Source organism: Streptomyces sp. NPDC005496 (assembly GCF_042872045.1).
Classification (GTDB): Bacteria; Actinomycetota; Actinomycetes; order Streptomycetales; family Streptomycetaceae; genus Streptomyces.
Map to the genome: position 1 here is coordinate 1 of NZ_JBIAJQ010000021.1, position 41,671 is coordinate 41,671.

The 41,671-nt window shown below is 70.0% G+C and carries 39 protein-coding genes and 2 pseudogenes; 16 read left to right on the forward strand and 25 right to left on the reverse strand.

From position 1 onward, the window contains the following. Positions 1-195: 195 nt before the first annotated feature. Positions 196-648, forward strand: coding sequence for a hypothetical protein (locus tag ACFYQQ_RS39090; protein WP_356174583.1), 453 nt, complete (start codon positions 196-198; stop codon positions 646-648). Between the two features lie 645 nt (positions 649-1,293). Here ACFYQQ_RS39090 and ACFYQQ_RS39095 read toward each other — a convergent pair. Next, entirely contained in the window at positions 1,294-1,542 is a 249-nt protein-coding gene (locus ACFYQQ_RS39095) for a hypothetical protein (protein WP_356174585.1), read from the reverse strand. Positions 1,543-1,610: 68 nt separating this feature from the next. Between ACFYQQ_RS39095 and ACFYQQ_RS39100 the strand changes: the two genes are divergently transcribed. Continuing rightward, on the forward strand, positions 1,611-2,585 hold the full coding sequence (locus ACFYQQ_RS39100; protein WP_356244165.1) for an ankyrin repeat domain-containing protein: 975 nt from the start codon (positions 1,611-1,613) through the stop codon (positions 2,583-2,585). Between the two features lie 76 nt (positions 2,586-2,661). Further along, positions 2,662-2,752 (forward strand): annotated as a pseudogene (locus ACFYQQ_RS39105) (IS5/IS1182 family transposase); the annotation flags it as partial. A 161-nt stretch (positions 2,753-2,913) separates the two neighbouring features. Here ACFYQQ_RS39105 and ACFYQQ_RS39110 read toward each other — a convergent pair. The 3 genes from ACFYQQ_RS39110 to ACFYQQ_RS39120 form a co-directional block, all read right to left on the reverse strand. After that, the gene (locus ACFYQQ_RS39110) at positions 2,914-4,212 is read right to left on the reverse strand and encodes a cytochrome P450 (protein ID WP_355795059.1); all 1,299 of its coding nucleotides are present in this window, start codon (positions 4,210-4,212) and stop codon (positions 2,914-2,916) included. 81 nt (positions 4,213-4,293) lie between these two features. Beyond that, complete coding sequence (locus ACFYQQ_RS39115) at positions 4,294-4,476, reverse strand: hypothetical protein (RefSeq protein WP_355795061.1); 183 nt, start codon at positions 4,474-4,476, stop codon at positions 4,294-4,296. After that, positions 4,473-6,404, reverse strand: a complete 1,932-nt coding sequence (locus ACFYQQ_RS39120; RefSeq protein WP_356244168.1) for a prolyl oligopeptidase family serine peptidase — start codon at positions 6,402-6,404, stop codon at positions 4,473-4,475. Before ACFYQQ_RS39120 ends, ACFYQQ_RS39115 begins: the two co-directional genes overlap by 4 nt. Before the next feature lie 231 nt (positions 6,405-6,635). Between ACFYQQ_RS39120 and ACFYQQ_RS39125 the strand changes: the two genes are divergently transcribed. Together ACFYQQ_RS39125 and ACFYQQ_RS39130 are read left to right on the forward strand one after the other, a co-directional pair. Next, positions 6,636-7,910: an MFS transporter gene (locus tag ACFYQQ_RS39125; RefSeq protein ID WP_356244171.1), complete on the forward strand. Its 1,275-nt coding sequence runs from the start codon at positions 6,636-6,638 to the stop codon at positions 7,908-7,910. Positions 7,911-8,052: 142 nt separating this feature from the next. Continuing rightward, entirely contained in the window at positions 8,053-8,184 is a 132-nt protein-coding gene (locus ACFYQQ_RS39130; RefSeq protein ID WP_356244174.1) for a hypothetical protein, read from the forward strand. 495 nt (positions 8,185-8,679) lie between these two features. On the opposite strand, the gene ACFYQQ_RS39135 is transcribed toward ACFYQQ_RS39130, so the two are convergent. The 4 genes from ACFYQQ_RS39135 to ACFYQQ_RS39150 all read right to left on the reverse strand — a co-directional run bounded on the left by ACFYQQ_RS39135 (position 8,680) and on the right by ACFYQQ_RS39150 (position 13,251). Then, positions 8,680-9,300 carry a dihydrofolate reductase family protein gene (locus ACFYQQ_RS39135; RefSeq protein ID WP_355781158.1) on the reverse strand — a complete coding sequence of 207 codons (621 nt, stop codon included), beginning with the start codon at positions 9,298-9,300 and terminating at the stop codon, positions 8,680-8,682. Between the two features lie 593 nt (positions 9,301-9,893). Then, positions 9,894-11,144 carry a DUF2716 domain-containing protein gene (locus ACFYQQ_RS39140; protein ID WP_355781185.1) on the reverse strand — a complete coding sequence of 417 codons (1,251 nt, stop codon included), beginning with the start codon at positions 11,142-11,144 and terminating at the stop codon, positions 9,894-9,896. 721 nt (positions 11,145-11,865) lie between these two features. Beyond that, positions 11,866-12,495, reverse strand: coding sequence for an SMI1/KNR4 family protein (locus tag ACFYQQ_RS39145; protein ID WP_388907281.1), 630 nt, complete (start codon positions 12,493-12,495; stop codon positions 11,866-11,868). A 288-nt stretch (positions 12,496-12,783) separates the two neighbouring features. Next, complete coding sequence (locus ACFYQQ_RS39150) at positions 12,784-13,251, reverse strand: hypothetical protein (protein WP_355781162.1); 468 nt, start codon at positions 13,249-13,251, stop codon at positions 12,784-12,786. A gap of 288 nt (positions 13,252-13,539) precedes the next feature. Here ACFYQQ_RS39150 and ACFYQQ_RS39155 point away from each other — a divergent pair, with 288 nt between their 5' ends. Together ACFYQQ_RS39155 and ACFYQQ_RS39160 are read left to right on the forward strand one after the other, a co-directional pair. Then, positions 13,540-14,526: a helix-turn-helix domain-containing protein gene (locus ACFYQQ_RS39155; protein ID WP_355781165.1), complete on the forward strand. Its 987-nt coding sequence runs from the start codon at positions 13,540-13,542 to the stop codon at positions 14,524-14,526. A 438-nt stretch (positions 14,527-14,964) separates the two neighbouring features. Further along, a complete protein-coding gene (locus tag ACFYQQ_RS39160; protein WP_355781171.1) occupies positions 14,965-16,866 on the forward strand; it encodes an alkyl sulfatase dimerization domain-containing protein in 1,902 nt (633 codons plus the stop codon). Here ACFYQQ_RS39160 and ACFYQQ_RS39165 read toward each other — a convergent pair. From ACFYQQ_RS39165 to ACFYQQ_RS39185, 5 genes are all read right to left on the reverse strand, one after another. Beyond that, entirely contained in the window at positions 16,856-18,451 is a 1,596-nt protein-coding gene (locus ACFYQQ_RS39165; RefSeq protein ID WP_355781174.1) for a long-chain fatty acid--CoA ligase, read from the reverse strand. The genes ACFYQQ_RS39160 and ACFYQQ_RS39165 overlap by 11 nt on opposite strands. Before the next feature lie 50 nt (positions 18,452-18,501). After that, entirely contained in the window at positions 18,502-20,157 is a 1,656-nt protein-coding gene (locus tag ACFYQQ_RS39170; RefSeq protein WP_356244180.1) for an aldehyde dehydrogenase family protein, read from the reverse strand. Positions 20,158-20,534: 377 nt separating this feature from the next. Next, positions 20,535-21,836, reverse strand: coding sequence for an MFS transporter (locus ACFYQQ_RS39175; protein WP_356244183.1), 1,302 nt, complete (start codon positions 21,834-21,836; stop codon positions 20,535-20,537). A gap of 148 nt (positions 21,837-21,984) precedes the next feature. Next, a complete protein-coding gene (locus ACFYQQ_RS39180) occupies positions 21,985-22,908 on the reverse strand; it encodes a TauD/TfdA family dioxygenase (RefSeq protein WP_355790800.1) in 924 nt (307 codons plus the stop codon). Positions 22,909-23,089: 181 nt separating this feature from the next. Further along, the gene (locus tag ACFYQQ_RS39185) at positions 23,090-23,632 is read right to left on the reverse strand and encodes a TetR/AcrR family transcriptional regulator (RefSeq protein ID WP_355790797.1); all 543 of its coding nucleotides are present in this window, start codon (positions 23,630-23,632) and stop codon (positions 23,090-23,092) included. 675 nt (positions 23,633-24,307) lie between these two features. On the opposite strand from ACFYQQ_RS39185, the gene ACFYQQ_RS39190 reads away from it, so the two are divergent. Beyond that, the gene (locus ACFYQQ_RS39190) at positions 24,308-24,718 is read left to right on the forward strand and encodes a hypothetical protein (protein ID WP_355790794.1); all 411 of its coding nucleotides are present in this window, start codon (positions 24,308-24,310) and stop codon (positions 24,716-24,718) included. Between the two features lie 547 nt (positions 24,719-25,265). Here ACFYQQ_RS39190 and ACFYQQ_RS39195 read toward each other — a convergent pair. Next, complete coding sequence (locus ACFYQQ_RS39195) at positions 25,266-25,586, reverse strand: hypothetical protein (RefSeq protein ID WP_355790791.1); 321 nt, start codon at positions 25,584-25,586, stop codon at positions 25,266-25,268. A gap of 524 nt (positions 25,587-26,110) precedes the next feature. Here ACFYQQ_RS39195 and ACFYQQ_RS39200 point away from each other — a divergent pair. Then, the gene (locus tag ACFYQQ_RS39200; RefSeq protein ID WP_356244189.1) at positions 26,111-26,611 is read left to right on the forward strand and encodes a hypothetical protein; all 501 of its coding nucleotides are present in this window, start codon (positions 26,111-26,113) and stop codon (positions 26,609-26,611) included. A 742-nt stretch (positions 26,612-27,353) separates the two neighbouring features. Next, positions 27,354-27,572: pseudogene (locus ACFYQQ_RS39205) on the forward strand (oxidoreductase); the annotation flags it as partial. A 158-nt stretch (positions 27,573-27,730) separates the two neighbouring features. Here the strand turns inward: ACFYQQ_RS39205 and ACFYQQ_RS39210 are convergent. Next, positions 27,731-28,273, reverse strand: a complete 543-nt coding sequence (locus ACFYQQ_RS39210) for a TetR/AcrR family transcriptional regulator (protein WP_355789924.1) — start codon at positions 28,271-28,273, stop codon at positions 27,731-27,733. 76 nt (positions 28,274-28,349) lie between these two features. On the opposite strand from ACFYQQ_RS39210, the gene ACFYQQ_RS39215 reads away from it, so the two are divergent. The 3 genes from ACFYQQ_RS39215 to ACFYQQ_RS39225 are packed head-to-tail and all read left to right on the forward strand — an operon-like array spanning position 28,350 to position 31,145. Beyond that, positions 28,350-29,399 carry an aldo/keto reductase gene (locus tag ACFYQQ_RS39215; protein ID WP_355789921.1) on the forward strand — a complete coding sequence of 350 codons (1,050 nt, stop codon included), beginning with the start codon at positions 28,350-28,352 and terminating at the stop codon, positions 29,397-29,399. After that, positions 29,396-30,112, forward strand: coding sequence for a DUF998 domain-containing protein (locus tag ACFYQQ_RS39220; protein ID WP_356244192.1), 717 nt, complete (start codon positions 29,396-29,398; stop codon positions 30,110-30,112). The genes ACFYQQ_RS39215 and ACFYQQ_RS39220 overlap by 4 nt, the downstream gene beginning before the upstream one ends. 10 nt (positions 30,113-30,122) lie before the next feature. Then, entirely contained in the window at positions 30,123-31,145 is a 1,023-nt protein-coding gene (locus ACFYQQ_RS39225) for an aldehyde reductase (protein WP_356244194.1), read from the forward strand. Between the two features lie 370 nt (positions 31,146-31,515). Here ACFYQQ_RS39225 and ACFYQQ_RS39230 read toward each other — a convergent pair whose 3' ends face one another. From ACFYQQ_RS39230 to ACFYQQ_RS39270, 9 genes are all read right to left on the reverse strand, one after another. Next, on the reverse strand, positions 31,516-32,487 hold the full coding sequence (locus ACFYQQ_RS39230) for an ATP-dependent DNA ligase (RefSeq protein WP_356244197.1): 972 nt from the start codon (positions 32,485-32,487) through the stop codon (positions 31,516-31,518). A gap of 67 nt (positions 32,488-32,554) precedes the next feature. Further along, the gene (locus ACFYQQ_RS39235; RefSeq protein WP_355793118.1) at positions 32,555-32,806 is read right to left on the reverse strand and encodes a hypothetical protein; all 252 of its coding nucleotides are present in this window, start codon (positions 32,804-32,806) and stop codon (positions 32,555-32,557) included. Next, the gene (locus tag ACFYQQ_RS39240; protein WP_355793116.1) at positions 32,803-33,060 is read right to left on the reverse strand and encodes a hypothetical protein; all 258 of its coding nucleotides are present in this window, start codon (positions 33,058-33,060) and stop codon (positions 32,803-32,805) included. The genes ACFYQQ_RS39235 and ACFYQQ_RS39240 overlap by 4 nt, the downstream gene beginning before the upstream one ends. A 132-nt stretch (positions 33,061-33,192) precedes the next feature. Further along, positions 33,193-33,564 carry a glutamate ligase domain-containing protein gene (locus ACFYQQ_RS39245; RefSeq protein ID WP_355793114.1) on the reverse strand — a complete coding sequence of 124 codons (372 nt, stop codon included), beginning with the start codon at positions 33,562-33,564 and terminating at the stop codon, positions 33,193-33,195. Continuing rightward, complete coding sequence (locus tag ACFYQQ_RS39250) at positions 33,557-34,177, reverse strand: C39 family peptidase (RefSeq protein ID WP_355793112.1); 621 nt, start codon at positions 34,175-34,177, stop codon at positions 33,557-33,559. Before ACFYQQ_RS39250 ends, ACFYQQ_RS39245 begins: the two co-directional genes overlap by 8 nt. 15 nt (positions 34,178-34,192) lie before the next feature. Then, the gene (locus ACFYQQ_RS39255; protein WP_355793110.1) at positions 34,193-35,164 is read right to left on the reverse strand and encodes an ATP-grasp domain-containing protein; all 972 of its coding nucleotides are present in this window, start codon (positions 35,162-35,164) and stop codon (positions 34,193-34,195) included. A 147-nt stretch (positions 35,165-35,311) separates the two neighbouring features. Then, the gene (locus ACFYQQ_RS39260) at positions 35,312-35,758 is read right to left on the reverse strand and encodes a hypothetical protein (RefSeq protein WP_356244200.1); all 447 of its coding nucleotides are present in this window, start codon (positions 35,756-35,758) and stop codon (positions 35,312-35,314) included. A 127-nt stretch (positions 35,759-35,885) separates the two neighbouring features. Beyond that, the gene (locus ACFYQQ_RS39265; RefSeq protein ID WP_355789898.1) at positions 35,886-36,356 is read right to left on the reverse strand and encodes a hypothetical protein; all 471 of its coding nucleotides are present in this window, start codon (positions 36,354-36,356) and stop codon (positions 35,886-35,888) included. Between the two features lie 113 nt (positions 36,357-36,469). Further along, complete coding sequence (locus tag ACFYQQ_RS39270; protein WP_356244203.1) at positions 36,470-37,084, reverse strand: ATP-binding protein; 615 nt, start codon at positions 37,082-37,084, stop codon at positions 36,470-36,472. 199 nt (positions 37,085-37,283) lie between these two features. Here ACFYQQ_RS39270 and ACFYQQ_RS39275 point away from each other — a divergent pair, with 199 nt between their 5' ends. Together ACFYQQ_RS39275 and ACFYQQ_RS39280 are read left to right on the forward strand one after the other, a co-directional pair. Further along, positions 37,284-38,540 carry a helix-turn-helix transcriptional regulator gene (locus tag ACFYQQ_RS39275; RefSeq protein WP_355789903.1) on the forward strand — a complete coding sequence of 419 codons (1,257 nt, stop codon included), beginning with the start codon at positions 37,284-37,286 and terminating at the stop codon, positions 38,538-38,540. Continuing rightward, a complete protein-coding gene (locus ACFYQQ_RS39280) occupies positions 38,537-39,064 on the forward strand; it encodes a GNAT family N-acetyltransferase (RefSeq protein ID WP_355789906.1) in 528 nt (175 codons plus the stop codon). The genes ACFYQQ_RS39275 and ACFYQQ_RS39280 overlap by 4 nt, the downstream gene beginning before the upstream one ends. Positions 39,065-39,250: 186 nt before the next feature. Here ACFYQQ_RS39280 and ACFYQQ_RS39285 read toward each other — a convergent pair whose 3' ends face one another. Then, a complete protein-coding gene (locus ACFYQQ_RS39285) occupies positions 39,251-39,448 on the reverse strand; it encodes a hypothetical protein (protein WP_355789909.1) in 198 nt (65 codons plus the stop codon). A gap of 77 nt (positions 39,449-39,525) precedes the next feature. Between ACFYQQ_RS39285 and ACFYQQ_RS39290 the strand changes: the two genes are divergently transcribed. Next, on the forward strand, positions 39,526-41,671 hold a 2,146-nt coding region (locus ACFYQQ_RS39290), incomplete at its 3' end, for a helix-turn-helix domain-containing protein (protein WP_388907298.1).

Consider the following 41,671-nt stretch of genomic DNA (forward strand, 5'->3'; position numbering starts at 1 on the left):
CACCAACCGCTGGGTCTCCTCGGCGTACACCGTCCGCATCACCAGCTATCCCTGCGAGTAACGGGGACCCGCGCCGAGGACACCGTTCCCCAGCCTCTCAACGGGCCGCCGGCCGCCGGGAATTTCTCCGGCGGCCGGCGACCCGAGTCGAAATGCGCATGCGGCGGCTGAGGGGCTCAGGGCAGGATCTCGGGCATGTCGACCGATGTCAGCGGAGTGATCGAGTGCCGGCCGGGGGCGCGGCTGTGGGGGCCGGAGGACGAGGACTCTGTATGGGAAGCCGGTATCCATCTCTTTCTGCTCAACGTCGGCAACGCCTACGACGGCTTGGCCTGCCTCTTCGGAATCCGTAACTCCTTCGGCTTCCGCCCTCTGGCCGAGGGGCGCGGCTTCCCGAATGACGCCTCGGATGGGCTGCGCAGGGACTTCATGGCCTACGGCGGCCCGGACGACGTGCACGGGACCACCTGGCTGACCTGGGCCGAGCTGGAGGTCACCGACTGGCAGGAGACAGACGCCTCCGGTACACGGAGCCGCGCCGCAGTCGCTGGGACCAGCACCGACTGGGGCCGGGTGTGGCGCGTGATGGCCATCCTCAGCGAGATCCACGGCGCGGAGAATGTACGCCTCGTGGTGTGGTTTCACTGATGCGCATTGAGCGCTCCCGTTGGCCAGCAGTGTCAACCGGAGCGCTCAGTCCCACCCGGCCAGGCCCCGGCTGTCGATGCCTTCCTCGCGGCCGGGTGCGACGACTCCGACGGCATCGACTTGGACCAGGTCCTCGGAGCCCGTCCGTGAGCGACGCACAGCCACCCTGTCTTGCCCGCTTGTCGCCCCAAACAGCAGGCACCGTAGAGGACTTGCCTGACCACGTACGCGAGATGCTGCGGGACGTCCTGGACATTGCGGGACGCGACCCGTGGTCGTTCCCGCCCTTCAACTCCCGCGACCCCGAAGGCGAAGACGTTCGCTCCGCCTCGGTCGGCGCTAACCCACTACGCCGGCCCCGACATGGTCGTCGGCCTCGAGGCTGTCACCCGCCACCTACTCACCCTGTGCACGACCGCTCCCGAAGGACAGGGCCCGCTGGGCAACATCCGGGCCGACCACTTCGAGGAAACCGTGCAGAAGCTCATCAACGGCTCGCCGTGGAAACCCCCGCCCCACGCCCCCGCCGAGGCCTCGAACCGAGCCCGCACGGACGCAACCATCTCACCGACTCGCCGCGCTCCTCCTGCTGTCGCAGCTGGTAGGCCGGGGCGCCCGGCGCACTATCGCCTACCGGGCGGCCGCTTATGACGACGAGTCGGGGAACGGCGAGTCCGGCAACACAGGGCGCGCGTGTCGACGTACCGCGCCCCCGACGTTCTCGAAGGGCTGCGTCGTTCCGCAGCCCTTCGACACATTGGTGCCCTCGAACAGACAGGTGCCGGGTAGAGGTGGCGACCGCGGGCGTCGGGATGCTCGGCGAGGGTACGACCCACGGCAGACCGGTGGCGTCGGCGTCCATGGCCCGCCGCGACGCCGTGACGGCGGTGGCATTGTCGGACCCGTCTGCAAGGGTGGTCGGTGTGCGGCAGGGTGCCGTCGGGCGGGGTGAGGGAGGCGACATGGGGACGGGACCGGGAGACGGCTGGGAGGGCGGCGTCGGCTGGGAGGGCTGGCGGGACCACCGGGACATCCGGCGACGGCTCGACCAGGGCGCCGATCCGGAGGCGCTCCCGTGCGGAGGACGGCCCCTGCACCGGGCCGTGGCGTTCGGCACGCCCGAGGTCGTCGCGGAGCTGGCCGGGCGCGTCGCCGACGTCGACGCCCTGGAGGACGGTACGACCGCCCTGTGGGAGGCGGTGGTCGGACACCGGCCGGAGATCGCACGCGTCCTCGTCGCCGCGGGAGCCTACCCATGGCGGCCGGTCTTGGCCGGCTGGTCACCGGGGCGACTGAGCCTGGCCGGGCCCACACCGCACCTGTTCCGGCTGCCCGAGGGCGAACCGGGGCTCAGCGAGGCGGATTCCGCAGCGGCGCAGGAAGGTCGGCGGCGCACCGCAGCCCTGGCCGAGATCGGTTACTGCGACGGCACGGGACTGGCCTGCGTTGCCGGCATCGACGCGCAGGAGGCCGTACGGCGCCTGGCAGCGCTGCCGCCGGACGCCGCGCTGCTCGCCGAGCTCCTGGACGACCCTTACGGCGTCGACACGGACGACAGCCTGCGCATCGTCGGAGTGACGACCGTACCGGGCGGTTGCGTCGTCACCCAGCCCTGGGGGTACGGGCCACAGATGCCGGGCGTACAGGCCATGCTCTCCGCCGGTACCGTCTGCTACGGCATGTACGCCAACCCCAAGAGCGGCAACCAGGGCAGCCTCGTGCGCGACGGTGTCGTCGAGGGCTGGGACCTGCACCCCGGCGGGGGCCCGTGCACCGGTATGGCTCCCGAGGAGGTCCTTACCGCGTATATCTACGGTTCCCACGAGATCGCCGAGTGCTGCGCCCACGCGGGCCTTTTCCCCGCCGACCCGCGGCCCTTTACCGGGCCCCCCGACCTGTGGGTGGAACTCCCCGAGCGCGACTACTGGCAGCACTGACCGGTACCACTTCGAGGGCGCCCCCGCGTCGGGCCGGCAGGTGCGCGTAATCCGCTGCCTGCGCGATGTCGTCCTGGCTGACCGCGCGTATTCATCCCGCGCGATCCGCAATCACCTCCGGCGACGCGCAACCCGCGCTGTCATCCCCCAGTCGTCCAACCAGGTCGGCCACCGGTTGCGGCGAGGCCGCGACGGAGGCCGACCACCAGCCCGCAACGCCGGTCGGCGGCCCGTTCGCCTGCCGTACGTCTGGCGCGGTTCCACCTGCGCACCCCGTGTCCCGTTCTCCTTGACCGACCCGGCTCAGGCCGCGACGGTGCGGGCGGGGTCAGCGGCGCAGGGTGAGGGGCAGCGCCTCCAAGCCGCGCAGCATCATCGTGTTGCGCCAGCGCAGGTCGCGCTCCTGGCAGGCCAGGGTCGTTCCGGGGAAGCGGGCGAGGAGCGCGGTGAGCGCGATCTCGGTCTCCAGCTTGCCGAGCAGGGCTCCGAGGCAGCGGTGGATGCCACCGCCGAAGGCGAGATGGCCGGCGTCCCGGCGGTCGAGGATGAGGCGGTCGGGGTCCTGGAAGCGCGCCGGGTCGCGGTTGGCCGCGCCGAGGGACAGCAGCACGAACTCGTCCTGCGGGATCTGCACCCCGCCGACGTCCACCGGCTCGGTGGTGAAGCGGGTGGTGGCCATACAGATGGGGGAGTCGTAGCGCAGGAACTCCTCGACGGCCCTGGGCATCCGGGTGAGATCGGCTCGCAGCCAGGCGGCCTGGCCGGGATCGCGCAGCAGCGCGAGGCAGGAGGTGCCCAGCAGGTTCACGGTGGTCTCATGCCCGCCGATCAGCAGCAGGGCGACCATGCCCACGATCTCGTCGTCCGTCAGCTCCCCGCGCTCGCGGGCCGCCAGCAGCTCGGTGAGCAGATCGGCGGGACGGTCATTGCGGCGGATACGCCGGTCGGCGATGGCCAGGACGTACGAGCCCATCTCCTGGACGGCTCGCAGGAACGCCGCGTGGTCGCCCTCCTGGGTGACGATGGCGGTCGACCACTTCCGGTAGAGGTCGCGGTCCTCGCGCGGGAAGCCGAGCAGTTCGCAGACGACGAGGATCGGCAGCGGGAAGGCGAAGTCACGTATCAGGTCCACCGTGGCGGTGGTGGTGCGGGTGGTGTGGCGCGCGGCTGCCGCGTCCAGTCCGTCGAGGAGTTCGAGGGTGATGCGCTCGACCATCGGCCGCATCGCCTCGACCCGCTTGCGGCTGAACGCCGCCTGGACCACACGGCGGAGGCGGGTGTGGTCGGGCGGATCGCTGCTGAGCATATGGGTGACCTCGGTGCCCAGCTTCACGCCCTCGACCCGGCTGTCGGCCAGGGCCTGGGCGCGCCGCACATCCTGCGCGAAGCGGCGGTCGAAGAGCGCGGCCCGGACATCGACGTAGCGCGGGATGATCCACAGCCGCAGGCCGCCGTCGCTGTGCAGCACGGAGACCGGGGCCGATCGCCGCATCCTGGCCAGGGTCGGGTACGGGTCGCTGAGGAACGTCGGCGGGTTCTGGCGCGGTTCCGTCGTCTCGCGCTTGTCCGGCCGGTGCCTCTCCGGCCCGGGACTGTTCGTCCGGGATGCTGCCGTAGCTGCGGTCATGATGTTTTCCTGTCCTCACCGGTACGGCCGGCGCCGCGGCGGGGTGCCGGGCCTGGCCCCCCGCTACGGCGCTGCTTGGACTCACTGCAGAGGCGACTTCTTCTCCGTGTTCTTCTTCGCGCGGGTGGTGCAGGTCCGCGCCGGGGCCTTCGGCTGGACCGGGACCGCCTTGTCCAGGGCGGCATGGGTGTCCGGCGGAATGATGAGCCCGCGCTCCCGCTCGGTGGCGCCGATGGGGTCGATGCGCAGTCCGTGACGCTTCATGGGGTTGACCTTTCTTCGGTGTGGTGGACGGGGTGGTGCGAGCCGGTCCGCCCGCTGTTGCGGCGGTCGGCGGTTCTGGGGGAGGCGCGCAGCGTGTCGTCGGCGTAGCGCACCATGGCGGCCCAGGCGGCGGCGTGTCCGGCTGGGTCACGGCCCACGTCGTGTCCGCCACCGAGCCACCGGACGCGATGCGGGACGTCGCGGTGCCGCAGCGCGGCGAGATAGCGCTCGATCTGTTCCGGAGGGCACTTCTCGTCGTCCGCCGAGGCGGCGAGGAAGAGCGGGCCGCGTACCCGGCCCACATAGGTCATCGGGCAGGCCGCGCGATAGCGGTGTGGCACTTGCTCGGGGGTGCCGCCGAAGAGTCGGTCGTCGACCTCCCGCAGCGCCGGCGTCGTCGCCCGGTACGCCGCCGTGTAGTCGGCCACCGGGGCGACGGCCAGCCCGACGTCCCACAGCCGGGGCTGGACGCCCATCGCCAGCAGCGTCAGATAGCCGCCCCAGGAGTAACCGCACAGACCGGTACGGCCCGGCTCCGAGACTCCCGCGTCGATGAGGTGGCCGCGCACCGCGGCGAGATCTTCGAGCTGGGCGAGGCCGACCCGGTGGCCGAAGTCGTCCCGCCAGCGGGGGCCGTAGCCCGTCGAGCCGCGGTAGTTGGTGCGCACCACGGCGAATCCGGCCCGGACCAGGGCCTCGGTCCGGGCGTCATAGGCGTCCCGGTCGTGGGTGTGGGGCCCGCCGTGGACGAGGAAGACCGTCGGCCAGGGGCGGTGGCCCGTCCTGCGGCCGGGCGGGGTGGCCACAAAGCTGTGGATCTGCCCGTAGGGCCGACGTGTCCACAGCTCGCGGCGCCTGGATCCGGTCGTTCCGCCGGGCGCCGTGCCGCGTGACGCCGTCGTCGAGCGGCCGGAGCAGTCGGGACGTTCCGGGGGTTCCGAGTGCTCCGCAGGTCCCGAGCTGTGCGGGCTTTCCGGGTGACAGACCAGTGGCCGGGGCGGTTCGCCGTCGCGGCTCCACAGGCAGTGGACCGTGCGGTCGGGTGCGCAGGAGAAGTCGATGATCGTGCCCTCGGGCGTGGGAAGCACCGTCGTCGTACCGCGGTCGAGGTCGGCGCGGAGCAGGCGGCTGCGTCCCGCCCGGTCCTGCTGGACCAGCGCCGTGCGGCCGGGCCCGTACCAGCAGGCGGTGATCTCCGTATCGAAGTCGAGGGCGGAGCCGGGACCGTGCGTACGGATCCCCTCGCCCTGCCGCCAGAAGGCCAGGGTGTAGCGGCCCGCGCGTTCGAGGACGAGCAGCAGTTCCGGCCGTGCGGTGGTGAGGTCCGGGCGGAAGCCCAGCGCCCACACCGCGCCGCCGTCGCCGTCCCCCGCTGCGCCGGGGATGGCGTCCACGAGGACGCCGGAGGCCGGTGACCACAGCCGGACCGCGGCCGGTCCGGACGCGCATCCCGCGGTGGCCAGCAGTCGGCCGCCGGGGGCCAGGCCCACCACTGCCGCATAGCCGGGCTGCTCGGCCACCAGGCGGGCACGCTCGCCCGGTCGGCCGAGGTAGTACCGCGAGCGGTCCGCGACCCCGACGCCGACGGCGGCGAGGCCGCTGCGGGGGTCGAAGGCCAGACCGTGCATCCGCCCGGCGGGTACGCCGTCGAGCGCCGGGCGCGGGTGCCCGCCCTCGAACGGCCCGCGCAGCCAGCGGCCTTGACCGCCGGGAGCGGCGTCGAACCACCACAGGCCGTGGCCGTCCGGCTCGATGGCGGCGGTCTCCACACCCAGCGGTGCGGTGGTCGCCCGGCGGCGCTGACCCGTCGACAGATCCCAGGCCACGATCTGCGGGAGACCGTCCACATACCGGGTCTCGACCGCTCGCCGTCCGTCGCGGGCGGCGAAGGACGGGACGTGCACCGCTGTTCCGATACCGCCGCTCATCGCCGTCCCTCCCTTCGTTGGTGTCCGCTTCCGCCGCCGGTGGCCTTGGCTGTGGTGGGCTCCGACGGCCATCACACTGCCGGACGGGCGGGCTGCGTGGCAGGGAAGAAAGCGCAGCGGCACCGGCAGTGAGCCACTGCCGGACCTTCCCTGGCACCGGACGGTGTGCGGGCGACAGGGTGCGGGGGCGACCACATGGCCCGGACCCACCGAGGAGAAAGGGGCGACCCGATGACGATCGCGGCGACCCGGCCCGGCGCAGCCCCCGTCCCACCCGGCGGAGCGCCGAACGGCACACCGAGTGGCAGGCCGAACCGTGCGCTGACGGCGGTCTATGTCGCTGGCGCGGTGACGGCGTTGGGCACCCAGATGACCATGCTCGCGCTGCCCTGGCTGGTGCTGGAGACCACCGGCTCGGCCACCCGGGCGGGCCTGGTCTTCGCGGCCCAGGTGCTGCCCATGGCGCTGCTCGGCTTCGCTGGCGGAGAGGTCATCCAGCGCCTGGGCGCCCGCCGGACCATGGCCGTCTCCGATTTCGCCCGTGCTCCGGTGGTGGCGCTGATCCCGCTGCTGCAGACACTGGGCGCGCTCAATCTGGCCGTCCTCATGGCGATCGTCGTGGCGCTCGGGACGCTGGCCGTTCCGTACCACGCGGCACAGCGGGTGCTGGCGATGGAACTGCTGAGCCCGCACGCCCGCTCTCTGGCCCGCGCCAACAGCGCGCTGGCAGGCGTGCAGAACGGCTCGGCGTTCGCCGGACCGGCGCTCGCGGGCGCGCTGATCCCGCTGGTGGGGACCACATCGGTGGTATGGCTGGACGCGGCCACGTTCGCCTTCTCCGGGTTGCTGCTGCTGCACCGCGTCCCGGCAGGGGGTGGCGGGGGAGGGTCCGCGGCCGGCCCCCGCGGTCTGTGGGCGGGGGCGCGGTATCTGTGCGGCGACTGGTTCCTGAGCCGGGCGATGCTGTCCACCGTGGTGTTCGGGCTGATGCTGCGGACCCTGATGATCACCATGCCGGTGCTGGCGTTCGCCCGGTTCGAAGGGGACGCCAGGGTCGGCGGCCTGCTGATCGCCGCCCATGGCGCCGGTGGCCTGGTGGGCTCGGTGGCCGCCTATGTGCTGGCGGCACGGGTCGCCCCCGTACGACTCGCCTGCACGGCCCTGGTCTGCGTCGCTCTGCCCCTGTGGACGCTCCTGGTGCCCGTACCAGCCAGTGTGCTCGTCATCGCCGTCGGCCTGTCATCGGCCGCCGCACCCCTGGCGAACGCGCCGCTGATGGGCCTGCTCTCCGCCCGGCTGCCGGACGGCTTCGGGCCCAAGGTGTTGCAGGCCGTGGTCACGATCAGCGCACTGGCCGGGCCGTTGGGCTTCCTGGCCGCGGGCGCCGTGCTGGACCGGGCCGGTGTCACGGCGACCCTGTGGGGCGTCGCCGCCCTCGCGACGCTCGGCAGCGGCAATCTGATCCTGGCCCTGCGCCGCCTTCAGGCCACCGGGGACCCGGACTGACCTGGCCTTCCGAGAAGACCCCGGTGGACGCGGGGCACACAACGGCGGAGTGCACCGGAAGTCCTCCTCGCGGTACTCCGCGTCCGAGCCCGCCGCGGTGGCCTCGCGCAGCTCGATGCGGCGGATCCGGAGGCCGCTGGTGATGACCAGCGACACGCTCGCCTCCGCCTACGCGCTCGAACGCCGGTCCCCTTACCTCGCCCGCGACCTGATCGAGTTCTCCTTGATCATGAAGGCGCGTTCGTCAGAGGACAGCAGGTCTGTCGCGGGATAGTTCACGCGCAGAGTGTGCAGCTCGGAAGAGCGGTTCCGCAGATGTCTTCGATGACCACCAGCCCCCGGACCTGATCGCGCGCGGGTACGGTGGGCAGTGGCCGTCGCTTCGGCCCAAGCCCGCTCCCTGGCCCATGACCGGCGCGCATCAAGGCGAAGGTGCCCGCGGGCCCCAGCGAGGGTCCGGCCTGTAAGCATTGGTGTGGAGCGAGAGTTCGACTTCCAGCGGACGCACGGCGTGAGCTGTGTGCATCAGACCGGCATGCCGAGCAGGACGGGCCCGAGCACCAGGAGCGTGCCAGCCCCAGTCTGCTCCCGGCCCTGGTCGTCGGTGACAGCTGCCGCGCACGTACCGCACTGCGATAGGTACGCCGTGCGACGGACTGGCCCTGGTCACTACTACTGCGCGGGCCTCCCACGTCCCGCACGATGCAGCACGCGGTGGGATCCGTGTGTACGGGTCACGGCGGCAGTTGTGAGCGACACCGCTGTTCTCTCAGGACAGCACGCGATAGGTCACGTGTGTGACCGAGTTCGCTGCTCGAGACTCCACCTGTTCAAGATTCAGAGACGGCACTCCGTCGAACAGCCGTGTGCCGGCGCCGAGCGTGAACGGCACGATGTGGAGCCGCAGCTCGTCGATCAAGCCTGCGGCGAGGTACTGGTTGATGGTGGTCGCGCCCCCGTGGATCGATACGTTGCGGTCTCCTGCCGCGTCGCGGGCCTGCTGCAGTGCGGATTCGATGCCGTCGGTGACGAAGTGGAACGTGGTGCCGCCGTCCATCGGCTGCGGGTCGCGCGGGTGGTGGGTGAGCACGAAGACCGGTGCGTGGTACGGCGGATTGTCGCCCCACCAGCCCTTCCACTGCCGATCCCACCTGCCGCGCACGGGGCCGAACATGTTGCGCCCCATGATGAAGGCGCCGACCGCCGCCAGCCGGTCGAGTTCGGCCTGCCGCTGCTCCGGGGTTTCGAACATCCACGCGTGCAGCCTCTCGCCCCAGCCATCACCAGCGTCGTCGCCGAACGGGCGCTGCTCGGTCTGGTTGAGCCCGGCCGAGTACCCGTCGACAGAGATCGAGAGATCGCAGGTCACCCTGCCCAAACGTTTGGTCACTGTGCCGTCCCCTTGGTGGCGACCTTCCGTCGCCTTCGCGGTGAGCAGTCTGATCCGTTCATCACTGGAGGTAGACCGTCCTGGTTCCGAGAACTCATCGCACGGCCGTACCGCCGTTCCCGGCGCCACCCAGCCCGCCCGCGACTCCTGACGCTGTGCTCCTTCGACCGCTTGCACAGGGCGCGGGTACCCGTGTAGAAGCGGCACCGGGCAGCCGCAGCGTTCGGCGCGCCAGCGATCGGGCCAGTCTCGTCGTTTCCTAAGCGTCTGGCAGCCTGGCTACGCGATGCTCACCTGTGCCGCCGCAGGCCTGCCCATGCCGTCGGCGTCGGCATGGAGCCCGCGCACTATGTCTTCTACGTCATGGCCCGCAAACGCGACGACAGCCCAGGTTATCTGGGGTCACGTCACGGAGGCGTTCCCGCAGCTTGAGTCCATGATCGCCATGCAGGCACATGAGGACGCACAGCCGGGGCCGGCACAACGAGTGCGACCGCGGTCTCTGCGGAGATGCGCTCCACCGGTTCACGGCACGGAATGCGGCTCAGTCAGGACATTCGCGAGGAATCGGTGACGGGGCGTCGTCTGACTGCTCAGCCGAAGGTCCAGACGCCGTGGCCGAGCAGTTGGTCCAAGTCATTGGCGACCTGCTCGATGAGGTCGTCTCCGAAGACGACGAGGGCTTGTTCGGCGTAGTGGGCGAACGTGCCGAGGCGGGCGTCCGCGGTGAGGAGGAACTGGAACTCATCGTCGGCGATGGCGCTGCCCGGCCAGGGCGGCTGTCCCGGGCCGCCGACGCGGTGCGGATCGAACTCCCAGCCGTTGAGATATGGACGGCACTTGTAGACCCATTCACCGGGCCGGACGCAGGCACGCAGGCCGCGCTCGATGACGCCTTCGGCAGCTGAGATCGCCGGAGCGCCGGGGTCAAGCATGCCGTAGAACCAACGGCGCGAGTCGAGCGGCGCGGTATACCGTCCGCTCCCGCTGGCGTAGTCGAAGCCGATGCGAGCCTCGCCGCGACGCGCTATCCGTCCGGACTCGGCGTCGTGGAGAGAATGCCTCGCGGGCGGGGCCGCAGCGGGCTCGCCTGGCGGGGTCCAATGGTGGGACCGGACCATCGTGACGTCCCGAAACCCGACGTCCACAAGGGCGCTGCGCAGCTGCCCGTCGGCCTCGGCGACCAGGAACCCCTTCGCCGGCTGCTGGAACCGCCACAACGGCAGCTTGGCGAGCAGTTCGGCACGTGAAGCGGTCAGGCCCCCGACAGCAGCGAACCCAGTGCCCCGAACGGTCTCCAGCCAGCACGCCGCGGCAACCCTTCCACGGTGAGTCAGCACGCGGACATCGACGTCCCAGTACGGGATCGAGCCCATCCCATGCCAGACCGACAGGGGGACCCGGTGGGGCCCGGAGCCGGCCGAGAGGTCGAGCGCCTGCTGCGCCTGCGCCTCGTCCCACCGGACCGATTCAATTCCCCACCCGGGCTGCGGCTGGGCGAAGTCGAGCTCGGCGACTTCGCCGACCAGGACACTGCGCTCCCATCCTGCGGTGAAGCCCGCTGCTTCCAGCGAGGCCGTCAGCCGTGACGCTTCTGTGTCGTGGGCGAACACGCGCCACTCCACAGGTTCCACACGCGCAGCCGCGCACTGCTGCACTTGCGAAGCAAGCCGCGCGGTCGACATCGAAGCGTCCAGGGTGGGGTGATCGACGATGCAGTGGGTGCCGTAGTGCGTGAGGGTCAGCGGTCCGATCCCCTCGACCACGGTGCCGAATCGCGGATGCGCCGAATCGGGGATACGCAGGCTGCGCTCGTACGCTGCCAGCAGTTCCCCCACGTTCATGACCACCGCGGCATTCAAGCACCGCGGTTCCCGCGACGCCATCGAAAATGTCAGGGACGCCGAGCGAGGTGCGCCTCTCGTCCAGCCGTTGGTCGGCAGCAGCACCCGCCAGCGGACCACCTCGACCGAGGACCGCTCACGCCCTCGCACCGCGCCCGGCTGTGCGGGCGAGTGCTGGGCTGGGGGCCGTTCTTGGCGTTGCGGTCGCCTCTCAGGTGTCCCGTGAGCGCCGGGCGTTGTCCAGCTATCTGGCGAACCTCGACCGCCGTTTGTCGGCGTCGGGGGTGGGCGGCGGGATCGGTGGCACGGCGACCGGGGGACGTGGCGGGGGAGCGGTCGCTGAGGCCGGCTCGGTGGGCGGTGCCGGTGGCTGCGGAACGCTCTTGGGCTCGGGCTCGGGCTCGGGTGGCGCATCCGGATCCAGACCCGGCTCCACGTCGGTTTGTGAGGCGTCTGTCTGGCGAGGCAGCGCGCCTGTTCCCTCCGGGGCCGCCGTCGTTCCGAATCTTGGGCATCCGAGAGCAAGTACGTCTCGGGCGTACCGCCCGCGGCGGAACTCACGCCCGGCTCAGCGGTACTTCCGTACCGTGTTCACCATGGCATCGGCGTATCCGGCGACATGGCCCGAAAGGCGGGATCACCGGGAAGCGGTCGCTGTCTCGCCGCGCCAACACCCGCCCGCGCTCCCGCCGTTCCGACGGCGGAACTCGCCGCCAACAGGTCACTCCTCGTCGCGGAAGTTCCGGTACTCGTCGTTCATCAGGTCCCAGAATGACCGGTAGCGCACCACGCCCGGCATCCAGTGAGCCATGTACCAGGCCTCCCACTCACCGTCTTCGGTGACCACGCAGGGGTTGAGGAGGTAGACGTCGGTCGCGTTGGGCGTATGACTGATCCGCAGGGTGTGCGTCAGGTACTCGGGCCGGAACGAGAGCGTGTCCTGGTCTTCGCCGTAGACGAAGTACTCGTCGTCCTCCACCCGGACGTCGGCATGACCGGGTGCGCCGGCCCAGGCGCTGACATCCGCCTCCAAGTCCCGTGTGCATCCCACCTCTTGGGACGGCAGAAGCCGGTCGATGCCGTGGGTGGTGTTCAGCCAGCCGTTGCTCACCAGCAGGAACTGGCGATAGCTCCGTGGCAGCGCGACACCGAGACGGTCCTCCAGCGCGGCGACCTCCTCACGCGTGGCCCCGGCGGCACCCAGCCAACGGGCCTTGCGCACCTCGTCGGGAAACGGCTCCGACCGCTCCTGCTCATGCAGCACCGGATCGAGCCACTCCTCACTCCACCGCCCCAGCAACTCCCGCCACGCAAAGGAGGACCCGTCACCCTGACCTCGTATGTCACCCACGGCGTCACACTAACGCGGGTGCGATTCTTCTCCGCCGGGGCCGACGACTGGTGAGGCGGGCGGAGGAAATGCGGGCGGCGGCGGGGGGTGCCCAAGGGGTGCCCCTCAGGCGGAGTGGCTGGGATTTCGGGCCAGGCGTGCCCGACTCGGCCGTTGGCGATGACGTAGTACTCGGCCGTGGACCATGGGTGACAACTTGTGGGCTCTGGTCAAGCCGTTGCTGCCACCCTGGCCTGAGAGGTCAGGGGGGGCCAGGGCCGGTGAAGCACCGGCCCTGCCTGCCGGCCTTCAGATGTGGGCCCTGATCTGCCGCACTGGATGTCCGAGCGCCTCCCCGATGACGTTCAGTTCCTGGTCGCTGAAAAAGGCGCGCTCGGGGTTCCAGATGGCTATCTCGAACCGAGCAAAGCCGCAGGGCCAGTCGTAGTCCAGCGCGTCCAGCGAGGTCGCGGTGCCGCAGCAGGGGACAACCACGGTGAGGGTGGCGAAGCCGTCGTCGCCATGGGCTTGGAGCAGGTCGCCCCACCACTCGGTGTCGATCGACGCGCCGCAGTGGGGACAACCGATCTTCTGCAGATTCTGACCACAGTCGACGACGGTGAGCGTGTCGTGCCAGGTGACGTCAAACTCGACGTCGACACCGCCGGGGAGAGCGGGGGCAAGGTCCTCCACGATCGACGCAGTACGGTCAGCCGCGGCCTGCTCGGGCTGCCAGTGCGGGTCGGTCGGAATGACGGAGAGGACGTCGTCGCTCATGGGCTCACTCGATTCGTCGGGCGGGAACCTCATCCAGGCGACGCGATGCTACTGACGTAGTCCACTACAGGCCCTGGCGGCCCTGCCGCAGATCCACCGCACCGCCCGCCAGAGCGACTTCGGCTTCTTCGTCTTCCTCTCCCCGCCCGGACGCGCCCCGACGTGATGCAAGAGGGGAATCGATGCGCCCCACGGGGCACACGGGGCTGCCCGATGCCGCCGACAAGACGCTTCATAAGCTGGCCCGCAGAAGAGTGCAGACGCGAAGCGGAACGGAGAGCAGGCCAGGTGATAGGGACCGCGTTCCTCAGTGAGGACGTCCCGGCAGAGGACCGGTTCGACTGCTGGCGTGAACTGCTCTGCCGGACCCGTTCCAGCGAGGTGATCAGTCACCACGCCGCCGACTTCCACGCGGAGCACCGGATGATGGAGCTCGGACCGGTGACTGTCTGGTCGTCGTCCTTCCTTCCCACACGATTCCGGCGCAACGCTCGCATGGTGCGGCAGTCCGACCCAGAAATGCTGCACCTGTCCCTGCTCCTGCACGGAGAGCTGGCCCTCGTCCATTCCGGCCAGGCCCAGGCATTCGAAGCCGGCGACATCCATCTGGTCAGCAGCTCACAGCCGTACGACCTGCAGTCCGCGGATACCGGCCACCGCCAGGCCGTTCAGGGAATCGGCGTGGACATATCGGCCGAGGCGCTGCCACTGCCGGCACACCGGATCACTGCCGCGCTGGGCCGCCGCCTTCCCGCGCGCAGCGGCCTCGGCGTCCTGGTGACCCAGTTCCTCACCGGCCTGGAGAAGCAGGCCGACCAGCTACAGTCCTCTGACGCGCCACGGCTGGGCAGCGTCGCGGTCGACCTGGTGTCCGCCTGGCTGGCTCATGTCCTGGAAGCAGATGAAGCCCTGCCCCCGGAGACGCGTCAGCGGACCCTGGCACGTCGCATCCAGTCGTTCATCCAGCACAACCTGCACGACCCCGAGCTGACGCCCCCGGCGATAGCCGCCGCTCACCACATCTCCCTCAGCTACCTTCACAAACTCGCTCGGGAGCAGATGGGAGGCGAACCGATAGCAGCCTCCATACGCCGTCGGCGCCTGGAGGCAATCCACCGGGACCTCGCCGATCCCACGCAGCGAAACATGCCCATCCACGTGATCGCCGCCCGCTGGGGGATCTTCCGGGCATCGGACTTCACCCGCAGCTTCCGTGCCAGGTACGGCCTTTCACCGAAGGACCACCGCGCGCACGCGCTGTCGGAACAACCGTAGGGGCATGGCCCCTGGACCGGTGGTGCGAGGCGAGGCGCACCGGATCGCAGGCCTGGCAGGGGGCTGCGTCCTGCACCGCTCGCGGGGAGCGGCTCATGAGTGACGACGCAGAACGAGCCCCCGGCCTGTCCTTTCAGGTTCAGTCGCGGCCGATGCTCGGCGCCGGCGCGATCTTGGTCGAGCCGTTGACGGTGAGGTGCACCGAGTTGTCGTAGTTGACGCCGGCCTGGGGGAGATGCTTGGTCGGACCGAAGCAGGCAGGTCCCGCGCGCCAAGTGCGGCGGGCTCGCGCTTCGAACGACGGGCGGGGGCCCGTCCGCGCCTCGTCCCCCCGAACGGCGTACACCCGGTCGTGGCGTCCGGCGGCCTGAGCGAAGGTGTCAGAGGTCGGGGGCCCGCCGCCCGCTGGCCTCCGGCGTCGTCAGCGAGGAGATCGACATGCCACCGAACACCGAAGCCAAGCCCGCCGAGCCGGGGATCGTGCAGGCCAACCGAGCGGTGCGGCACCGGTTTCCCTTCGACGACGACCAGGACTTCGAGGACGCTCGGCGGGGCTTCATGGGTACGGCGCAGGAAAGCGTCGTCGGCGACGCCCAGGGACGGATGGTGTGGGACCTCGACGCCTATGGCTTCCTGGCTCAGGACTGCCCGGACACGGCCAATCCCAGCCTGTGGCGGCAGAGCCGGCTCTGCTCCGACCACGGACTGTTCGAGGTGACCGAGGGCATCTACCAGGTACGCGGCTTCGATCTGTCGAACATGACGCTCGTCGAGGGAGAGCACGGCGTCTTCGTCATCGACCCACTGCTGTGCGCGGAGACGGCCGCCGCCGGCCTCGCGCTGTACCGGGCCCACCGCGGGGACCGGCCCGTGACGGGCGTGCTGTACACGCACAGCCACGCCGACCATTTCGGCGGCGTACGCGGCGTGGTGAGCGAGGAGGAGGTGGCGGGTGGCCTGCCGATCTTCGCGCCACACGGATTCCTGGAGCACGCCGTCAGCGAGAACGTTTACGCCGGTACGGCCATGGCCCGCCGCGCCGCCTACATGTACGGCGCGGCCCTGCCCAAGGGCGAGCGCGGCCAGATCGGTGCCGGACTTGGCCAGACCGTCTCCACCGGGGTGGTCGGCTTGATCCCGCCGACGGTGGACATCAGCCGCACGGGTCAGACGGAGACGGTCGACGGCATCCGGATGGTCTTCCAGCTGACCCCCGGTACCGAAGCACCGGCCGAGCTGAACCTGCACTTCCCCGACCACGCGGCGCTGTGCATGGCGGAGAACGCCACACACAACCTGCACAACCTCCTGACCCTCAGGGGTGCTCAGGTCCGTGACCCGCGCGTGTGGGCCCACTACCTCACCGAGGCGATCGACCTGTTCGCGGACGCCACCGACGTCGCCTTCGCCTCTCACCACTGGCCGGTGTGGGGACGGGACCGGGTCGTCACCCTGCTGTCCGAGCAGCGCGACCTGTACGCCTATCTCCACGACCAGACGGTGCGCATGCTCAACCAGGGCCTGACACCCCTGGAGATCGCCGAGCGGATCACGATGCCGCCGGCGCTGGAGAAGGCGTGGCACACCCACGGCTACTACGGCTCCGTCAATCACAACGTCAAGGCCGTCTACCAACGGTATCTGGGCTGGTTCGACGGAAACCCGGCGCACCTGTGGGAGCACCCCCCGGTGGAATCCGCCCGCCGCTACGTCGAGTTCATGGGCGGCGCCGAGGAAGTCCTGCGCCGGGCGCGGGAGTCGTACGCGGACGGCGACTTCCGCTGGGTCGCCCAGGTCGTCAACCACGTGGTGTTCGCCGACCCGGACAACGCCGAGGCCCGCGCCCTGCAGGCCGACGCACTCGAACAGCTCGGCTACGGCAGCGAGAACGGCACCTGGCGCAACTTCTACCTCATGGGCGCCCTGGAACTGCGCCACGGCTCCGTCGGAACCCCGACGGAGACGTCCTCGCCCGACCTGCTCGCGGCGCTCACCCTGGAGCAGATCTTCGACGCCCTGGCCATCCGGGTCGACGGACCGCGCAGCTGGGACGCGAACATCACCGTGCGCTGGGTGCTGACGGACGGCGAGCCCGTCACGCTGCGCCTGCGCAACGGTGTGCTCACCCACTTCATCGGTTGGCGCGCCACGGCGGGCGAACCGAACGTCGAGATCACGCTCGCCGAGTCCGACCTGCGCGCCCTCCTGTTCGGCGCCGTCCCCCTCGCCGACCTGGCGGCGCGCCACGCCGTAGAAGTCAAGGGGGATACGACCAAGCTCACAGCCCTCCTCGGCCATCTCGGCGAGCCGGACCCGGACTTCACCATCGTCACTCCGTAGAGGCGACCGGCGTCGCGTTCGTGGCGCGCAGTTCACGCTTGAGGATCTTTCCGGTGGCGTTGGTGGGCAGGACGTCACGGAACTCCACCAGGCGCGGGTATTTGTAGCTCGCCATCGTCTCCCGGCACCAAGCGACGAGCTGCTCCTCGGAGAGCTCCGCCCCCGGAGCGAGTACGACACATGCCTTGATCTCCTCGCCGTGGCTGCCGTGGGGCACGCCGATGACCGCCGCCATGCTCACGGCCGGGTGCGTCATCAGCACCTCCTCGACCTCCCTCGGGTACACGTTGAACCCACCGCGGATGATCAGGTCCTTGGCCCGGTCGACGATGTAGTACCACCCGTCGCTGTCGCGGCGGGCCAGGTCTCCCGTGCGGAACCAGCCGTCACGCAGGACCTCGGCGGTGGCCTCCGGCCGATTGAGGTAGCCCTTCATCACGTTGTGCCCGCGGATGACGATCTCACCGACCGCGTCCGGGCCCTCTACCGGGGAACCGTTCTCGTCGATCAGGCCCACTTCCACGCCCCAGACCGACCGGCCGATGGACCCCGGACGCGGCTTCTCGCCGTGCGGGGAGAAGGTGGCCACGGGACTGGTCTCCGAGAGGCCGTAGCCCTCCAGGACGGTGATGCCGAAACGCTCGTCGAAGCGGCGGTGGATCTCGACCGGCAGCGCCGCCCCCGCGGAGACGGCGAAGCGCAGGTTCTTCGCCACCCGCGGAAGGTCCACGCCGCGTGCCTCGTCCTGGAGCAGGGCCCAGTACATGGTGGGGACACCGGCGAAGACCGTGACGGAGTGCCGCTCCATCAGGGTGAGGGCCGCGCGCGCCTGGAACCGGGGGAGGAGAACCAGCGTCGCCCTCGCCGCGAGACCGGCGTTCATCTGGACGCTCTGGCCGAAGGAGTGGAACAGCGGCAGGGTGATCAGGTGGACGTCGTGCTCGACCTGCTGTGCGTGCCCTGCCTCGCCGAAGAGCTGCTGGCAGGTCAGGGCATTGAGCGTCATGTTCGCATGGGTGAGTTCGGCGCCCTTGGGCAGGCCGGTGGTGCCGGAGGTGTAGAGGACGACCGCGGTGTCGCTCGCCTCGGTGGCGACCGTCTCGAAGTCCGCACTCCGCCCGGCCAGGGCCGCGGTCAGCGTCTCCGCGCCCGCCAGCGGGGAGCCGGTGTCAGGGGCGGCGGTCAGCAGGAAGAACTGCTCGCAGCCCTCGCTCGCGCCGAAACCGTCCCAACCCTCCTGTCCCATCTGCAGTTCGGGGGTCCCTTCGAAGCAGAAGTACGCCTTGGCCCCCGAGTCGGCGAGGTGGTAGGCGACCTCACGGCTCTTGAGCAGGACGTTGAGCGGGACGACGACGGCGCCGGCCTTGAGGATGCCGTAGTAGACGATCGGGAACCACGGCAGGTTCGGGCAGGACAGCGCGACCTTGTCACCGGGCCGGATGCCCCGGGAGTGCAGCAGGCCGGCCACCCGGCGTGCGGCGGTGTCCAGTTCGGCGTAGGTCAGCCGCTGTTCGCCGAGGACGATCGCTGTGCGGTCGGGCACGGCACGGGCGCTGCTCTCGAGCAGGACGGCGAGGTTCAGCATGGGGGTCTCCCAGAAGGTGTGGACGGAGCTCGTGGGCCCGGTCGTGATGGTCAGCCGCGCAGCGCGGAGGCAAGGAGGGCCGGCAGTTTCCGCACGTGCGGATCGGCGGTGAAGCGGACGAGGCGTTCGACGGTGGTCAGCGCCGTCCGGTTGGTGACGAAGTACGGCGGCCGGACGGACAGCGAAGGCTCCGTCGTGACCAGGCCACGCGGGGCCGGTGCGAAGGGGGCGCGAAGTACGGTCTTCTCGACGTCTTCGATCATGAAGGCGTTGTGCACGAACCCGATACCGCTGCCGATGGCATGGCGGGTGTTGCCCGGGTGGGCGCCCCACGGGGTGTAGCCGAGCAGGAAGCCGACGGCCGACCAGCAGTTGACGCCCAGCGTGCCGTAGCGCAGTGCGGAGACCGCCGACTTCAGGGCCGTCCGTTCGGCGCGCGCGGTCCGGGGATGGACGATCAGGGTGGCGCCGAGGCTGCCGGGCAGCACGTCGTTGGCGAAGTCGACGGCCCGGTGCAGGAATGCGGCGGTGGTCGTGCCGGGGAGCCGTACGACCCCCAGCGCACTGCCGAAGACCTCGGTGGTGATCAGGACGTCGTCGGGGTCGGTGACGTCGGGTACGAGGAGCCGGCAGCCGTCGCCGTAGGTCTCCGCGGCGGGATGTGCTGCGCGTACGGCGGCGAGGCGGTGGTCGGCGCCCGGGTAGTAGTCGGTGCGCGGTGGCAGCGTCCGCAGCACGCGCCGGATCTCGTCCAGGAGCCGTTCCGTGCCGTCCCACTTCTCGGGCAGGACGAGCACCTGGCTGGCGATGCAGTTGTGCCCGGAGTTGTTCATCTTGCTGCTGACGATGTGTTCGGCCTGGTACCGGAAATCGGCGTCGCTCCAGGGGCCGGGCGTCACGATGCACGGGCTGACGCCGCCCAGTTCACTGCTGAACGGCTTGACGACGAGGGGCCGGTCGTCCTTCCGCCGTCGTACGGCGTCGTCGCCGGTGCCCCAGACGATGGCGTCATGGGTGCGGTCGCTGCCCGTGACGTGGATGCTGCCGACGCCTTCGTGACGGGTGAGATAGGCGCCCTCCGCCGCGCCGCCGTCCACGAAGCGGACCCAGTCGCGGGCGATGAAGTCGGCGAAGACGTGCTCGAAGTGCGGGCGCAGGTAGGCGTTGACGGGGTTCATCTTGGCGATGACGACCTCGCCGTCCACGTAGAGCTTGTGCAGGATGTCGAGCGCGGTGATGGCGGCGACGTTGCCCGCTCCCAGCACCAGTGCCACACCCGGGCGTCCGGGCCGGCCCCGGTACTCCCCGGCCGCGCGCTCGCGTACCTGCTCGGGGCTGGTGCCCAGGGGAGTCCAGACCTCGGCGGTGAAGCCGTTGAGCAGCAGCCTGTCCCATCCGGTGGCCGGAAAGACGTCGACCACAGTGCGGCCGTCCCGCTCGTGCACGGCCCCGGCGTCCAGGGGGGCACGGCCGGCGGCTATGCGCCGCAGGACATGCAGATAGGCCCGGGTGTTCTGCGCCAGGGCCCAGGGCCCGCCCATCCAGTCCTCGGCGGCCCACGGGGAGGCCGCGCCGTAGCCCTTGGCCTCGGCGCCGGCCGCGGCCATGCCGTCGGAGGCGGCGACCACCCGCGGCAGCAGCCGTTCCAGTAGGGCGATGCGCCTCGAGAGAGGGGTGGCGGACCAGGCGCCGGCACCGCGCCGCAACGCGATGAGGGCCCGGTCCAGGGGGGGGCTGTGTCGAGGGCGGAACCGTCGGTGGCGGACCTGTCGGGGGCGCTGGAGGGCACGTCGTCGCTCCTTGCGGAAGTCGGGGGAGGGCAGTGGGTTGCGGCCTGCGGGGGCGGAGGAGAAGGGGCTCGTGCGGTGCGCGGAATCCGGACGCGGGGGCCCTGCGAGCAAAGCGGGTGGGTCCACGTGACACGCACCAGCGGTGGGTCCACGGGACGCTCACCGGGGGTGGGTCCGCGGAACGCGTGCTGCGGACGCACGGGCGGTGGGTCCTCGGGTCACTCACCGGGGGCGGGTCCACGGAACGCGTGCTGCGTTGCGGCCGTGGTTGCGTGAGATATGGCCTCCCGGTGTCATCCGGCCGAGGGCGGCGCGTCGCGCTCGGGGTCGATGAGCGTCGCGGCGGCGGTTCCCCCGAGCACGAGCAGCGCACCTGTGAGAAGGACGGCGTACCGGTACCCGTTCGCCCCGTGAGTGTCCACGAGGTGTCCGATCAGGGCGGGCGCGATCAGGCCGGCGGTGGTCACCACGGCGTTCATGATGCCCAGGGTTCCGCCCCGGCGATCGGCGGGCGTCAGCTGGGCGACGGTGGTGACGGCGATGCTGGTCATCGCTCCTGCGGCGCCGAATCCGACAACCAGCAGCACGACGGTGATGGCACCGGGCGGCGCGTACGGCAAGGTGGTGCAGGCAGCGGCGCTGGTGAGCAGCAGGGTGCCGCCGACCCGGCCCCGGGCCCAGCGGCTGGTGGTGCCGCGGCGCAGAAGCCACCCGGTCAGGCCGGCCTGGCCGAGCACGACGACGGCGTTCAGGCCGTAGACCAGCATCAGCACCCGGGCCGACTCGGCCGTCGAGTAGCCCAGCCCCTCATGCAGGTAGGAGGGGAGCCAGACGAGTCCGAACGCCGTGATCCAGTACGCGCCGAAGTAGGCGGTCGTGGCCCCGATCCAGGTCCTGGTCGCGAGAATCCGCCGGTACGGGGTCCGGGGTGCTGTCGCTCCACTTCGATTGCCGGTGCCGGTGCCGGTGTCGGCTGGCGCGGTGTGGGTGTCGGTCCGGGCCGACGGGGAGTCCGGCGCGCCCATGTATCGGCCCTCACCGCCGAAGGGGATCCACAGCAGCGCCCAGACCAGACCGGTCGCCGCGACCACGGCGAAGGCGGGCCGCCAGCCGTGGTGATCCATCACCCAGGTCAGGCCGGGTGCGGCGAGGAGCACGCCGAGGGTGGTGCCGAGGACTACCAAGGCCCCTGGCAGATTGCGGCTCCGGTCGGGAAACCAGGACATGGCGGTCTGCTGCGCCACGGGGAAGGCCGGCCCTTCGGCCGCGCCGAGCAGAACCCGTGAGGCGACGAGCACGGCGAAGCCGCCACCGATGGCCAGAGGGGCCTGGGAGAGCGACCACAGCAGGGCCATCGCCAGCAGCAGCCACTTGGGCCGTATGCGGTCGGCGAGCAGGCCGACGGCAGCGCCGCAGAGCGAGAACAGCAGGAAGAAGGCGCTGTTGGCGAGCCCGAAGGCGGACGCGGACAGGCCGAGGTCTTTGCGGATCGGCTCGGCGGCCAGACCCAGCACGGACTTGTCCGCGAAGTTGACCATCATGAAGACGACGAGCAGCGCCGTGACGGCCCAGGCGCGCCGTCGTGGCCCGCTCATGGTTCTTCGGGGGCGGGCGGGCACAGCGGGTACGACATCGGTGTCGATCACAGGGACTCCGCGGAAGGACGGGCGCACGCGCGGACGGGCGGCGGCGAGAGGGACGGGGCCGGGCTCGTGCCCGGCCCCTCGGGTGGGCCGGGAAGGATCAGGACAAGGGCACGCCCGTGATCGCGATGCGCTCCATGACGCGGCGCTGCGGGTAGTAGTCGTTGATCGCGTAGTGCTGCGTGGCGATGTTGTCCCAGATGGCGACGGAGCCCGGCTGCCAGCGGAAGCGCACCTGGTACTCGGGGATGCGCGCCTGCAGTACGAGGTCGTGGAGCAGTTCCCGGCTCTCGTCCTCGGGCAGCCCGATGATCCGGATGGTGAAGGGCTCGTTGACGTAGAGCAGTTTGCGGCCGGTGCGGGGGTGGCGCACGACCACCCGGTGCTCGACGGGGGGCAGGTTCTGCCGGTGGGTGGCGATCTGGTCGGCCGTCATCATCGCGCCCCAGCTGTGCACCCAGTCGTGCTCGGCCGTCAGCGGGTCGATGCGCTCCTTCATCTCGGCGGACAGGTTGTCGTAGGCGGCCGCCATGTCGGCCCACATGGTGTCGCCGCCGGCGGGCGGGATGTCGACGGCGCGCAGGACCGAGCCGAGGGCGGGCGCGGCCATGAAGGAGTGGTCGCTGTGCCAGATGTTCTTGTTCCCCGCGGAGTTGGCGTCCTTGGCCAGCCGGGACACACCGGTCGGCGCGGTCTTGGGGAAGAACGGGTTCGGCTCGGGCTCGCCCCACACGCGGGCGAGCGCGAGCTGGGAGTCGGCGTCGAAGGCGTGCTGGTCCCGGAAGAAGATCACCTTCCACTCCAGCAGGACCTGCTTGAGTTCCTCGGCGAGTTCCGCGTCGACCGGGGCGGAGAGGTCGACTCCGTCGATCTCCGCCCCTATGTGCGGAGTGAGCGGGTGGACGCCCAGTCGGCGGTAGTGCGGCGACGGCGCACCGGACGCGGTGCGCTCCAGCACCCGCTTGCCGAAATGCACCAGGGGCTTGCCCAGAACGGGAGATGAGGCGGTGACGACGCTGTCCATGAACCCTCCGGCTGCGAACGAACTAATTTCGTTCCCGGCAGTATCGTTATTAGGTCATGCCGTGGCAAGGGTCCGTGACACGTCAGGAATCACACCGTGACGAGGCCGGCCGGTTCGATCTTCCGGCCGACCCTCGGACGCCGGCCCGCGCTGGAGCCGAAACTCAGGGCTCCGTCCGAGGTCAGGGAGTCGAGGCGACCGCGCGGGCGACGAGGTCCACGAGGATGTCCACGAACCCTGAGTCGGGCAGCTCCTGCTCACCGACCAGGCGGAACAGCAGTGGCGCGGCCACCAGGGTCGCCGCGGCCCGTACGTCGATGTCCGCGCGTACATCGCCGCGGGCGACACCGCGTTCGAGGATGCGCCGGGTCTCGCTCGTGATCCGCTCGGTGTACCCGGTGTACTGGCCGCGGTCGGCACCGACTTCGGCAGCCGTACCGATCAATCCCGCCAGCAGCCGGTCCGAACCCGGCATGCGGTACGCCTCCAGCCTGGCCGTCAGCACGACACGCAACTCTTCCCGGAAGTCGCCGAGATCCGGGACGGACAGCACACCGATACGACTCTCGGCGGCGGCGATGACCAGATCCTGCTTCGTGGGCCAACGCCGGTAGATGGCCGGCTTGCTCACGCCGGCCCGGGCCGCGACGGCGTCCATGGTCACCGCGCCCATGCCCTGCTCCGTGACCAGCTCGACGACCGCGTTGAGCACCGCGCCGGTCACGCGCTCCTCCCGAGGCCGCCCCGGTCCCCGCTCAGCCCCACGCGCCTGTGTACCCGCCATACGGCAGAGCCTACGGGCCGGGACGAACCGACGCGGACGAGGGGCGGCACACACCCACGCCGGGCCGGCGCACCGGACCCAGGGGCCCGCGCCCTCGCCCCCCGGTACGGGGCACGGGTGCCCGGGACCGCGTCCCCCCGCCCAGGCGAGGTCGCCGTCCCGCGAAGGGCCATCGCGACCGGGTGTCGGGCGGCCGCCCAGACCAGGGTCGCCCTCTCGGCCCCCCCCCGAACGAGGCGTGGCGACCGCGGACCGGGCATGGGCCAGGCCGGGGCCGTATTCCGGTAGTCCCTGGTGCGCTTGCGACCCCTTGTCGCGTCACGTACCCGACCTTGGCACATGTGCGCCTGACGCAGTTGTGCCAGCCGGGAGGGGTTCCCTGTGGCCGGGCAGGTCCGAAAGTACCCAGACTGGGTCGCTGTGGAGGAGGCTGACGCCTACCGCGTGGAAAAGATGCTCGAACAGGCAGCAGCGGGGGAGTTGTGGAACTCCACGTAATTCGCCATCAGTAGCGTCAGGTCCCCAGCCAAACGTTCGAGCGCGGCGGTTGGGTTGCTGTGTTCGCGCCCGGATAATCCTGGGACGGCCTCGGGGTGGCCTCCGTATCTTGGGGCCATGACGGACGCGGCAGAGCCGAGGCTCTTTGTGAACCGCTGGGGCGACACATCGGACCCGGCCCCGGAGCAGCGGGGGCCCCGCCAGGACGCGTGCTCGTGCTTCGATCAGTCCACGCCACATCCGCGAGCCCGAGTCGGATTCCACGCCGAGCGGCAGGACATCTCGGCTCCGGGCTGGCGCCGCCTGCTGGAGCTGATCGACGAGGCCGCCGCCGACGGGCGCGAAGAGTTCCGCCCCCTGACCCAGCTCAGCCCGGAAGAGCGGCGGCAGGTCATCACCCTGCCACCGAGCATCGCCCAACTGACGGCAGTCAGGCACCTCGTGCTCTACGGCAGCAATCTGGTCCGGATTCCGCCCGAGATCGGGGCCATGACCAGCCTGGAGGAGTTCACCCCCTACACCTCCTAACGGCTGCACTGGTTCCCCTACGAGATCACCCGATGCCGGAGGCTGACCCGCAGCACGGTGAGCACGCGCGCGCTGTTCGGCAACTACAAGCTGCGGCCGCCCTTCCCGCAGCTACAGCCTTCTCTGGACTCCGTCGCGGACATCGATTCGGGAAACCTGGATCCCCGGCACTGGGGCGCCACCGCCATCTACAGCTGCAGTGTCTGCGATCGCCCGATCGGACAGAGCGCACTCCATCAGGTGTGGATCTCACTGCGCGTGGCCACTGACGTACTGCCCCTGCTGGTCAGCGCCTGCTCGGCGGCGTGTGTCGCCGCCCTGCCCGGCGGTGCCCGGGACTACATCCCCACACCCCACAAGGGCGGCCGAGTCGACCAGCCGGCACCCGACTGGACTGACCAGCCGAGCCTCACCTCCCCCTTCGGTCGGTCGAGAAACGCCCACGGTGGTGTGACGACGGGTCGAACGTCTGGGGGGAGCTGACACTCGCGATGGGGAAATACAGGCTCTACAGACAGGCGATCGACCAACCGCCCACCTCGGGAAGTCAGTCCCACCATGAGACGACAGCAAGGCCCCACTTCGAGGCTTCTGCATAGAACGCTCGCAGAGCATCGAAATGATCCACCAGATACGTTCTGGGCCCGTCGACGAGGCCTTCGGCTGCGTGGCCGATCAACGTTCCTGCCCCACGCATGTCGAGTGGTAGCACCGCCAGAACGGCCTGGAGGTCGATCTCCCCGAGCAGACCGGAGACTCGCCTGACTGCCAGCGGTTCAAAGGCGGCCGGTGCAGGCCCGAAGGGCCCGATGGCATGAGGGTGAGCGTTGAGGAAACCGACATCCATCGTTTCTTCGCCGACCTCCACGGCCGGACCTACATAGCCCATACAGTTCTCAAACAGCGCGGCTGGACCCTGGTGGCCGAGTACAGGGAGTGGAGGAGGGGCGCGTCATCACCATGGTGGCCTTCGAGGACGCATGCACGAAGAAGTACGGCCACGCGGATCAGGCCATCTGACGGGCCATCCCGGCCGAACGCCGGGCGGTCAGACACTAGACGGGCAGACTCCCTGAGAAGGTCCAGAGCTGGGCGTCCTACGTCGACGGCGAGCTGCTCAACGAAGTCGCATCCGTTCAGGCCGACCCTGTATCCGGCAAGGACGAGGCCGCCGAGCACGCGCAGCGCCTCCACGGCCACCTGACGCGACTGGCGAACCTCGCCGTCCCCTCCAAGGTCGCCCGAACGGCATCGGGCCGGGGCTGACTTCGTCAAGCGGGGGCGTGTGCTTCGTTCAGAGAACGGCGTGTCACACTCCTCCCTGATCAGGGGCGAACGTCCCCCGTGACCTGGGAGGGGACGTCTGTGCGGACAACGAAGTGGGCTGCTGCGGTGACAGCGGTCATCGCGCTCGGAGCCGGGGGCTGCGGGGGTGGCGGCTCCGGACGCGAGGCAGTCCCTGCCGGTTCACCGTCGTCCCGGCCCACGGGCACCGGGCCGCTCACGGAGGACACCGTCCGCGCAGACCTCGATGCCGCAACTGCGGATGCAGGGGCCCCGGCAAACGACCCCGACTACGCCGATGACTGGCCAATGGCGTGCTCCCTCGCTTACAAAGGCTTCGGTACCACCCGCGCCACCGTCAACGCCGCCCGCTACAAGGCCACGGTGGCCGAGCTGCGTGAGCGTGAGTGGCGGCAGTCCAAGGAACACTTCATGGAGCACAAAGATGAGGACGGCCGGATCTACGGAGCCCGGACAATCCTCAAGCAGCGCGGCTGGACTCTGGTAACCCATTACGATGATTGGGGGAAGAGGGGCGTCATCACCATCGTGGCCTTCGAGGACGCATGCAAGACGAAGAACCGCGTCCCCGAGGATTGGGCCTCCTGACCGGCCATCCGGCCGATCAGCTGCAGGAAGTCCCGCAGCACTCGAACACGTCGGTGTAGCCCTAGCTCACTGCGGAGATCGCCGGGGGCATCGGCAGGCCGTGAGGAGTTCAGGGCGGCGTTTGCGTGAACGCCTCTGTCGCGGCGCCGCAGGCTGCGTTCAGATCACCGAGTTGGAGATGTGCGCGGGACGTGCGGGTCAGGTAGAGGACGTTGTCCCGTACGTAGCCGTCGACCGCGTACTGGGCCTGCCGAGCCTGCTCGAAGTATGTCAGGGCGCGACGGGGGTCGTTGAGATCGAGGGCGGAGGAGCCGGACGGGTTGTCCGGGCTGGGGTCCTTGCCACAGTGCGGCCAGCTAGGCGGAACCGGGATGGTGCGGGATTCGGCTAGGCATACCCGAAGGCCGGATGTACGGGGTCAGCGGTTGCCGAGCGCGCACCGAGACTCCAGTACCGCGTCCTTCGCTAGGGCACGGAATGCGTCCATCCTGAACGGCGAGCTGCGGCCCGGCCGGGAGGCCGGAGTCGCTCCTTGAGGTGATCCGCAGCGCAGTGCCCTGGTCTCCGTCGTGCCGGCCACGCCGCCGCACCGAGCTGCGAAGGACGCGCGCCGACATGGTGCGACGACGATCGAGCAGCCCGCCCCGTCCCTGCGGGCAGTCCCAGACTAGCGCGCCGTGCCGCGAACCCGGCTGCGAACCAGGCCCGAGCACGAGGCGCCTCGGCCGCGCGCCAGGACGGGATCAAGACGGTCGAGCAGGGAGCGGCGACCTCCGTCCTGCTCGCCGCCTCACCGCTCCTCGACGGCGTGGGTGGCCGCTACTTCGCCGACTGCAACGAAAGCGACGTGGTCGACCGCCGCACCGGCACCTTGCATGGCGTCGCCCGGTACGCCGTCGACCCGGACAACGCCGGGCGTCTGTGGGCGCTGTCGCGGGAACTCCTCGCACAGGCTCACTGAGCACCTCTGCCGGACGCGACCGCTGCCCACCGTCAGCACGCGATCGTCACCCCGGTTTCCGGCCGGTCGTCACCCTGGTCTCCCGGCGGTCGTCACCCGGTATCCGGCCAGTCTTCTACTGATCCCCGGTCGGTCTTCGATCAATCTTCGGCCGGTCCTCAGCACTGCGGCTGTGCGCGCAGCCCGTCGAGGATGAGCGCGAGAATGCGGGGAGCGCGGTCCTCGGGGACGGCGGCGGCACGCCACAGCGCGCCGGTGAGCTGGAGAAAGTCACCGGGCTCGGCGTCTACGCGGATGCTTCCGTCCTTCTTGCCGGCGTCGAGGAGCTCGGTGATGGCCGTGATGACCGGGCCGTAGCTCTGTTCGCTCATCGCCTGGTGCGCGCTGGGGCTGAGGGCCTCGCCCAGGCCGTGCTTCCTGCGCATGGCCTCGACCAGATCGAGCGTCCAGGTGCGCAGCGCCTCCAGCGGCGGCAGCTCACCGAGCAGGTCGGGCACGGTGCCGGTGATGCGGGTGACCTCGTCCTGGTAGACGGCCAGGACCAGCGTCTCGCGGGTGGGGAAGTTGCGGTACAGCGTGCCCGGCCCGACACCGGCGCGCTGGGCGATCTGGTTCATCGACGTACCGCCGTCCTCACCCAGCGCCTCGCGGGCGGCAGCGAGGATGCGCGCCCGGTTCTCACGAGCGTCGGATCGGACCACGAGATCTCCCCTTGCTAAGTGGAGAGCTCTCCACTACGTTATTCGGAGAGCTCTCCACTTACTTTAAAGGGGCACCATGCGCTACATCAAGCTCGGCACCACCGGCCTGGACGTTTCACCGATCGCCATCGGCGCCATGACCTACGGCGAACCCGACCGCGGACACCCCGTCTGGTCGAAGGGCGAGGATGAGGCCCGCCCGCTCATCAAGTACGCCCTCGAGGTGGGCATCAACTTCTTCGACACCGCGAACCTGTACTCCTACGGCTCCAGCGAGGAGATTCTCGGCCGGGCACTGAAGGACTACGCCGACCGCGACGCCGTGGTCATCGCCACAAAACTGCGCCACCCGATGCGCCCGGGCCCGAACGGCCGCGGACTGTCACGCAAGGCGATCATGACCGAGGTCGACCATTCCCTGCGCCGCCTCGGCACGGACTACATCGACCTCTACCAGATCCACCGCAACGACCACTCCACCCCCTGGGAGGAGACCCTCCAGGCCCTCAGCGATGTGGTGCAGGCCGGCAAGGTCCGCTACCTCGGCGCCTCCTCCATGCACGCCTGGGAGTTCGCCAAGGCGCTGCACCTGCAGAAGCAGCACGGCTGGGCGCGGTTCGTGTCGATGCAGAACCACTACAACCTCCTCGCCCGCGAAGAGGAACGGGAGATGATCCCGCTGTGCCTGGACGAAGGCGTCGGCACCCTCATCTGGTCCCCCCTGGCTCGGGGCCGCCTGGCCCGGGCCTGGGACGACGCCCGCTCCACCCAGCGCTCCGAAACCGACGCGGCCTACGCCGACCTGCTCTACTCGCCCGCGCAGGAAGCCTCCAACAAGGCGATCATCGACGCGGTCGGCCAGGTGGCGAGCGCGCACGGCGTGAGCCGCGCCCAGATCGCGCTGGCCTGGCTGCGCCGGCAGCCGGTCGTGACCGCGCCGCTGGTCGGCGCCGGATCCATCCGTCAGATCGACCAGGCCGTGGCCTCCCTCGACATCGACCTCACCGACGCCGAGGTACGCACCCTGGAAGCCCCTTACACCCCGCGCCACGACTGGCAGGGCGTCTCCGACGAAGCGGAGCTGGAGGCCATCCGCCGGCGCGTCCCCGGAATGGCCCTGTCATGAACTCGATCGTCCGCTCCGGCCCGGCCGCCCGCGCCGGAGGCCTCCTCATCCTGCTCGGTCCGCTGGTGTCCTGGCTGGCGGAGTTTGTCACCGCTGCCGCATGGCAGAACCCGCCGTACTCGCCCTTCCATAACTGGGTCAGCCACCTCGGCCTGACCGGCCCGCCTCAGACCGCGTTTGGGCAAGTCGCCAACTCACCCCTCGGCGCCGTCATGAACACCGGCTGGGTGGCCTACGGCGTCCTCCTGGCGGTCGGCTCGTTCCTCGTATTCGACCTGCGCAAGGGCCTCCGCCCGACCGTCATCGTGATCCTCGCCGTCCTGGCCGGCGCCGGAGTCGGCCTCGTCGGCATCTTCCAAGGCTCCAACGCCAACGTCGACAACGGCCTGATCGCCCTGCACACCCTCGGTGCGCAGACCGTCATGGTCGCCGGCAACCTCATGGCCATAGCCGCCGGAGCCAACGGCGCCCGCATCGGCCTCAGCAGACGCCGGTCGACCGCGAGCATCGCCCTGGGCACCGCCGGTCTGATCGTCTTCCCCCTCTTCATGGCCGACGCGCTGACCGGCTGGATGTGGAACATCGGCCTGTTCGAACGCGCCGTCATCTACCCGATCATGATCAGCCGCGCCCTCCTCGCCAGCAGCATCGCCCGCCGGAGCCTGCCCGCGACGCCCACACCCACTCCGCTCCCCACCCATGCCACCAGTTGAGGAGACACCCATGACACCGGTACTGGTCACCGGAGGAACCGGCTTCATCGGAAGCTGGTGCATTCTCGCCCTGCTCGACGCCGGCCACACCGTCCGCACCACCGTCCGCGACCTGCGACGCGAACCGGACCTGCGCTCCTGGCTGCACCAGGCCGCCACCTTCGACGACGACCGCCTCACCGTCGTCCGCGCCGACCTCCAGCACCCCGACGGCTGGGACGCCGCAGTCGCCGGCTGCGACCACGTCCTCCACGTTGCCTCACCCACCCTGCGCCACACCCCGGCAACCGACGACGAACTCATCGTCCCGGCCCGAGAGGGCGTCCTGCGCGTCCTGCGCGCAGCCCGCGACGCCGGCGTCCGCCGCACCGTCCTGACCAGCTCCTTCGGCGCCATCGGCATCGGACACCCGCCCCGTTCCACCTCGTTCACGGAGGCGGACTGGACCAACACCGACGCCGACATACCGCCCTACCAACGCTCCAAGACCCTCGCCGAACGCGCCGCCTGGCAGTTCATCACCGAGGAAGGGGCGGGCATGGAACTGGCCGCCGTGCACCCCACGGGCGTCTTCGGCCCCCTCCTCGGCCCCGACGACCCTCCTTCCCTGCGCCTGATACGCAGAATGCTCGAAGGGAAAATGCCCGCCAGCCCACCCTTCGCCATGGGCTACGTCGACGTCCGCGACGTCGCCGACCTCCACCTGCGTGCCATGACCGACCCCGCGGCCGCCGGGCAGCGCTTCCTCGCCGTCGCCGGGCACAGTCTGCGCGTCGTCGACATCGCCCGCATCCTGCACGACCACCTCGGCGAACGCGCCGCCAAGGCCCCGACCCGCGAACTGCCCATCTGGCTCACCCGCGCCCTGGCCACCGTCAACCCCGAACTACGCCTGCTCAGACACCAGCTCGGCCGCAACCTCAACGCGTCCGGCGCGAAAGCGGAGAAACTCCTCGGCTGGAAGGCGCGCCCCATCGAGGACACCATCGCGGACACCGCCGAAAGCCTGCTCGCCCACGGCATCGGTGCATGACCTCATCGGCTACGTCATGACACAGAACGGTATCGACGCGAAGCGGTGCAGTCGGCCTCGAGCGGGGCCCGCGAAGCATTGGCGAGGCTGTCCTGCTCGTGGTACGACGCCATGAACTGATCGATAACTCGTGGGCGACGGTCGACCTATTGCCGGCCCTACCTGGACGGACAGGCCAGTACGAGACCCTGGTGACTGCGTGACTGCCCCTAACAAAGCCTTTGGACGTGTCGGTGCGTGATCAGGCAGACGGCGAGGCCGAGGAATGCCTCGTGGATGTCGACTCTTGGCCGGATGGGCGGCTGCCGGAGACTTCCGCAACTCCCTGATCACTGGGCGAAGACTCCCTAGAGCTGCCCGACCTGCAGCGTCACCCGAAGGTAGGGACGCTGGAGGTCTCCAGGTCGGGCCTGGCGCGTACGAGCCGTACGGGGTGACGCCATCGCCCGCCGGCGTCCAGCGAGATGTCGGCGCTTACCTCAACGACAAGGTCCGGCGCGACGAGCTGGGCGTCGAGTGTCTGCGTGCTGCCCCAGCCAGCTGAGAAGCGGCGGCCCGTCCAGGGATGTCGGCCGGTTCGGGGCTGAAGTAGGGCTCCGACGCCGGCAGCGAGCTCGCGGGGGAGTGGAGTGGTCCGGCCGACGTAGCGGAGACGGCCTTCGGCATCGAGGCGGCCGAGCAGCAGACTGGAGGGGGCGTGCACGTGGCCGGTCACCGCTCCGACGATCGCGTCATTCGGGTGTCGGACGCGAATTTTTGCCCAGCCCCGGGTCCCGCTCGCATAGGTGCCGGACAGCCGCTTGGCCACGATGCCCTCGATCCCGGCCGGGGCCCACTCCCGCATCCACGACAGGGCCTCGTCTCGGTCCAGCGTCATGGGGCACAGCGTCCACGGCGGCTGAAGTTGCTGTTCGGCGAAGAGCGCCTCGAGCCGGGCCCGCCGGTCACGATAGGGGAGGCGGGCCACCTCGCCCTTTGGGCCGTCGATGCGCAGAAGGTCGAAGGCCACGAAGTGGGCGGGGCTGGAACGGACCTCGGCTTCCACGGACGCCGGGCGGCGGTTGAGCCGGCGCAGTAGCCGCTCGAACGCGAGCCGGCCGCCATGCCAGATCACGATCTCCCCGTCCAGGATCACTGCTGGCAGGTCCCCGGCTGCCGTAGCGATCTCAGGGAATCCGGGGTTGAGGAGCGTGCCCTGCCGTGAACGGATCTCTACAGCACCCGCCGGATTCCGACTGACGATCGCCCGGAAGCCGTCCCATTTCGCCTCGTAGGCGAAGGGGCCCGTCGGGAGGTCCTCGACGGCCTTGGCCAGCATGGGGTCGGGCAGGCGCCATTCCATGAGGTCAGCGATACCACCTGTGGCTCCTCGATGAGGTGCTGCGACGCTCCGGCGCTGGTGGCCGGGGTCAGACGGTGATGGCGAAGACCCACAGGTGCGGGTCGGGGCCGGGGATGATCACGTAGTGGACGATGGCGGTGCGGGTCGTGATGACACGCACCGACTCGTCCATGTCGTCGAACTTGTCGGCCTGCGGCCACGACCACGGGTCTGCGCAGGCGCGGAGCACCGCGTCGTGGAGCTCTTCCCGGGCCGGCACGGGCAGGTTCTTGACGGTCTCGCCGACGTGCCTGGCGAACCGGGCGGGGACAGCCGTCACGCCCCGAAGACCTCGTCCATGCTCATGGCGCCGTCCTCGGACCTCCCGCCGTCCTTCCACTTCCGGTAGGCGACGGCAGCGTGCATGCGGGCGCGGGCATCCCGCAGGTCTTCGGGCCCGTCCGCGGCGGCCTGGTCGGCTTCAAGCACGTCAGCGACGTAGTCCTGGACGGACATGCCACGGCGCTGCGCGGACGCGCGGACCTTGTCGGCCAGCTCCTGGTCGACACGAGTGTTGAGCTGGGTGAGTGCCATAACCGCGATGTTAGCGATTTGCTAGCAATCGGAGAAGAGGGCTGGATGGCCGCCCCGGTTCCCGGCCCTATGCGCTTGGCGTCACGCACTGGCCATCACGGGGGGGGTCCGGGAACGGCCGTAGGGCCCGTTCTAGCTGAGAATTCCGGTGATCTGCTGCCCGGTCAGGGCTTGGGCGATCTGCCACCGCATGCCGCCCCGCGACCCCTTGATGATCACCACGTCACCGGGTTGCAGCATCTTCTCCAGCAGCTCCGTGGCCGTCTGGTTGTCGCCGACGATGGCGACATCCACGCCCGCGGCGGCGGCTCCGAGGGCGAGCTGCTTGGCCAGGTCCTGGCCGACCGCGATGACGAAGTCGACACCGAGCGCGCCGGCTTCCTGGCCGACGCCCCAGTGGGCGCTCGGCGCCTGGTCGCCCAGCTCCAGCATCTCGCCCAGCACGGCGATCCGCCGGGTACCCGGCGCCTTGTCGGGCAGATGTTCGTCGGTCTGTTCAGGCACCGAGGATCACGCCCCTGGCCGCGTAGAAGTGGTCGAAGCGGGCCCAGGGGACGGGAGCGAACTCCTGGGAGGCGCCGGGCAGTCCGGACGGGTTGTGCAGCATCACGTTCTCCTCGCTGGCGCCGACGGCGAGCACCAGGTGCCCGCCCTTGCTCGGCGGGTCGGCTTCGGGGGTACGGACCGTCTTGTTTACGGACAGCAGCGCCAGCCGCCCGCTGCCCAGGATTTCGGGGATGCGGGTGGCGGGCAGGTCGGGGACCGACTCGGCTTCCAGCCCCCATCGGGCCGCCACGTACTCGGCGTACGGCTGGTAGATCAGGCCCTTCACCGTGTCCCCTTCGCGGACGTAGGCGCCGGCCTCGCACAGCTCCCGCACGAGCGGAACGGAGGACGGCACCGGGTGCCCCCAGAAGTCCAGCGCCATCCGCAGGCACGCGACGCCGCACATGCGCGGGGCCCAGAACGCGTACTCCTGCGGGGTGTCGGCGCCGGACTTCTGCCACAGCGGGTCATCGGCCGCGCTGAGCCGGCCGGTGATGAACTCAGGGACCAGGTCCGAAGATTCCCACTGGGAGTAGTAGGGGACACGGTGTCGGGTGGTGGAGACGCTCATGCGCCCCAGTCTTGCCTACGGCAGGTAGGTGGGTTTGGTGAACGCGGTCCTGACGACGTGATGCATCAGGACGGGGTACGGGATGCCGCCCGCCTTCGCCATGGTGGCGAGGTTCCCACGCTGGGACAGGCCCGGCAGCGTGTTGCATTCGAGCACCGTGACGCGGCCGTTGGCCGCCGCTAGGAAGTCGACGCGGAGCACCCCGTGCGCGCCGATCATCTGGAACACCCGCCGAGCGAGGTAATGCATCGACTCGGTGATCGGGGCGGGGAGGATGGACGGACAGTGCTCGATGCGCAGAGCCGGGTCGTGCTTGGCCTCGTAGTCGTAGAACGCGTTCTTCGACTCCACGTCGTGGACGGGGAGCGTCACCAGACGGCCGTCGACCTCGATCAGGCCGACGGTACACGGGATGCCCTGCACGTACTCCTCGACCATGTACTCGGCGTACGGGTCGGTGGCCGCGGCCTCGATCATCCGTCGGAGGGTGGCCTCGTCGTGTGCGATGCCCGCGGCGAGGCTTCCTCCGCCGGAGGACGGTTTGACGAACACCGGGTAGCCGAGGGTGTGGCGGACGACGGACAGCGTCGACTCGATGGAGATGTCGGGGTTGACGACGACCCATCTCGGGGTGTCGATCCTGTCGTGGGTGAGCAGGTTCTTGAAGGTGGGCTTGTGCATGCCCAGGGCGGATGCCAGGACGCCGGAGCCGGTGTAGGGCATGCCGATGACTTCCAGCGCCCCCTGGACCTTGCCGTCCTCCCCGTGGAGACCGTGCAGACCCAAGAGAGCTACGTCGATCCGGCCCGGCAACGCGGACAGCGACGTGTCGGCGATGTCGATCAGCTCGGTGGCGATGCCGGTGTCGGCGAGCGCCTTGGCCGCGTGCTCACCGGAAGCGAATGAACCGGGCCTTTCGGGGGAGTCACCTCCGCAGAGGACACCGATCCGTAACGTGTCGATGTCCGGCACTGTCGTGGTGGTCACGCGGGTCTCCTTCGAACGCGGGGATAGCGACGGTGGTGTCTCGGCGCGGCGGCTGCTTCTTGGCAGGGGCGGGCCGCCGCGCCGTCTTACGCCCGTTGCCCAAGGCCATAGCCGGTCCAGCAACCAGGCCCGGGGCGAATGCGGGAACTAGGGGGAGACGGCCTCGCCCAGGGCCGGGAGGTAGGCGAGGAACAGGCTCCGCGCGTGAAGGTGCTCCAGCACCTGCGCGTACGTGTCGTCGTCGGTCGTGATGGCCGGCCGGGCGATGGCCAGGATCCCGTGCGCGTACCCCTGCACCGCATACCGGCAGGCCGCCGCGAACCCGGGCCGCTGTGCGAGCGGCGGCGGCTGCCCGACGTCTGCGAAGCTGCTGCCAGCAACCCTCCAGCCAACCGTGGCCGCGTGCTGCCGGATCAGGTCAAGGTCTGCGTGCCGCTCGAAACCGGGCCGCGCCAGGACGTACGCGGCGACGCAAGGTACACGACCCGCCTCCCCTATCCGCTGGAGGACTTCGTCCTCGTACTGCTGCCGAAGGCCTTCCAAACAATCAGCCGCCCACTGGCGGTCGGTGGAGAGCGACGGATGTCTCGTCACAGGGGGTTCCTCGCGGTCGAAGCCCCTGCCGCCGGGGGGCCCAGGCGACCCGTCGCCCCGGCGGCAGGGAGTGGAGCCGCGTGCGGTCAGGGCTGAGGGGGGGGCAGCGCCCGACCGCACGCGGGGATCAGGAGATGGTGCTCAACATGGAGCCGAGGAGCGCTTCGTGGGGCGCGGGGCCAGGCTGGAACTGGTCCAGCAGCTGTCGCAGGACTGCTGGCGGGACCAGGCGGTCGCCGCGGCACGGGCGCCGCCAGTAGGGGCCGGGCGGCTCTGTGGCCGTCATGGCGGGCAGCGCAATGTGGTGGGGCCGGCCAAGACAGGTCGCGTACCGGTGCGGAGCCCACCGCTCGCTGGTGCCCGGAGGGACCAGCCAGAGCAGCCACGACCGCTGGAGGTCCTCGATCACGGGTCCGCACGCATCGGCGGCGTCGTCACCGGACTGCTGCACAGCGTCCATGACCGCCATGACCGCGTACGCCTGCGGGCCGCTGGCGGTGAGAACGACGTCGAAGAACCGGTCGCCCAGGGGGAGCTGGAGCACCTGCTGGTTCTGCAGCGCCATCAGTGCGCGGACCCGGGAGGCGAGGTCGCCCATGTCGGAGGTTACGGAGCTGGGCTCGATGAACTCGGATACGGGGGTGAAGCCGGCTAAGGGAGCGGCCGGTCGCGGCTGACTGTCGCTTTCCCGGCGTGGGAGCTGCTGGATGATCATGCCTTCTCTTCCGTGCTTGGACTGGGGACGATCGCCATGACGGTCTTGCCGATGGCTACTCCCTCGTCGTCCAGGCGCTGGTCCCACGACAGCCGGACCCCCTGGCTCAGCACCCAGTGCAGGCTTGTCCTGCGGCTGTCGGGGTCGGGGGAGTCCGCGAAGACCTCGAAACGCGGGAAGTGGCGGAAAGCGTCATCCACTTCGATGACCAGGTCATCGGCCTCGGGGCCCACCGTCAAACGCAGGCTGACAGTGCCATCGTGGGACGGCAGCCCGTGCTGGGCAGCGTTATCAACGAGCGCCTTGATGATCTGTGCGGCGACCTCGATGTCCCCGGGCCACCGGGCCACAGTGAGGCGGGGACGCGCCCGCAGCCGCGCATTGCTGCCGGCCCCAGGGTTCGCCATCAAGCTGGTCTCGTACCGGAAGCGGGGGAGGCCTGCGGTCTCTAGCACGGGCAAGGGGACGACGGCGGAGCCGGCCGTGTCCTGCTGCTCGGACGATTCCGTAGGGTGCTCGGCTGAGACCGGGCGCGGTGAGGCCGCGAGGGATAGCCCTGCCGCGTTGTACGCGGTCAAAGCGGAGGTGCTGCGCTGGGGTGGCGGGTTCACGCGGGGACTCCCTGTCTGACTGTCGGGCTCCTTGCCGCCGAGCCGAACCCGATCCAGCGGCTGATAGCCAGTCAACGAGCCCCAGGCAGGGGACAACAGGAAAAGCACCGGTTTCGTGCATGCGCCCCATCCGGAAGACTTTGCGCTCGTGTTACCTGAGCCCTGGGCAACACAGTGACGGCGGCACTACGTTCGGCACATGGGAGCGAACCTCATCCTCCAGAGCCGCATGAACCAACTCGGCTTAACACAGGAGGAGTTGGCTACTCGACTCAATGTGGCCCTCCAGGAGATCACCGGCCGGCCCGGCGAAATCTCCTCGCGAACGGTCCGCAACCTGCTCAACGGGTCGAGCAAACGGCCAATCGGACGTACTTGCGCTGCACTTGAGCGCGTGTTCGGCTGCCCCGTGGCGGACTTAGGGTTCAGCGCACCCAGCTCCATGCAACACCCCCCGGAGGACCCCGTGCGGCGTCGCAACTTCATGCTCTCCACCACCGGAACAGCGGTCGCCGCTGTACCCGGCGTCGGACAGCAGCGCCGGACTGTGGGGATGACCGACGTAGCCCGCGCGGCGGCCAGCATGAACCAGCTCGTGGAGGCCGACGACCGACAAGGCGGTCACATGTCCTTGGCGACCGCTGCACTCGAAGGCCGCGCCAAGGTGCTGGAGCTTCAGCAGCGGAACGCCAGCGAACGTGTGCGCCGCGCCCTGTACGCCCTCGCCGCCGAATTCACCACCATCGCGGCCTGGTCGTGCATCGACCTGCGCGACCTCGATGCGGCCCAGCGGTACCTGCACGAGGCGATCTCGTTCGCCGGTCTGTCTCAGGACCCCCCCACGGGGATGCGGGTGTGGGTCAACATGGCCATGCTCGCCTACCAGCGGCAGAACTGGCCGGAGCAGCTCGCAGCCGCGCAGGCGGCAGCCGCATCTCAGGCCGCCCGCCGAGACCCGTTCTTCGGGTCGATGGGGCGTGTCCGACTCGCCCTGGCCCACTCCTCCCTGGGGGACCCCCAGGCTGCCAAGAGGGCCCTGGGTACCGCACAGGAAACTCTCCGGAAAGCGGTCGAGGACGAGCGTCCCCGGTGGACCGCGTTCTACGGGCCGGCCGAACTCAACCACCTCGCGGCGATCATCCTCAACCGCAATGGGCAGTCCGCGGAGGCCGAGGCGATGGCACACCGAGCGCTTGCGAAGATCCCCGGGGATTTCCCGCGCAACCGCGCCCTCGCCACGTGTCAGCTCGCCTTTGCGCAGCTCCGGCAGGGAGAGCCGGAGCAGGCCACGAGCACCGCGGCCACCGTCTTCACGATCATGGATGGCGCTCCGCTGCCTGGACGCATGCGCACCATGATCGGAGACTTCCACCGAGACCTGTTCCGGCTGGCGCCGTCAACGACGTACGCCCAGAACTGGGCAGACCGTATGCGAGATGAATGGAGCCGAGCGTGACCAGGGTGATCGACCTGCGGCATTACGGCAAGGACAGCCTTCCGGACGGCTTTAAGCAGATGCTGATCGACGTGCACGCCGACGCCTACGCCGATGCGATGGACGACGAGTTCAACCAGCGGTTCCCCTGGTTTGTCGACCACTGGTCAGGGATGGACGGCTTCACCTGCGTCGTCGCCCTCGACGGAGACGAGCCAACCGGCTTCGCTTACGGCGCTCCACTCCAGCCGGGCCGTGAATGGTGGCGCTCCACAGGCTTCGAGCCGAACGACGGCTACACCGCCACCTACGCCGTCTCCGAGGTCATGGTCCGCCCGAAGTGGCGGAAGCAGGGCATCTCAGAACGTCTGCACGAAGCGCTGCTGAAGGAGCGCGAGGAAGATCTGGCCGTGCTCCTGGTCGACGTGACGCACCCGAAGGTGCAGGAGCTGTACGAGACATGGGGTTACGAGAAGGTGGGCGAACAGCAGCCGTTCGCCGACTCCCCTGTCTACGCGGTCATGGTGAAGAGTCTGCACCCCTGAACGCCCCCGGCGTGGGCGGGGGCGTCACACGACCTCGGATGTCTCGGCGCGGGCCTCGGTGACCGCTGTTCGGGCAGGGGTGATCTTGACGGTTCGTGGGGCGGGAAGATCTCACTTCTGGCGCACCGTATGACCTTCCTGCGTGGGCGGCTCGCGGTCCTCTCGCTTCGCCTCGATGCCAGACGGTCAGGTCAGGAGGGCGACGAAGACGCCAGCTGCGGTGGCCGCGAGGGTGAGGACCGCAGCAAAGGTGACGGCGGCGCGGGTGAGAGCAGCAGGGTAGCTAGCACCGTCCATGCGGGCGAGCTTGCCAGCGCCGGCTGCGGCCAGCAGCGCGATGACGAACACGAGTGCGATGGTCAGGAGAACGAGGGCGACGGTCACGGCGGACTCCCACGGTTGGGCAGCTGTTGATGTGACCGTTGTCCCGGATCCGGCGTACGTCAGGGTCCGATCGGACGATGATGAACACCGACGGACACCAAGCGTTGGGGGACGGCCCGGTGAACGACGAACAGCAGCCTTCCGCACAGGCGCTGGTCTTGCTGCGGCGCCAGTTAGCGGAAGGCGTGGCCGCAGCCAGGCTGAGTAAGACGCAACTAGCGGCCAAAGCGGACGTTTCCCGCACGACGGTGTACGAAGCACTGCGCGACGGTGGGCCAGTGCCGACCCTGGAGACCGTGACGGCGCTGGCCCGCGCGTTGAAACTTCCGGCGCAAGAACTACAGGCACTACAACGAGACGCGGCCGGGGGAGAGGGCGAGGGCGGTGAACGACCTGGGCCAGGCAGGCCGATCGGGGAGTGGGAGCCGCACGATCTGGAGGTCCATCCGGCTGGACCGCGCACCGCTGCCCCGGACTCCAGCGCGCTCCCGGCGCGGGTGCTGCCGGGGTATGTGCCGCGAGACCACGATCGGCAGTTGGAGAAGGCGGTGCGGGATGCGGCTGAGGGCCGCAGCCGCATCGTGGTCCTGGTGGGCACCTCGTCGACCGGAAAGACCCGGGCATGCTGGGAAGCCGTCCAACCACTTGCAGACCGGGGATGGCGACTATGGCATCCCTTCGACCCGACTCGGGCCGAGGCCGCCCTTCAGGATCTGCACCACGTTCAGCCGCGCACCGTTGTATGGCTGAACGAAGCCCAGCACTACATCGGGAACCGGGCAGCCGGCGAACAGATCGCAGCGGCCGTGCACCACCTACTCGTCACTCCGGAACGCGGTCCGGTCCTCGTGCTGGCAACCCTCTGGCCCGAATACGCTCACCAGTACATGACCGTGCCCGCCCCGGGCGGGGAAGATCCGCACAGCCGGGCACGGGAACTGCTCTCCGGCCGGACTCTCTCCATCCCGGACTCCTTCGACGCCCCAGCCCTAACCGCGGCGGCCGCCCTCGCCGACAAGGGGGACCGACTGCTGGCCGACGCCCTTACCCGCGCCCACACCAACGGACAGATCACTCAGGACCTCGCCGGCGCCCCCGAACTCCTCACCCGCTACCAGCAGGCAAGCCCGGCAGCCAGAGCGCTGCTGGAAGCAGCGATGGACGCCCGACGCCTCGGCGTTGGCCTCCACCTCCCGCAGGCCTTCCTCACCGACGCCGCCACCGACTACCTCAGCCAGACCGACTACGACCAGCTCACCGACAACTGGGCCGAAGCCGCCTTCGCCGAGCTCGCCGAGCCGGTCCACGGGAAACAAGCCCCCCTGCGCCGTACACGGCCCCGCCCGCGACGACACCCGCCCACCCCCTCCACCACTGCGGCGTCGCCGCCCCCACAACCAGCCGGGCCGGTATTTCGGCTCGCCGATTACCTGGTACAACACGGAGCCAGCACCCGCACACACCTATGCCCGCCCTCCTCCTTCTGGTACGCCGCACACACCCACCTCACCCACTTCGACGACCTGTACAACCTTGCCCGGGCAGCTAAGAGCCGGCACCGCCTGCAATGGGCTCACCACCTCCAACACCGCGCCGCCGACTGCGGCAGCTTCGACGCCCTGCTCCGCCTGGCCGGGCTGCGGGAGGAGGCCGGAGACCGGGAAGGTGCCGAAGCTCTCTACCGGCAGGCCGCCGACCACGGCGACACCAACGCCCTGCTCCGCCTGGCCGGGCTGCGGGAGGAGGCCGGAGACCGGGAAGGTGCCGAAGCGCTGGCCCGGCAGGCCGCCAACCACGGCCGCATCGACGCCCTGCTCCACCTGGCCGGGCTGCGGGAGGAGGCCGGAGACCGGGAAGGTGCCGAAGCTCTCTACCGGCAGGCCGCCAAACGCGGCGACACCAACGCCCTGCTCCGCATGGCCGTGCTGCGGGAGGAGGCTGGGGACCCGAAAGGCGCCGAAGCTCTCTACCGGCAGGCCGCCGAGCACGGCGGCACCAACGCCCTGCCCCGCCTGGCCGTGCTGCGGGAGCTGGACGGGGATCGGGATTGTGCCGAAGCGCTGGCCCGGCAGGCCGCCAACCACGGCCGCATCGACGCCTTGACCCACCTGGCCGTGCTGCGGGAGGAGGCCGGGGACCGGGAAGGTGCCGAAGCTCTCTACCGGCAGGCCGCCGAACGCGGCGACACCAACGCCCTGCTCCGCATGGCCGTGATGCGGGAGG

Excerpts from the sequence above, each read along its gene's own strand:
- ACFYQQ_RS39090 (WP_356174583.1), top strand. The coding sequence starts at position 196 with ATGTCGACCGATGTCAGCGGAGTGATCGAGTGCCGGCCGGGGGCGCGG.
- ACFYQQ_RS39095 (WP_356174585.1), bottom strand. The coding sequence starts at position 1,542 with ATGCCACCGCCGTCACGGCGTCGCGGCGGGCCATGGACGCCGACGCCA.
- ACFYQQ_RS39100 (WP_356244165.1), top strand. The coding sequence starts at position 1,611 with ATGGGGACGGGACCGGGAGACGGCTGGGAGGGCGGCGTCGGCTGGGAG.
- ACFYQQ_RS39110 (WP_355795059.1), bottom strand. The coding sequence starts at position 4,212 with ATGACCGCAGCTACGGCAGCATCCCGGACGAACAGTCCCGGGCCGGAG.
- ACFYQQ_RS39115 (WP_355795061.1), bottom strand. The coding sequence starts at position 4,476 with ATGAAGCGTCACGGACTGCGCATCGACCCCATCGGCGCCACCGAGCGG.
- ACFYQQ_RS39120 (WP_356244168.1), bottom strand. The coding sequence starts at position 6,404 with ATGAGCGGCGGTATCGGAACAGCGGTGCACGTCCCGTCCTTCGCCGCC.
- ACFYQQ_RS39125 (WP_356244171.1), top strand. The coding sequence starts at position 6,636 with ATGACGATCGCGGCGACCCGGCCCGGCGCAGCCCCCGTCCCACCCGGC.
- ACFYQQ_RS39130 (WP_356244174.1), top strand. The coding sequence starts at position 8,053 with ATGACCAGCGACACGCTCGCCTCCGCCTACGCGCTCGAACGCCGGTCC.
- ACFYQQ_RS39140 (WP_355781185.1), bottom strand. The coding sequence starts at position 11,144 with ATGAACGTGGGGGAACTGCTGGCAGCGTACGAGCGCAGCCTGCGTATC.
- ACFYQQ_RS39150 (WP_355781162.1), bottom strand. The coding sequence starts at position 13,251 with ATGAGCGACGACGTCCTCTCCGTCATTCCGACCGACCCGCACTGGCAG.
- ACFYQQ_RS39160 (WP_355781171.1), top strand. The coding sequence starts at position 14,965 with ATGCCACCGAACACCGAAGCCAAGCCCGCCGAGCCGGGGATCGTGCAG.
- ACFYQQ_RS39165 (WP_355781174.1), bottom strand. The coding sequence starts at position 18,451 with ATGCTGAACCTCGCCGTCCTGCTCGAGAGCAGCGCCCGTGCCGTGCCC.
- ACFYQQ_RS39175 (WP_356244183.1), bottom strand. The coding sequence starts at position 21,836 with ATGAGCGGGCCACGACGGCGCGCCTGGGCCGTCACGGCGCTGCTCGTC.
- ACFYQQ_RS39180 (WP_355790800.1), bottom strand. The coding sequence starts at position 22,908 with ATGGACAGCGTCGTCACCGCCTCATCTCCCGTTCTGGGCAAGCCCCTG.
- ACFYQQ_RS39190 (WP_355790794.1), top strand. The coding sequence starts at position 24,308 with ATGACGGACGCGGCAGAGCCGAGGCTCTTTGTGAACCGCTGGGGCGAC.
- ACFYQQ_RS39215 (WP_355789921.1), top strand. The coding sequence starts at position 28,350 with ATGCGCTACATCAAGCTCGGCACCACCGGCCTGGACGTTTCACCGATC.
- ACFYQQ_RS39220 (WP_356244192.1), top strand. The coding sequence starts at position 29,396 with ATGAACTCGATCGTCCGCTCCGGCCCGGCCGCCCGCGCCGGAGGCCTC.
- ACFYQQ_RS39225 (WP_356244194.1), top strand. The coding sequence starts at position 30,123 with ATGACACCGGTACTGGTCACCGGAGGAACCGGCTTCATCGGAAGCTGG.
- ACFYQQ_RS39230 (WP_356244197.1), bottom strand. The coding sequence starts at position 32,487 with ATGGAATGGCGCCTGCCCGACCCCATGCTGGCCAAGGCCGTCGAGGAC.
- ACFYQQ_RS39240 (WP_355793116.1), bottom strand. The coding sequence starts at position 33,060 with ATGGCACTCACCCAGCTCAACACTCGTGTCGACCAGGAGCTGGCCGAC.
- ACFYQQ_RS39250 (WP_355793112.1), bottom strand. The coding sequence starts at position 34,177 with ATGAGCGTCTCCACCACCCGACACCGTGTCCCCTACTACTCCCAGTGG.
- ACFYQQ_RS39265 (WP_355789898.1), bottom strand. The coding sequence starts at position 36,356 with ATGGGCGACCTCGCCTCCCGGGTCCGCGCACTGATGGCGCTGCAGAAC.
- ACFYQQ_RS39275 (WP_355789903.1), top strand. The coding sequence starts at position 37,284 with ATGGGAGCGAACCTCATCCTCCAGAGCCGCATGAACCAACTCGGCTTA.